The organism is Nocardioides sp. NPDC006303 (assembly GCF_040613175.1).
Lineage (GTDB): Bacteria > Actinomycetota > Actinomycetes > Propionibacteriales > Nocardioidaceae > Nocardioides.
Map to the genome: position 1 here is coordinate 1 of NZ_JBEXRR010000023.1, position 57,671 is coordinate 57,671.

The 57,671-nt window shown below is 69.5% G+C and carries 51 protein-coding genes and 1 tRNA gene (1 of these 52 running past the window's edge); 20 read left to right on the top strand and 32 right to left on the bottom strand.

Going from position 1 to position 57,671, the window contains the following annotated elements; genetic code table 11:
* Nucleotides 1-118: 118 nt before the first annotated feature.
* From ABZY89_RS17780 to ABZY89_RS17795, 4 genes are all read right to left on the bottom strand, one after another.
* Nucleotides 119-1,225, bottom strand: a complete 1,107-nt coding sequence (locus tag ABZY89_RS17780) for a sterol desaturase family protein (RefSeq protein WP_355229288.1) — start codon at nt 1,223-1,225, stop codon at nt 119-121.
* 63 nt (nt 1,226-1,288) lie between these two features.
* Nucleotides 1,289-2,794: an acyl-CoA synthetase gene (locus tag ABZY89_RS17785; RefSeq protein ID WP_355229290.1), complete on the bottom strand. Its 1,506-nt coding sequence runs from the start codon at nt 2,792-2,794 to the stop codon at nt 1,289-1,291.
* Between the two features lie 7 nt (nt 2,795-2,801).
* Entirely contained in the window at nt 2,802-4,352 is a 1,551-nt protein-coding gene (locus ABZY89_RS17790; protein WP_355229292.1) for a long-chain-fatty-acid--CoA ligase, read from the bottom strand.
* Nucleotides 4,353-4,463: 111 nt separating this feature from the next.
* A complete protein-coding gene (locus ABZY89_RS17795; RefSeq protein ID WP_355229294.1) occupies nt 4,464-5,105 on the bottom strand; it encodes a TetR/AcrR family transcriptional regulator in 642 nt (213 codons plus the stop codon).
* 158 nt (nt 5,106-5,263) lie between these two features.
* Here ABZY89_RS17795 and ABZY89_RS17800 point away from each other — a divergent pair, with 158 nt between their 5' ends.
* From ABZY89_RS17800 to ABZY89_RS17820, 5 genes are read left to right on the top strand one after another with little or no spacing between them, the layout of a single operon-like run.
* A complete protein-coding gene (locus ABZY89_RS17800) occupies nt 5,264-6,472 on the top strand; it encodes an oxygenase MpaB family protein (RefSeq protein WP_355229296.1) in 1,209 nt (402 codons plus the stop codon).
* 12 nt (nt 6,473-6,484) lie between these two features.
* On the top strand, nt 6,485-7,720 hold the full coding sequence (locus ABZY89_RS17805) for an oxygenase MpaB family protein (protein WP_355229298.1): 1,236 nt from the start codon (nt 6,485-6,487) through the stop codon (nt 7,718-7,720).
* A gap of 2 nt (nt 7,721-7,722) precedes the next feature.
* Nucleotides 7,723-10,002, top strand: a complete 2,280-nt coding sequence (locus ABZY89_RS17810; RefSeq protein ID WP_355229300.1) for a molybdopterin cofactor-binding domain-containing protein — start codon at nt 7,723-7,725, stop codon at nt 10,000-10,002.
* 25 nt (nt 10,003-10,027) lie between these two features.
* A complete protein-coding gene (locus tag ABZY89_RS17815; RefSeq protein WP_355229302.1) occupies nt 10,028-10,513 on the top strand; it encodes a (2Fe-2S)-binding protein in 486 nt (161 codons plus the stop codon).
* Between the two features lie 53 nt (nt 10,514-10,566).
* Nucleotides 10,567-11,157 carry a TetR/AcrR family transcriptional regulator gene (locus ABZY89_RS17820; RefSeq protein WP_355229303.1) on the top strand — a complete coding sequence of 197 codons (591 nt, stop codon included), beginning with the start codon at nt 10,567-10,569 and terminating at the stop codon, nt 11,155-11,157.
* Here the strand turns inward: ABZY89_RS17820 and ABZY89_RS17825 are convergent, their stop codons facing one another.
* On the bottom strand, nt 11,158-12,321 hold the full coding sequence (locus ABZY89_RS17825; protein WP_355229305.1) for an acyl-CoA dehydrogenase family protein: 1,164 nt from the start codon (nt 12,319-12,321) through the stop codon (nt 11,158-11,160). It lies immediately after the preceding gene.
* Nucleotides 12,322-12,542: 221 nt separating this feature from the next.
* Between ABZY89_RS17825 and ABZY89_RS17830 the strand changes: the two genes are divergently transcribed.
* Nucleotides 12,543-14,840, top strand: a complete 2,298-nt coding sequence (locus ABZY89_RS17830) for an FdhF/YdeP family oxidoreductase (protein ID WP_355229307.1) — start codon at nt 12,543-12,545, stop codon at nt 14,838-14,840.
* A gap of 3 nt (nt 14,841-14,843) precedes the next feature.
* On the opposite strand, the gene fdhD is transcribed toward ABZY89_RS17830, so the two are convergent.
* From fdhD to ABZY89_RS17850, 4 genes are read right to left on the bottom strand one after another with little or no spacing between them, the layout of a single operon-like run.
* Nucleotides 14,844-15,680, bottom strand: coding sequence for a formate dehydrogenase accessory sulfurtransferase FdhD (fdhD, locus tag ABZY89_RS17835; RefSeq protein WP_355229309.1), 837 nt, complete (start codon nt 15,678-15,680; stop codon nt 14,844-14,846).
* On the bottom strand, nt 15,668-16,939 hold the full coding sequence (locus ABZY89_RS17840; protein WP_355229311.1) for an MFS transporter: 1,272 nt from the start codon (nt 16,937-16,939) through the stop codon (nt 15,668-15,670). Before ABZY89_RS17840 ends, fdhD begins: the two co-directional genes overlap by 13 nt.
* A gap of 12 nt (nt 16,940-16,951) precedes the next feature.
* On the bottom strand, nt 16,952-17,920 hold the full coding sequence (locus tag ABZY89_RS17845; RefSeq protein ID WP_331913885.1) for a Dyp-type peroxidase: 969 nt from the start codon (nt 17,918-17,920) through the stop codon (nt 16,952-16,954).
* A 28-nt stretch (nt 17,921-17,948) separates the two neighbouring features.
* Nucleotides 17,949-18,452 (bottom strand): hypothetical protein, encoded by a 504-nt coding sequence (locus ABZY89_RS17850; RefSeq protein ID WP_355229313.1) that lies wholly within the window; start codon nt 18,450-18,452, stop codon nt 17,949-17,951.
* Nucleotides 18,453-18,592: 140 nt separating this feature from the next.
* Here ABZY89_RS17850 and ABZY89_RS17855 point away from each other — a divergent pair, with 140 nt between their 5' ends.
* The gene (locus tag ABZY89_RS17855; protein ID WP_355229315.1) at nt 18,593-19,243 is read left to right on the top strand and encodes a DUF1345 domain-containing protein; all 651 of its coding nucleotides are present in this window, start codon (nt 18,593-18,595) and stop codon (nt 19,241-19,243) included.
* On the opposite strand, the gene ABZY89_RS17860 is transcribed toward ABZY89_RS17855, so the two are convergent.
* Complete coding sequence (locus ABZY89_RS17860) at nt 19,212-20,474, bottom strand: helix-turn-helix domain-containing protein (protein ID WP_355229317.1); 1,263 nt, start codon at nt 20,472-20,474, stop codon at nt 19,212-19,214. The genes ABZY89_RS17855 and ABZY89_RS17860 overlap by 32 nt on opposite strands.
* Nucleotides 20,475-20,600: 126 nt before the next feature.
* Here ABZY89_RS17860 and ABZY89_RS17865 point away from each other — a divergent pair, with 126 nt between their 5' ends.
* Nucleotides 20,601-21,515, top strand: a complete 915-nt coding sequence (locus tag ABZY89_RS17865) for a hypothetical protein (protein ID WP_355229319.1) — start codon at nt 20,601-20,603, stop codon at nt 21,513-21,515.
* Between the two features lie 10 nt (nt 21,516-21,525).
* Here ABZY89_RS17865 and ABZY89_RS17870 read toward each other — a convergent pair whose 3' ends face one another.
* A complete protein-coding gene (locus ABZY89_RS17870; protein WP_355229321.1) occupies nt 21,526-21,927 on the bottom strand; it encodes a TIGR03668 family PPOX class F420-dependent oxidoreductase in 402 nt (133 codons plus the stop codon).
* A 78-nt stretch (nt 21,928-22,005) separates the two neighbouring features.
* On the opposite strand from ABZY89_RS17870, the gene ABZY89_RS17875 reads away from it, so the two are divergent.
* A complete protein-coding gene (locus ABZY89_RS17875) occupies nt 22,006-22,737 on the top strand; it encodes a hypothetical protein (RefSeq protein WP_355229323.1) in 732 nt (243 codons plus the stop codon).
* Here the strand turns inward: ABZY89_RS17875 and metH are convergent.
* A complete protein-coding gene (gene metH, locus ABZY89_RS17880; protein ID WP_355229325.1) occupies nt 22,719-26,423 on the bottom strand; it encodes a methionine synthase in 3,705 nt (1,234 codons plus the stop codon). The genes ABZY89_RS17875 and metH overlap by 19 nt on opposite strands.
* 189 nt (nt 26,424-26,612) lie before the next feature.
* Here metH and ABZY89_RS17885 point away from each other — a divergent pair, with 189 nt between their 5' ends.
* Nucleotides 26,613-27,461 carry a PAC2 family protein gene (locus ABZY89_RS17885; protein ID WP_355229327.1) on the top strand — a complete coding sequence of 283 codons (849 nt, stop codon included), beginning with the start codon at nt 26,613-26,615 and terminating at the stop codon, nt 27,459-27,461.
* Between the two features lie 119 nt (nt 27,462-27,580).
* On the opposite strand, the gene mshC is transcribed toward ABZY89_RS17885, so the two are convergent.
* From mshC to ABZY89_RS17905, 4 genes are read right to left on the bottom strand one after another with little or no spacing between them, the layout of a single operon-like run.
* Entirely contained in the window at nt 27,581-28,813 is a 1,233-nt protein-coding gene (gene mshC / locus ABZY89_RS17890; protein WP_355229328.1) for a cysteine--1-D-myo-inosityl 2-amino-2-deoxy-alpha-D-glucopyranoside ligase, read from the bottom strand.
* 32 nt (nt 28,814-28,845) lie between these two features.
* Nucleotides 28,846-29,649, bottom strand: coding sequence for an SCO1664 family protein (locus tag ABZY89_RS17895; RefSeq protein WP_355229330.1), 804 nt, complete (start codon nt 29,647-29,649; stop codon nt 28,846-28,848).
* Nucleotides 29,636-30,241 carry a DUF3090 domain-containing protein gene (locus tag ABZY89_RS17900; RefSeq protein ID WP_355229332.1) on the bottom strand — a complete coding sequence of 202 codons (606 nt, stop codon included), beginning with the start codon at nt 30,239-30,241 and terminating at the stop codon, nt 29,636-29,638. Before ABZY89_RS17900 ends, ABZY89_RS17895 begins: the two co-directional genes overlap by 14 nt.
* 2 nt (nt 30,242-30,243) lie before the next feature.
* Nucleotides 30,244-30,981, bottom strand: coding sequence for a histidine phosphatase family protein (locus ABZY89_RS17905; protein ID WP_355017165.1), 738 nt, complete (start codon nt 30,979-30,981; stop codon nt 30,244-30,246).
* A gap of 69 nt (nt 30,982-31,050) precedes the next feature.
* Here ABZY89_RS17905 and corA point away from each other — a divergent pair, with 69 nt between their 5' ends.
* Nucleotides 31,051-32,031, top strand: a complete 981-nt coding sequence (corA, locus tag ABZY89_RS17910; protein ID WP_355229334.1) for a magnesium/cobalt transporter CorA — start codon at nt 31,051-31,053, stop codon at nt 32,029-32,031.
* Between the two features lie 316 nt (nt 32,032-32,347).
* Here the strand turns inward: corA and ABZY89_RS17915 are convergent, their stop codons facing one another.
* The 3 genes from ABZY89_RS17915 to ABZY89_RS17925 are packed head-to-tail and all read right to left on the bottom strand — an operon-like array spanning nt 32,348 to nt 35,653.
* Nucleotides 32,348-33,553 carry a hypothetical protein gene (locus ABZY89_RS17915; RefSeq protein ID WP_355229336.1) on the bottom strand — a complete coding sequence of 402 codons (1,206 nt, stop codon included), beginning with the start codon at nt 33,551-33,553 and terminating at the stop codon, nt 32,348-32,350.
* Nucleotides 33,553-34,809 carry a threonine ammonia-lyase IlvA gene (ilvA, locus tag ABZY89_RS17920; RefSeq protein ID WP_355229338.1) on the bottom strand — a complete coding sequence of 419 codons (1,257 nt, stop codon included), beginning with the start codon at nt 34,807-34,809 and terminating at the stop codon, nt 33,553-33,555. The genes ABZY89_RS17915 and ilvA overlap by 1 nt, the downstream gene beginning before the upstream one ends.
* A 19-nt stretch (nt 34,810-34,828) precedes the next feature.
* A complete protein-coding gene (locus ABZY89_RS17925) occupies nt 34,829-35,653 on the bottom strand; it encodes an undecaprenyl-diphosphate phosphatase (RefSeq protein WP_355229340.1) in 825 nt (274 codons plus the stop codon).
* A 121-nt stretch (nt 35,654-35,774) separates the two neighbouring features.
* Here ABZY89_RS17925 and ABZY89_RS17930 point away from each other — a divergent pair, with 121 nt between their 5' ends.
* The 4 genes from ABZY89_RS17930 (at nt 35,775) to ABZY89_RS17945 (ending at nt 38,584) form a co-directional block, all read left to right on the top strand.
* Nucleotides 35,775-36,725, top strand: a complete 951-nt coding sequence (locus ABZY89_RS17930) for an aldo/keto reductase (protein WP_355229341.1) — start codon at nt 35,775-35,777, stop codon at nt 36,723-36,725.
* Nucleotides 36,726-36,811: 86 nt separating this feature from the next.
* Nucleotides 36,812-37,030, top strand: a complete 219-nt coding sequence (locus tag ABZY89_RS17935) for a DUF5703 family protein (RefSeq protein ID WP_307785624.1) — start codon at nt 36,812-36,814, stop codon at nt 37,028-37,030.
* A 46-nt stretch (nt 37,031-37,076) separates the two neighbouring features.
* Nucleotides 37,077-37,634, top strand: coding sequence for a histidine phosphatase family protein (locus ABZY89_RS17940; RefSeq protein ID WP_355229343.1), 558 nt, complete (start codon nt 37,077-37,079; stop codon nt 37,632-37,634).
* Nucleotides 37,635-37,741: 107 nt separating this feature from the next.
* Nucleotides 37,742-38,584 carry an aminoglycoside phosphotransferase family protein gene (locus ABZY89_RS17945; protein WP_355229344.1) on the top strand — a complete coding sequence of 281 codons (843 nt, stop codon included), beginning with the start codon at nt 37,742-37,744 and terminating at the stop codon, nt 38,582-38,584.
* A gap of 114 nt (nt 38,585-38,698) precedes the next feature.
* On the opposite strand, the gene ABZY89_RS17950 is transcribed toward ABZY89_RS17945, so the two are convergent.
* The gene (locus ABZY89_RS17950) at nt 38,699-40,012 is read right to left on the bottom strand and encodes a M20/M25/M40 family metallo-hydrolase (RefSeq protein WP_355229346.1); all 1,314 of its coding nucleotides are present in this window, start codon (nt 40,010-40,012) and stop codon (nt 38,699-38,701) included.
* A gap of 103 nt (nt 40,013-40,115) precedes the next feature.
* On the opposite strand from ABZY89_RS17950, the gene ABZY89_RS17955 reads away from it, so the two are divergent.
* Entirely contained in the window at nt 40,116-40,883 is a 768-nt protein-coding gene (locus ABZY89_RS17955; RefSeq protein WP_355229348.1) for a glycerophosphodiester phosphodiesterase, read from the top strand.
* Between the two features lie 26 nt (nt 40,884-40,909).
* Here ABZY89_RS17955 and ABZY89_RS17960 read toward each other — a convergent pair whose 3' ends face one another.
* A complete protein-coding gene (locus ABZY89_RS17960; RefSeq protein ID WP_355229350.1) occupies nt 40,910-41,194 on the bottom strand; it encodes a hypothetical protein in 285 nt (94 codons plus the stop codon).
* Nucleotides 41,195-41,369: 175 nt separating this feature from the next.
* On the opposite strand from ABZY89_RS17960, the gene ABZY89_RS17965 reads away from it, so the two are divergent.
* A tRNA-Leu gene (locus ABZY89_RS17965) sits at nt 41,370-41,455 on the top strand.
* 156 nt (nt 41,456-41,611) lie between these two features.
* On the opposite strand, the gene ABZY89_RS17970 is transcribed toward ABZY89_RS17965, so the two are convergent.
* The 9 genes from ABZY89_RS17970 to ABZY89_RS18010 form a co-directional block, all read right to left on the bottom strand.
* The gene (locus tag ABZY89_RS17970) at nt 41,612-42,910 is read right to left on the bottom strand and encodes a multidrug effflux MFS transporter (protein WP_355229352.1); all 1,299 of its coding nucleotides are present in this window, start codon (nt 42,908-42,910) and stop codon (nt 41,612-41,614) included.
* A gap of 193 nt (nt 42,911-43,103) precedes the next feature.
* Nucleotides 43,104-43,481, bottom strand: coding sequence for a cyclophilin-like fold protein (locus ABZY89_RS17975; protein ID WP_355229354.1), 378 nt, complete (start codon nt 43,479-43,481; stop codon nt 43,104-43,106).
* Nucleotides 43,482-43,491: 10 nt separating this feature from the next.
* Nucleotides 43,492-43,614, bottom strand: a complete 123-nt coding sequence (locus ABZY89_RS17980) for a hypothetical protein (protein ID WP_355229356.1) — start codon at nt 43,612-43,614, stop codon at nt 43,492-43,494.
* A 127-nt stretch (nt 43,615-43,741) separates the two neighbouring features.
* On the bottom strand, nt 43,742-44,407 hold the full coding sequence (locus ABZY89_RS17985) for an SDR family NAD(P)-dependent oxidoreductase (RefSeq protein WP_355229358.1): 666 nt from the start codon (nt 44,405-44,407) through the stop codon (nt 43,742-43,744).
* A 35-nt stretch (nt 44,408-44,442) separates the two neighbouring features.
* Complete coding sequence (locus ABZY89_RS17990; protein WP_355229360.1) at nt 44,443-46,650, bottom strand: xanthine dehydrogenase family protein molybdopterin-binding subunit; 2,208 nt, start codon at nt 46,648-46,650, stop codon at nt 44,443-44,445.
* Nucleotides 46,647-47,627, bottom strand: a complete 981-nt coding sequence (locus ABZY89_RS17995; RefSeq protein ID WP_355229362.1) for a xanthine dehydrogenase family protein subunit M — start codon at nt 47,625-47,627, stop codon at nt 46,647-46,649. Before ABZY89_RS17995 ends, ABZY89_RS17990 begins: the two co-directional genes overlap by 4 nt.
* Before the next feature lie 4 nt (nt 47,628-47,631).
* Nucleotides 47,632-48,249: a (2Fe-2S)-binding protein gene (locus ABZY89_RS18000; protein ID WP_355229363.1), complete on the bottom strand. Its 618-nt coding sequence runs from the start codon at nt 48,247-48,249 to the stop codon at nt 47,632-47,634.
* Nucleotides 48,250-48,326: 77 nt separating this feature from the next.
* On the bottom strand, nt 48,327-48,734 hold the full coding sequence (locus ABZY89_RS18005; RefSeq protein ID WP_355229365.1) for a cupin domain-containing protein: 408 nt from the start codon (nt 48,732-48,734) through the stop codon (nt 48,327-48,329).
* A gap of 25 nt (nt 48,735-48,759) precedes the next feature.
* Nucleotides 48,760-49,788 carry a zinc-dependent alcohol dehydrogenase family protein gene (locus ABZY89_RS18010; RefSeq protein ID WP_355229367.1) on the bottom strand — a complete coding sequence of 343 codons (1,029 nt, stop codon included), beginning with the start codon at nt 49,786-49,788 and terminating at the stop codon, nt 48,760-48,762.
* Nucleotides 49,789-49,928: 140 nt separating this feature from the next.
* Here ABZY89_RS18010 and ABZY89_RS18015 point away from each other — a divergent pair, with 140 nt between their 5' ends.
* Nucleotides 49,929-50,813, top strand: coding sequence for a helix-turn-helix transcriptional regulator (locus tag ABZY89_RS18015; RefSeq protein WP_355229369.1), 885 nt, complete (start codon nt 49,929-49,931; stop codon nt 50,811-50,813).
* Between the two features lie 863 nt (nt 50,814-51,676).
* On the opposite strand, the gene ABZY89_RS18020 is transcribed toward ABZY89_RS18015, so the two are convergent.
* Both ABZY89_RS18020 and ABZY89_RS18025 read right to left on the bottom strand, forming a co-directional pair.
* Nucleotides 51,677-53,176, bottom strand: coding sequence for a serine hydrolase (locus ABZY89_RS18020; protein WP_355229370.1), 1,500 nt, complete (start codon nt 53,174-53,176; stop codon nt 51,677-51,679).
* A gap of 142 nt (nt 53,177-53,318) precedes the next feature.
* On the bottom strand, nt 53,319-54,329 hold the full coding sequence (locus tag ABZY89_RS18025; RefSeq protein ID WP_355229372.1) for an AraC family transcriptional regulator: 1,011 nt from the start codon (nt 54,327-54,329) through the stop codon (nt 53,319-53,321).
* Between the two features lie 230 nt (nt 54,330-54,559).
* On the opposite strand from ABZY89_RS18025, the gene ABZY89_RS18030 reads away from it, so the two are divergent.
* Nucleotides 54,560-56,251, top strand: coding sequence for an ABC transporter ATP-binding protein (locus ABZY89_RS18030; RefSeq protein WP_355229374.1), 1,692 nt, complete (start codon nt 54,560-54,562; stop codon nt 56,249-56,251).
* A gap of 17 nt (nt 56,252-56,268) precedes the next feature.
* Nucleotides 56,269-57,671, top strand: partial view of an ABC transporter ATP-binding protein gene (locus ABZY89_RS18035; protein ID WP_355229376.1) — the 5' portion only. The gene runs 319 nt beyond the window's last position; only the first 1,403 of its 1,722 coding nucleotides appear in the window; its start codon is at nt 56,269-56,271; the stop codon falls past the right edge of the window.

Sequence of the window (57,671 nt, forward strand, 5' to 3'; positions counted from 1 at the left end):
CACCGACGACCATCATCGCGTACGGCATCCGCGCGACCAGCGCGAGTGGGAAGTACGTCCCTCCGACGGCGCGCACCAGACTCTGCTCGCCCTGCGCTCCGTCCCGCGGGCGGTCGCGTCAGCGGACGTACTCGTCGAAGGTCCGCTGACCGAGGAACGGAGCCACGTGCTGGGCGACGATCCCCACGGGGACGGTCTCGCGCTTGAGGACGCCGTACTCCTCGGGCCAGCTGCCGTCGCGCGGCAGCTTGAAGGAGCCCATCAGCATGTCGATCACCGGCAGGTGGATGGCGTAGTTGCGGTCCCAGTAGTCGAGGTGACGGGCGTGGTGCCAGTGGTGGTAGCGCGGCAGCACGATGAGGTACTCCAGCCAGCCGAACCGGATGCCGAGGTTGGCGTGCGCCACGACCGCCTGGATGCCGACCAGCACGGCGTACGCGTTGACGACCGAGGTCGAGAAGCCAAGGAACAGCAGCGGCAGCAGCACGATGCTGCGGGTCAGCACAGTCTCGACGAAGTGGACCCGGGAGCCGGCCAGCCAGTCGAGCTCGGGGCTGGAGTGGTGCACCGCGTGGAAGCGCCACAGCACCATGATCCGGTGGTAGCAGCGGTGCAGCACCGCCTGGGCGAGGTCGGCGAGGAAGACGGCGAGCAGGAAGGCCACAAGGAACGGCAGGTCGTCGATCCAGGCCTGTACGCCCGGCACCTTCACCGACGAGACCACCAGCGACGTCGAGGTGGTGACCAGGATCAGGATGAGCTGGACCAGGACGTGGCTCATGAAGAAGTAGCAGGCGTCGGTGCGCCAGCCGGGTCGGAAGACCGGCACCGGGCGGCGCGCGAAGGCGTGCTCGAGCGGGATGAAGACCAGCGCGGAGAAGAACAGGGCGAGCACGAACCAGTCGAGGCCGAGCGAGAACGGTGTGTCGTCGACCGGGCCGTCGAACGGGACCTCGGTGCCGCCGAGCAGCACCGCGGCGGTCGCCGTCCCGACGCCGATGAAGGCCATCCGCTTGTGCTGGTCGCGCAGCACCGCGATCGTGCCGGCGAAGAACGCGGCCGCCAGGCCGACGAGCAGCAGCGTACGCGCGAAGTCCTCGGTGTAGACGGCGCGGAACTCACGGGTGGTCAGCAGCTCCGGGAAGTGGAAGCAGAGCACGGTGGCCAGGCTCAGGACGCCCAGGAAGCACGAGGTGGCGGGAGCGAGCAGATGGTGACGAAGCATGGCTCAAATTCTGGCCGCCGGCGCACCGTCGCCGCCTGAGTCCACGTACTCAACTCCCAGGAGTCATTCGAGCAGGCGACGCTTGACCATCTTCCCGGTGGGCGTCCGCGGGAGCGAGTCACGGAAGTGGATCTCGCGCGGGACCTTGTAATGGGCGATCCGGTCACGCGCGTACGCGGTGAGCTCCTCTTCGAGGGCGGGACCCGTTTCGACATCCTGGGCGGGTTGAACGAAGGCGGCGACCCGCTCCCCCATCTCCTCGTCGGGGACACCGATGACGGCGATGTCGGCGACGGCCGGATGGAGGCTGAAGAGATCCTCGATCTCCTGCGGATAGATGTTCACGCCGCCGCTGATGATCGTGAACGCCACCCGGTCGGTCAGGTAGAGGAACCCGTCCTCGTCGAGATAGCCGACGTCGCCCACCGTCGTCCACGACGGATGCTCCGGGTGCTTGGCGGCGTCGGTCTTGGTGGGGTCACCGAGATAGGCGAAGCTCCGGTCGTCGCGCTCGAAGTAGATCGCCCCGACCTCGCCAGGACCGAGCTCACGCCCGTCCTCGCCGACGATGTGCGGAACGCCGATGATCGGGCGGCCGACGGAGCCGGGGTGCTCGAGCCAGGTCGCCGAGTCGATCGCGGTCGCGCCCATGCCTTCGGTGGAGGCGTAGTACTCCTCGACGATCGGGCCGAACCACTCGATCATCCGGCGCTTGACCTCGACAGGGCACGGCGCCGCCGCGTGGACGACGCATCGCAGCGAGGAGACGTCGTAGGAGCGGCGTACGTCCTCGGGCAGCTTGAGCATCCGCACGAACATCGTCGGCACCATCTGGGTGTGGGTGACGCCGTGACGCTCGATCGTGGCCAGCGCCTGCTCGGCGTCGAAGCGCTCCATCATCACCAGCGTGCCGCCATAGGCGTGCACCACACCGCCGAACCGCAGCGGCGCCGCGTGGTAGACAGGCGCCGGGGACAGGTAGACCGAGGAGTCGTCGAAGGCGTACGTGGTGCCGAAGACCAGCGGGTAGACGTAGCCCGGTTCCCCGACGGTGATATCCGGCAGCGGCGATCTGATTCCCTTCGGGCGCCCGGTGGTGCCCGAGGAGTAGAGCAGGTCGTCGCCGTGGGACTCCTCGATCGACCCGGCACCGGCAGCCGCCAGCGCCGCCTCGTAGGAGCCATGGCCGGCGACCTCGCCTCCGTAGGCCAGCCGGTGGGCCACCTCGACCTTCAAACTCTCGACCGCGGGGACGTCCGCGGAGACCACCAGGGCCTTCGCGCCGCAGTCAGTGACGATGTAGGCGACCTCGTCGGCGGAGAGGTGGCTGTTGACCGCGGTGACGTAGAGCCCCGAGCGCAGCGCCGCCCAGTAGACCTCGTACGCCTCCGGCCGGTTGTCGGTCAGCAGCGCGACCACGTCGCCGCGCCGCAGCCCGCAGGACTGCAGGTGTCGCGCCAGCTGGAGGCTGCGGTCCTCGAGCTCCTGGTAGGTGAGCACCCGCCCCGACCCCGCCATCACGATGGCGGGCTTGTCAGGAGTGCGTGCGGCCCAGACTCCGGGGAACATGAACGCCTCAGCCCTGGGTCCGCAGCTCGGTCTTGCGCACCTTGCCACCGGCGTTGCGCGGCAGCACCTCGAGCACGACGAGGTCTTTGGGGAGCTTGAACCGGGCCAGCCGGGTGGTGAGGAACTCGTTGAGCCCCTCGAGATCGAGGCTCTCGCCCGGCTTGGGCACGACGTACGCCACCGGCACCTCGCCCCAGCGCTCGTCGCTGCGGCCGACCACGGCCGCCTCCAGCACCGCCGGATGGGCGTGGATGGCGTTCTCGACCTCGGCGCTGTAAATATTCTCGCCGCCGCTGATGATCATGTCCTTGGCCCGGTCCACGACCCAGACGAAGCCCTCCTCGTCCTGGCGGACCAGGTCGCCGGAGTGGAACCAGCCACCGACGTACGCCTTCTCGGTGGCCTCGCGGTTGTTCCAGTAGCCCCGGGTGACCGAGGGGCCGCGGTAGACGATCTCGCCGACCTCTCCGACGGGCACATCGTTCATCTTGCCGTCGACGATCCGGTACTGGATCGTCGGGATCGGGCGGCCGACAGAGCCGAGCTTGCGCAGCGACTCCTCCCCACGCAGCACGCAGGTGATCGGCGAGGTCTCCGTCTGCCCGAAGACGGCCACGTTGAGCGCGTCGGGGAAGGTGTCGGCCATCGCCTCGAGCAGCGTCTCGGAGGCCGGGGCAGCGCCCCAGGAGATGATCCGCAGCTTCAGGTCGCGCTCCTTGATGCCCGGCAGCGCGCAGATGGCCTGCCACTGCTGGGGCACGTTGAAGACGACGGTGGCGCCCTCGCGCTCCCAGGCGTCGACGACCTCGCCCGCGTCGAAGGCGCCGAGGGGGTGGATCACGCTCGGGATGCCGAGCACGAAGTTGGCGGCCAGCGAGCCCAGCCCGGCGATGTGGAAGAAGGGCGCGGTCATGAACGCGATGTCGGACTCGTCGCCGACGTCGTTGGCGCGGATGCAGGTCAGCGCCTGCATCTGCATGTTGTGATGCGTCAGCATCGCGCCCTTGGGCTTCCCGGTGGTGCCGGAGGTGTACATGATCAGCGCCACCGAGTCCTCGGGGATGTCACCGAGCTCGATCGGGTCGCTGGCCTCCACCAGGCTCTCGTACGTCTCCATCCCCTCGGCCTCGCCGATGACGACCTGGGTCTTCAGCGCAGGCGCGAGCGCAGCGACGGCCGCGGCGAGCGGGGCAAGGAGCTGCTCGGTCACGATGACGGTCGACCCGCTGTCCTCGACCAGACCCACGATCTCGGGCGGAGCCAGTCGGGCGTTGACCGGCACCGCGATCGCGCCCAGGCTGTTGATCCCGAAGACCGCCTCGACGAACTCGGGCCGGTTGAGGGTCAGCAGGATCACCCGGTCGCCCTGCTGGACGCCGCGCCCCCGCAGCGCGCCGGCGAAACTCAGCGATCGCTCGTGCAGCTGCTGCCAGGTGGTGTCCACGCCGAGAAAGCGCAAGGCCGTCGCATCCGGCCGCATCACCGCGTGACCGGCGGTCTGGCTCATCCAGTGACTGCGGAACGTCCAGGCCGGGGCCTGCGCAACTCGGTCGGTCATCGGTCTCCCTCTCCCTGTCGGAACCATGCTGTGTGGTTTCCGTCACAGCATTTTTTAATACAGATTCATATTCGAGCGCAAGGGTCGTCTCGGACAGAGGCCCCGACCGGGTCAGGCGGAGGCCGGACCCGGTCGCGTCGAGCCCTGGTCGCCAGTGAGCGCGGGGACGGTGACCCGGACCAGACTGACCAGCGTGTCGCCGAGCATCCGCTCCAGCTGCCCTCGAGGAGCGTCCGCACTGAGCAGCCAGCGCCGGGTCACAGTCGTCGCGAAAGCCGAATAGCCGTGCAACGCCGTCCTCACGGCCGGGTGCTCACGGACCGCATGCAGCCCGGCAAGCTCGCAGATCTGGTCGACCATACGCTCGATGTAGTCCTCCAGGATCTTCGAGATCTCCTCATCGCGGGACTCACCGACGAAGCCGGAGACGGCAAGCCATGCGTCCTTGCGAGCGACGACCATGTCGACCCACTCGGCCACACTGCGGCCGATTCGGTCCTCGACAGTTGCCCCCTCGACGTACGCGGGCATCGGGAGTCGCGGCACGTCGACCAAGCGGCCGATGACGGCGAGGTAGAGATCTCGCTTGGTCAGGAAGTAGTGGCTGAGCAAGCCTCGACTGACTCCGCAGGCCCGGGCGAGCTCGGTGGTGGACACGTCGTCGTAGCGACGCTCGGCGAAGACGTGCGCCGCCGCCACGACGATCAGGTCGCGCCGGCGGTCGGCCTGCATGCGCACTCGCGGAGTTGCCATCGCCCCATCCTCTCTCAGCCGGACCAGCCATGCCGCCCCGACACACTTTATCGGCAAACTGCCAATTGCTACTGGCAGTTTGCCGATAGTGGCTCTACGCTATCAGGGCCGAAGTGACACGGATCACTTCGAAGACTCGATGATGAGGAGTGGTGGCAATGGCAGACCTCAGCAGACGGAAGCTCTTGATCACGGGCGGAACGGTAGGCGCCGCCGCGTTGACCGCGCCGCTGTGGACCTGGCCCGCATCGGCGTCGATCGCACGTGTCGGGGCAGGCACCGACCCGGCGACGGTGTGGGACCCCGAGGCCGACCAGGTGGTGGCCGACCTGATTCAGCACGGCGACGTGGATGCCGTCAACGACGCCCTGCGCGGCTGGACACGCAACGATCAGCCGACCCCGACTTCACTGCCCAGCGATCTGTACGCCTTCATCGAGTCGGCACGACAGCTTCCGCCATGGGCGAATCAGGCCAAGCTCGCCGACGCGTTCGAGTTCACCGAGCGCTGGGGGCTCTACCTCGGCGTCCTCTACGGGATGAACAGCGGCATGATGTCGACCGCGATCCCCCGCGAGGCACGAGCGGTCTACTACTCCTACGGCGGCAGCGACATGCGCGACCGGATCAAGAAGACCGCCAAGCTGGGCTACGACATCGGCGTCGACGGCGCCTACGGCCCGGGCGGCGAGATGATCGTGACCTGCGTGAAGACGCGTCTGATCCACGCTGCCGTCCGCCACCTCCTCCCCCAGTCGCCGCACTGGGTGGCGGCCGCCGACGAGGAGATCCCGATCAGCCAGCGCGACATCATGGTGACCTGGCACAGCCTGGCCTCCTCGGTGTGGCAGAAGCTCGACGAGTGGGAGGTCGAGCGGCCTGCCGATCTCAGCGAGGGCTACCTGCACGTGTGGCAGGTGACGGCCCACATGCTGGGCGTCCGCGACGAGTACATCCCCGCGACCTGGGCCGACGCGCTCAGCCAGCGCGAGCAGGTGCTGGTCCCGCTGCTCGCCCACACCGAGGAGGGCGTCGCGCTCGCCGACATCCTGCTCGACTTCGGCGCCGAGATCGACGGCACCCTCTTCACCCGCCCCGCCCTGGAGTCGATGAGCCGGTTCATGCTCGGCGACGAGGTCGCCGAGTGGCTCGAGCTCCCCCGCCACCCCGCCCTCGACACGACCATCAAGGTCGGCTGGCCCGTGTTCGTCGCCTTCCGCGAGTCCGGCCAGCCACTCTCGCTCGCACCCCCGACCTACTGGATGTTCGACGAGTTCCTGCGGAAGGCCGTGCTGCTCTTCCTCGCTCGCGGCGAGCAGATCAGCATCGAGATCCCCACCGGCAACAACCCCAACTACCCCAGCTGACCGAGGAGCATCATGCACGAGCTCAGCCGACGTAAGTTCCTGATCGCCTCCAGCATCGCCGCCGGGACGGTCGCCTCCCTGGGCGGCCCCATGGCGGCGGCGCGGGCCGCCGTCCCCTGGACCTGGGACCCGGCACTGTCCGTGGCCGGGACCGGCACCGGCATCGACCCTCAATGGCTGTGGGACGAAGAGATCGACCACCTCATGGGCGCCGTCCTCGATCGTGGCGACGTACCCGCCGTCAACGCCGCCATCCTCGGCTGGAACCACAACAGCCAGCCGCTCCCCGACGGGCTGCCCGGTGACGTACGGGACTGGATGGCGCGGGCGCGCCGCCTGCCCGAGTGGGCGGACATGGCCAAGCTGCGTGCCGCCGCGGCCTTCAACACGTCGAACGGCCTGCTCCTCAACCTCTGCAACGGGCCCGGCGGCGGGATGCTCTCGACCGCGATCCCGCGTGAGGCGAGAGCCGTCTACTACTCCAAGGGCGGCGCAGACATGGAGGACCGGGTCGCCAAGACCAGCATGCTCGGCTTCGCTGTCGGTGACCCAAACGCGTACGAGCCCGACGGCAAGGCCCAGGCGCAGGCCGTCAAGACTCGGATGGTGCACGCGGCCGTACGCAACCTGCTTCCCGAGTCGCCGCACTGGGTCGAGACCAGCGGTGGGCAGCAGATCCCGATCTCGATCGGCGACATCATGATCACCTGGCACAGCCTGGCGACCTGGACGATGCGCAAGCTCGTCGAGTGGGATCTGGACATGACCTCCGCACAGAAGGAGGGCTACCTGCACAACTGGCAGGTCAACGCCTACATGCTCGGAGTCCCCGCCGAGTACATCCCCGCCACCTGGGAGGCCGCGAACCAGCAGTCCGACCAGCTGCTCGACCCGATCCTGGGCCCGACCTCGGAGGGCGTGGTCCTGACCGACATCCTGCTCGGGCAGCTCGCCGAGCAGACCAGCCCTGGCTCGTTCTCGCGGCCGGCCGTCGACGCGTTGGCCAGGTTCCTCGTCGGGGACCGGGTGGCCGACTGGGACGGCATCGACAGGCATCCGTTCTGGGAGTCGGCGATCCGGGCCGCCTGGCCGTGGTTCATCAAGATCCGCCAGGGTGCGGTCAGCCTGCCGTTGGCGCCGGCGCTGGCCTGGACCATCGACGAGGTCGCCCGGCGGTACCTGATGTTCTACCTGACCAAGGGACAGGGCACCGCGATCACCATCCCCGACGGCAACCGCAGCTTCTGACCGTGGAACAGCTGCGCAGACGCACCTTCCTCGGCTACGTTCTCGCCGCCCCGACGCTCGTCGCGGCGGCCGATCTCGGACTGGCCGAGCCCGCCGGGGCGACCGGTCCGGTCGCCGATGGCATCCCGTGGCCCGAGCCGACCGAGATCCTCGACCTCAACGACATGATGACGGTCGCGGCGATCCCGACGGCGAGCCTGATCACCGTCGAGGTCGGCACCGATGGCACGGTGAGCTTCGCACTCCCCCGCGCCGAGGTGGGCCAGGGGATCACCACATCCTCGGCGATGCTGATCGCTGAGGAGCTCGGCGTGCCGCTCGACCGGGTCCATGTCACCCTCGCCGACGCCCGGCCCGAGCTGCTCTTCAACCAGCTCACCGGCGCGTCGAACACCACCATCGCCACCTACATCCCGATCCGGGTCGCCGCGGGGATCGCCCGCGCCCGGCTGCTGGCGGCTGCCGCAGCCGAGCTCGGCACCCGGACCGCGGCGCTGACGATCACCGACGGCCTGGTCGTGGGCGGAAGCCGACGGATCCCGATCGGCGACCTGGCGGCTCGCGCCGCGAGCGTACGCACCGAGCCGGTGAACGTGACCCTCAAGCCCGACACCGACTTCACGGTGATCGGCACTCCGCGCAACCGGGTCGACGCCCGGGCCGCCGTGACGGGGCGCAAGAAGTTCACGATGGACCTCGAGGTGCCCGAGGCGCTGCCGACGATGGTCTGTCGCCCTCCGACCATCAACGGCACCGTCCGCTCGGTGGCCAACGCCGAGGACGTTCGCACGATGCCCGGCGTCACCGACGTGGTCACGATCTCCACCGGGGTCGCCGTCCGGGCACGCACCTTCGGCCAGTGCATCGACGCGGTCCGGGCGCTGAAGGTGACCTGGGGAGCGGGCGCCGCCGAGGGCAAGGACGACGACGCGGTGCTCGAGGAGCTGCGACGCGCCGAGGCACCGCTGGGCCCTCCACCGCTGACCCCCACGGTGGAGGCCACCTTCACGTTCCGGTTCCGCTCCAACAGCGCCCTGGACACCAACTGCGCCATCGCCGACGTACGTCGCGACCGAGCCGAGATCTGGTCGTCCCTGAAGTCGCCGATCGTCGCCCAGGAGACCATCGCCGCCCGGCTGGGCCTGCCGATCCCTGCCGTCAGGGTGCACGTCACCGAGGGTGGCGGGTCGTTCGGCCGCCGGCTCTTCTTCGATGCCGCCCTGGAGGCGGCCGAGGTCTCCCAGAAGCTGGGCAAGCCGGTCAAGCTGATGTGGCATCGGGCCGACGACTCTCGTCAGGGCCGCGCCCATCCGATGGCGAGGTCGCGGGTGCGGGCGGCGTACGCCGGCAGCACGGTGCTCGGCTACCAGCAGTCCCACACCAGCGTCTCGACCGACCTCGGCCACGGCCTCGGGGAGATCATCACCTCCCTCGCCGCCCAGCTGCCGGTCGGCGACCGGGCCTTCTCCGAGGTCTTCTTCCAGCTCTCCCAGAACATGCCCTACAACTTCGGGCCCGCGACCCGGGTGCTCAACGAGACCGACACCGGGTTCAACACGGGCTCGATGCGCAACGTCTACTCCCCCGACATGACCTGTGCCCGCGAGCTGATCGTCGACCGACTCGCCGCCAGGACCGGCAGGGATCCGTACCGCTTCCGGCGCGACCACCTGCGCAACGCCCGCGACCGCGCGGTCCTGGACCGGGTCGCCGAGGCCGGCGAGTGGGGACGTACGCTCCCGAACGGGGTCGCCCAAGGCATCGCTTTCCACAGTGAGTACCACTCCACCAGCGCCGTGCTGGTCGAGATCGACTGCCGCCCGGAGACCGTCGGCCGCCAGATCCGCGATGCCGTGACCGGCCCTCGGGTCACCAAGGCGGTCATCGCCGTCGACGTCGGCACCGTGGTCAACCCCCGCGGTCTGGAGGCGCAGATGATGGGTTGCCTGATGGACGGTATCGCCCAGACGCTCACCTCCAGCCTGCACCTGCGCGACGGGCACTTCCTCGAGGCGAGCTGGGACAACTACTTCTACACCCGGCAATGGAACACCCCGCCGGACGTACGCGTCGTCATCGTGCCCGGCTCCGGCGAGCCCGGTGGCGCCGGTGAGCTCGGCGTGGCCGCCTCGATGGCAGCGGTCGCCTGTGCGTACGGCCGGGCGACCGGAACGATGCCCACCGACTTCCCGATCAACCACGACACGCTCGCTTTCGAGCCCAAGCCGACCGTCCCGCCCGTACCGGCCTCGCCGACCGACGGCCTCGACCACATCGATTGAAAGACTGAATCCACAAGGAGGGCACGTGCCCACCCACACCTTCCGGCTCAACGGCGAGCAGATCGATGTCGAGGTCCAGGACGACGTACGCCTGCTCTGGGTGCTCCGCGACCTGCTCGGCGTCACCGGTCCCAAGTACGGATGCGGGATCAACGTATGCAAGGCCTGCACCTCGCACCTCAACGGCCGCGCCTTCAACCCGTGCGCCGTTCCTGTGTCCGACCTGGGGCCCGACGACGAGGTCACCACGATCGAGGGGCTCCCCGCGACCGTCGACGAGGGGCCCGACGGACTGCACCCGATGCAGCAGGTATGGCTCGACCACGACGTGGCCCAGTGCGGCTACTGTCAGCCGGGCCAGATCATGGCCGCCGTCGACCTGGTGCGGCGGGTATCGGCGGAGAGGCGCACCGTCACCGACGCCGACCTCGATACGATCCGCAACATCTGCCGCTGCGGCACCTATCCGCGGATTCGCCGGGCGATCGCCGACGGCGCAGCGCGAATGTGACTCCGCGGATGTGATTGGCGCCACGAAACTGAATCTGTATTAGAATTTCCCGTGTGGCATCGAAGTCGGAGAAGACCCGCAAACGCATCCTGGACGCGGCGGCGACCGTGCTCTCGCAGAGAGGGTACGCCGGTATGCGCCTGGGCGAGGTCGCGGACGTGGCCGGGGTCCAGGCACCGGCGATCTACTACTACTTCGCCTCCCGCGACGAGCTGGTCGAGGAGGTCATGTGGGCCGGCGCGCACGACGTCCGCATCCACGTCGAGGAGGTCGTCGCGGCGCTCCCCGACGGCACCACTCCCCTCGACCGGATCATGACCGCCATCGACGCCCACCTTCGCTACGAGCTGGAGATCTCCGACTACGCGACCGCCTCGATCCGCAACGCCCGGCACGTGCCCGAGGCGCTGCGGGATCGGCCTGCCGCCGAGGAGTCGCTCTACAGCCACTACTGGCGTGACCTCTTCGACGCGGCCAGGAAGGAGGGCGCGATCCGCGAGGACCTCGACGCCACGACCTTCCGGATGCTCCTGCTCGGCTCGCTCAACTGGGTCCTCGAGTGGTGGCGGCCCGAGGTCCGCCCTCTCGAGGAGGTGATCGCCGTCGCCCAGGACATGGTGCGACGGACGGTCACCGGCTCCTGATCACAGCCCGAGGTCGCGGCCGACGATCTCTTTCATGATCTCGGTCGTGCCGCCGTAGATGGTGGTGATCCGGGAGTCGAGGTAGTCCTGCGCGATCCGGTACTCGAGCATGTAGCCGTAGCCGCCATGCAGCTGGACGCAGCGGCCGACGATCTGGACGTACTGCTCGGTGGTCCAGAACTTCGCGGCTGCGGCGTCGACGGCGCTCAGCTCGCCGCGGGAGTGCCGGGCGAGGAGGTCGTCGATGTAGGAGCGGCTGACCCGGACGGCGGTGACCATGTCGGCCAGCTCGAACCGGGTGTTCTGGAAGGACCCGATCGGCTTGCCGAAGGCCTGGCGCTCCTTGACGTACGTCAGGGTGCGCTCGAGCACGCCCTCGGAGGCGGCGACCGCGTTGGCGGCGATCGAGATCCGCTCCTGAGGCAGGTTGCGCATCAGGCCGAGGAAGCCGCTGCCCTCCTCACCGAGCAGGTTGGCCGCCGGGACGCGTACGTCCTCGAAGAAGAGCTCGCTGGTGTCCTGGGCGTGCAGGCCGACCTTCTCCAGGTTGCGGCCGCGCTTGAAGCCGGGGGCGTCGGCCTCGATGACGAGGAGGCTGATGCCCTTGTGTCGGTCATCACCGGTGCGTACTGCGGTGACGACCAGGTCGGCGTTCTGTCCGTTGGATATGAAGACCTTGGAGCCGTTGACGACGTAGTCGTCGCCGTCCCGGACTGCGCTCGTGCGGATGCCGGAGAGGTCCGATCCGGTGCCGGGCTCGGTCATCGCGACGGCCACGATCAGCTCACCGGCTGCGATGCCCGGAAGCCAGCGGCGCTTCTGCTCGTCGTCGGTCAGGTCGGTGAAGTAGGGGATCACGATGTCGTTGGAGAGCCCGACGCCGGCGAGGCCGTCGGAGACCGGGTGACGGGCCAGCTCCTCGCCGAAGATCGCGTTGAACCGGAAATCGCGGGTGCCTCCCCCGCCGAACTCCTCGGGGATGTTGAAGCCGAGGACACCCGCCTTCGCCGCCTCCGTGAACAGCCAGCGGTCGACCTTGCCCTCCCGGCCCCACCGCTCGGCGTTGGGCGCCGCGTGCTTGTCCGCGAACGCCCGGACGGTCTCCCGGAACGCCTCGTGGTCGTCTTCGTACAGGCTGCGATCCGTGGGGATGGCACCGCTCATCAGCTACTCCGATCTGCTCTTTTTTAAATCGTATTAGATTTCAAATCTCTGTCAAGAGCGGACCGCTTGTCCCCGGTCACCGTCGAGGCTGTCGGGGCCGACACGATCGCGCCGCCGGGCTCGTGGACGCTCGCGATGACGTGCCCGGCGGGACTAGCGTCGACAACGAGGCGAGGCACACCACCCTTCGCCCGCGGAAACGACATGCACAGGAGCGCGAGATGGTCGACCAGGACACCTCCGGCGAGGGGCCCGTGCCCACGGGTGAGTGGAAGCAGCGCGACTACCACCACCCGGCGGCCGGATGGGGCGCGGCGACCTCGGTTATGAAGGTGCTCTCCCGCGAGCATGCCGTCGTCTCCGGGACCCGGGCGATGTTCAAGATGAACCACGAGAACGACGGGTTCGACTGCCCGGGCTGCGCCTGGCCCGACGATCTGAAGGGGCTCAAGCTCGACCTGTGCGAGAACGGCATGAAGCACGTCGTGTGGGAGATGACGGGCGAGCGCGTGGACCGCGACTTCTTCGCCACCCACACGGTCTCGGAGCTGGAGACCTGGTCCGACTTCGAGCTCGAAGACCAGGGTCGGCTGACCGAGCCGATGGTCTACGACGAGGCGAGCGACCGCTACGTCCCGATCTCCTGGGCAGACGCGTTCGCGCTGGTCGGCGAGACCCTGCGCGGGCTCGACGGCCCTGACGAGGCCGCGTTCTACACCTCGGGCCGGCTCGGCAACGAGGCCACGTTCCTCTACCAGCTGTGGGCGCGCGAGTTCGGCACCAACAACCTGCCCGACTGCTCCAACATGTGCCACGAGGCGTCGGGGCGAGCCCTCACCGCCGCCCTCGGCACCGGCAAGGGCACCGCGGATCTCGAGGACTGGGAGACCGCCGAGGCGCTCTTCATCCTGGGCGTCAACGCCGCTTCCAACGCTCCCCGGATGCTCACCGCGCTGACCGAGGCGTACGACCGCGGCGCCCAGATCGTGCACATCAACCCGCTGGTCGAGGCCGCCGCCCGTAAGGCGATCATCCCGCACGAGTTCGTCGACATGGCGCTCAACAAGGCCACCCGCACCAGCACCCTCAACCTGCAGGTCCGCCCCGGCGGCGACCTGGCTCTGCTGCGCGGCATGGCGAAGGTGCTCCTCGAGGAGCACCGCACCGATCCGAAGGCGCTCGACACCGAGTTCATCGAGCGCTACACCTCGGGTTTCGAGGCCTACCGGTCCCTGGTCGAGTCGACCTCCTGGGCCGACCTCACCCACCAGGCCGGGCTCAGCGAGGACGACATCCGCAACGCGGCCGCCGTCTACTCCGCCTCCGACCGTACGCTGATCAGCTGGTGCCTCGGCGTGACCCAGCACGAGCACGGCGTCGACACCGTGCGCGAGATCGTCAACGTCCTCCTCCTGCGCGGCAACCTCGGCCGCGAGGGCGCCGGCCCCTCCCCCGTACGCGGCCACAGCAACGTCCAGGGCAACCGCACCTGCGGCATCGACCACAAGCCGTCCGCCGCGTTCCTCGACCGGCTGGGTGAGGTCTGCGACATCACCCCGCCGCAGGAGCGCGGCCTCGACACCGTCGGCGTCATGCGGGCCATGAACGAGGGCGACGTCAAGGTCTTCGTCGGCATGGGCGGCAACTTCGTCATGGCCGCGCCGGACACCGTCTACACCTCCAGCGGCCTGCGCAACTGCGAGCTGACCGTCCAGGTGAGCACCAAGCTCAACCGCAGCCACCTCGTCCACGGCCGCACAGCGCTCATCCTCCCCTGCCTTGGCCGCACCGAGAAGGACCACCAGGCCGCTGGCCTCCAGGAGACCTCCGTCGAGGACTCGATGAGCATGGTCCACCTCTCCCGTGGGATGAAGCGACCGGCCTCACCTCATCTGCGCTCCGAGCCCGCGATCATCGCCGGCATGGCGCGGGCGACCCTGCCTGCGAGCACCAGCCCGTGGGAGTCGTGGGTCGAGGACTACGACCGGATCCGGGACGTGATGGCCAAGGCCCTGATCGGGTTCGAGGACTTCAACCGCCGGGTCCGCCTTCCCCTCGGCTTCCGGCTCAAGCAGCCCGCCCGCGAGCTGGTCTTCCACACGCCGTCCGGCCGTGCGGAGTTCGCCGCGACGCCGCTGCCGGATGTGATCCCGGCTGACGATGACGTACTCGTGCTCCAGACGATGCGCTCCCACGACCAGTGGAACACCACGATCTACTCCGACGACGACCGCTACCGGGGCATCAAGAACCTGCGCACGTTGATCCTCATGCACGAGGACGACATGCGCTCGCGCGGGATCACGGAGGGCTCCCTGGTCGACATCGTCGCCACCGCCAAGGACGGCAGCGTCCGGTCGCTTCGCGGCTACCGCGCCCTGCGCTACGACCTTCCTCGCGGCAGCGCCGCGGGCTACATGCCGGAGATGAACGTGCTGATCGGGGCCAGCGACTACAGCGTCCAGAGCGACCAGCCGCTGATGAAGAACCTCAAGGTCAGGGTCACCCCCAGCAGCTGACCCTCAGCCGACGGGGACGGCCTCGATGCGGTCGGTTCCTGCGTAGATGTTCATCGATGTTCCCCGCAGGAAGCCGACCAGGGTCAGGCCGTTGTCGTCGGCCAGGTCGACGGCGAGCGAGGAGGGGGCCGAGACGGCGGCGAGCAGCGGGATGCCGGCCATCACGGCCTTCTGGACGAGCTCGAAGGAGGCCCGGCCGCTCACCATCAGCATGCTGTTGCGCAGCGGTACCAGACCCTCGCGCAGCGCGTGCCCGATGACCTTGTCGACCGCGTTGTGGCGGCCGACGTCCTCGCGTACGCAGAGCAGGTTGCCGTCGGCGTCGAAGAGCCCAGCCGCGTGCAGGCCGCCGGTGCTGTCGAAGACGCGCTGCGCCTCCCGCAGCCGTTCCGGGAGGGTGGTCAGGAGCTCAGGGGTGACCCGCAGGGTGTCCTCGGCGACCGACCAGGCCGAGGACGTACGCACGGCCTCGAGCGAGGCCTTACCGCACAGTCCGCACGAGGAGGTCGTGTAGAAGCTGCGCTCCAGGGAGGCGTCGGGTGGCGGCACGTGAGCGGCCAGGCCGACGTCGACCACGTTGTAGGTGTTGCCGCCGTCGGCGGTGGCACCGGCGCAGTAGCGGACGCTCGCGACGTCGTCGGCGGAGTGCACGACACCCTCGCTGACCAGGAAGCCGATGGCCAGGTCGAAGTCGCCGCCGGGCGTGCGCATCGTGACGGTCAGCGGTCGCCCGTTGACCCTGATCTCCATCGGCTCCTCCGCGGCCAGCGTGTCGGGCCGCCGCGAGATCACGCCGTCGCGTACCCGCAGCACGGGCCGTCCAACTGTCACTCTTCCCATGTCAGCTCCTGTGGTGTGGGGTCGGGTCGTGAGGGGTCCGGGTGGGCGTGCCTGGCGGCGTGCACCGCTGCGCCGATGAGCAGCATGAGGCCGATCAGGGCCAGACCCGCCAAGAGTTCAGGATAGGACGCGGACCTCGCCATGACCGCCAGCAGCAGCGGCGCCAGGAAGCCGCTGTGAGCGACGCCCTGGAACAGTGCCGACACCGTCGGCAGCGCGCCGGGTGGGGCCAGGCGCCCGATCTCGGCCAGCCCCGACTCCAGGGTCAGGCCGTAGCCGGCGCCGAGGAAGACGGCCGCGCCGAGGACCAGGAGCGGTGAGACCTCCTCGATGGCGAGGGCGCCGAGCAGGAGCCCGATGACCACGGTGCCCATCGCGACGAGGGTCGCCCGGGCGCTCCCGGGGCGGTCGATCTTCGCGGCCAGCGGCTGCACCGCCAGCCCGACCAGCAGCGTCACGGCGGCAACGAGACCGCTGAACAGCGGCGCGTGGTCGCGGACGCGGTCGAGGACGAAAGGCGGCAGGACGACGTAGGAGACCGTGACCGCAGCGAAGATCGCCGGGCTGGCCGGCAGCACGATCCCGACGAACCGCGGGTGGGTGATGGCCGACCAGCGGTCGCCGACCGGCGAGGCGGGCGGTCGGCCGGGTATCGAGCACATCTCCGGGATCCGAGCGGTCAGCGCTAATACCAGCAGCGCGAAGCCGCCGTGCACCAGGCACGGCACCACGGACGACGCCGGGAGCCAGGCGGCGAGGGTGCCCGCGAGCAGCGGGCCGAGGGCGAAGCCGGCTCCTGTGGCGTACACCGCGAAGCGGGCGCCTCGGTCGGGGCCGGGCGAGAGCGCGCGCAGCCACGCGGCACCGGCCGAGACGATCAGCCCCGCCGCGACCCCGGTCGCCAGCCGGCTCGCGACGACGACCTCGCCGGACACCTCGGCCAGTGCCAGCAGGAGGCTTCCGGCAGCGGTGATGGCCAGGGCGATGCGTACGACCCGGCGGTGGCCGAACCTGTCGGCCGTCCGGCAGCCGAGGAGCAGGGCCGGGACCAGACCTGCCAGGTAGACGGTGAACACCTCGACGACCGACATCGTCGACCAGCCCGCCTCGAGCCGGTAGACCACCGACAGCGGCGTGAACTGGTTGGCGCCCCAGCCCGCCGCCACCAGGGCGGCCGCGACCAGGGCCCGGTCGGTGCGCGCTCCCGGCGAGGCCATGGTCGCCTCAGGCACTCCCCCGATCGCACTCACCGCGGCCACGTCATCATCCGCTCAGGCCCGGGGGCGGGCGAGGAACGGCTCTGGATCTTCGAGGAAGGCTGCGGGCGGGACGAAGAAGAGGCATCCCGTGACGGCCGTGGAGAAGTCGAGGATCCGGTCGTGCCGGCCGGGCGTACGTCCCAGGAACATGTTGCGCAGCATCTCCTCGGTCACGCCCGGGTCGGCGGCGTAGCCGATGAAGTACGTCCCGAACTCCCCCGTGCCCACCGCGCCGAACGGCATGTTGTCGCGCACGATCACGCGCTCGGTGCCGTCAGCGTCGGTGATGGTGTTGAGTGCGACGTGGGAATCGTCGGGCTTGACCGAGTCGGCCAGCTCGATGTCGCTGAGCTTCTTGCGGCCGACGACCAGCTCCTGTTCCTCGACCGAGAGCTTGTCCCAGGCGTCCAGGTCGTGGAGGTACTTCTGGACGATGACGTAGCTGGCCCCTGCGTACGTCTCCTCGGCGCCGGCCTCGCCGTAGCCGACCAGCGCGGCCGGACCGGACTCGACTGCCGCCGTGGGGCTCTCGGTGCCGTCGACGAAGCCCAGAAGGTCGCGCTCGTCCCAGTAGCGGAAGCCGTGGACCTCGTCGACGCAGTCGACGAGCCCGTCGAAGAGCACCATCAGCTGGCGGCCCAGCTCGAAGCACAGGTCAGGGCGTCCGGCGCGGACGTGGAACAGCAGATCGCCGGGCGTGGAGACCGCGACGTGTTTCTCCCCCGCGAGCGGGCGGAACGGGTGCAGCCCGTCGGGGCGTGGGACGGCGTACAGCCGGTCCCAGGCGTCCGCCCCGATGCCGACCACACAGCTGAGCGCAGCCTCCGGGATGCGGAAGCCGATCGCGCGGGTGACCCCGGCGACGTCCGCGAGCGCGTCGCGCGCCTCCTGCTCCTTGCCATCCCTGACCGTCACGGTGAGGAAGATGGCCGCCTTCGCTGGTGGTGCCAGTACGTCCTGCGCCCGGTCCTGCGGCGTCACCTGAGTCTCCTGCCTACTCGCATCTCGGTCATGACTGAGGAACGCAGCCGCGGCGGCTGTCCCGCTCCAGAGCCCGCGCCCACACGCCGGCGTCGCAGCAGAAGCCGCGACCGCTGCGCTTGAGGCAGAGGAGTCCGACGCACCGGCCGTCCTCGACCACCGCGAGCCGGCGGACGCCGACACTGGTCATCGATGTCCAGGTCGACCACAGGTCGGCCCCCGAACCGACCGTTCGGCCCGACAGGGTCCCGAGCGCCGTCGCCGGCTCGTCGTCGCGAACCTCGATGAGGTCCTGCCGCTCGATGACGGTCAGGAGCCTGTCGCCGTCGGACAGCAGCGCGGCATGGACGTGGTCGTCGAGGAAGAGCTCACTTACGTCACCACTGGTCGCCGTGGCCGGGAGCAGCTTCGGTCGGCGGACCATGGCCTCCGCCACGGTCGCCTCGCCAGGCGCGTACGCGAGCCGTCCGCCACCGAACTCGACCCCACCCTCGTTGCGGGTGGTCGACTCCTCGATCCTGCTGAGGGGCACCTGTCCTCTTCTCGTTCGCGCTGCCGGTTCTGATGAACACCACCGTACGCCGCGCTGGCCGTCCTCGGAGCCCATGACCAGAGTCGCTGTCGGCTCACACACCGACCGCTGTGGCGGGCGACGACGGGTAGCCTGCTGACGTGAGTCGGACGAGTTCGCACACGCCCCTCCCCTCGGCCGCCGGGGTCCGGCTGGCCGGCTCGCTGCTGGCCGGAGCGCTGACTGCCGCGGCCGGCGTACTCCTCGTCGACGCGCAGATCGGCACCCTTCTCGGGGTGGCGGTCGTCCATGCGGCGTTCGTCGCGTCCGGCTGGATCGCGCTGTGGCCGCTCGATGCCGACACGACCCGCGCCAACACCCGCCGCGAGGACTTCCGGCCCGCGACCGAGGAGCTCGTCGTGGTCGCCATCTCGCTGTGCGGGCTGCTCGGGATCGTGATGCTCCTCGTCGTCGGCCACTCCTCCCAGGGGCGCCTCGCCGCGGCGGTCGCGCTCGTGGGCGTCTTCCTGGCCTGGGCGAGCCTGCACCTGATGTACGCCGCGCGGTACGCGCACCTCTACTACGCCGACGACGCAGGCGGGATCGACTTCAACTCCGACGACAGGCCCGCCTACCGGGACTTCTTCTACTTCAGCTACAACCTCGGGATGACCTACCAGGTCTCCGACACCTCGGTGACCAGCTCCGAGATCCGCTCCGTCGTGCTGAGGCACACCCTGCTCTCGTACGTCTTCGGCGCGGTGGTGCTGGCGAGCACGATCAACCTGGTGGCCGGGATCGCAGCGGGCTGACGCCCGGCCGCTTCCGCGCGTGGGTCGCCCACAGCTCCGTCGCCGACGCCACCCGCAGGGCATAGGCGGCGGTCGCCAGCTCGGCGACGTCCATCGGCTCGGCCAGGGACCGGCCGGTCAGCTCCTGGATCCGGCGCAGCCGGTTGCGCACGGTGTTGGGGTGGCAGTAGAGCAGGGTGGCGGCGCGCTCGGCGGAGCCGGACTGCTCCAGGTACATGTCGAGGGTCTCGAGCAGCAGCTCGCGGTCCTCGGACGGCTGTCGCAGCACCTCCCCCAAGACGTTCTCGGCGAGCCGGCGACCCTCGGCGGGCTCGTAGACGACAAGCGCGGCCAGCGGGCTGTGGTCGAAGGCTCGCAGCCCGGCGCTGCCGGGCTCCAGCCCGGCCAGCGCCGCTCGCGCCAGGCGCAGCGCCCGCGGAGTCTCCGGCAGCGAGGCATAGGGCGGGCTCACCCCGGTCCGAGCGTCGGCGAAGCCGCGCAGCGTCTCCAGGACCTCCTCCTCGCGCTCCTCGGGAAACGAGACGATGCCGAGCTGCTGCGCCGGGGTCAGCCGCCATCCGGAGACGAAGCCCTTCTCGGCGAGGCGCTGCTCGACGTTGACCAGGCTCTCCTTGGCGAGCCCGTTCGTCTCGGCCGCGACCACGATCAGCAGCGCGTCGGCTGGGAAACCGAGCAGCGCCGCCGCCTCCCAAGGACCTGACTCGGGTCCGGGACGACCGGTGAGCACCGCCTCCACGACCGCGGAGCGTCGTCGCTGCTCGGCGAGCATGAGCTCGGCTGTGGTCGCCCGGTAGGCCTCGGTCAGGACCACGGCGTGCTCGTCGGTGAAACGCCAGATGACACCGGCGGTGTCGATCAGGGCATCGGTCAGCGCCGGCTGACGGGTGACCTGCACGTGCTCGACCAAGGCGTCCCAGAGCGCGGCGAAGCAGATCCGGTAGGCCCTCAGCACCTCCGGCAGCGGCACTCCCTGCTTCGCGCGGCGACGGCCGGTGCGGTCGGATGCCTCCAGATCCAGCTGGGCGCGCGGGTCGCCGATCGCTGCGACCACCGAGCGGAGGTTGTGGGCGAAGGACCGCCGCAGCTCGTCGAGGGAGACCAGCCCACTCTCCCGGTCGCGGTAGTAGGTCGCGATCCGCTCGGCGACCTGCGTGCACGCCTCGTCAGCGAGCCGGGAGATGTTCTGCTCCGCCCAGGCCGCGAGCCGAGATCGCCCGTCCTGTCCTGTCACATGCCCTCCTTCGCCGGTCCCGGGACCATCCTGTCATCAGTCGTGCCGCCAGTTGACCCGTCGACTCGGCACGGGATCGCCCAGCCACGTACGATCTGCCTACCTACGACGGGAGCCGGAGGTTCCGTGAACGAGATCCAGCTCAGCGACCTGAGTCTTGGACGCCATATCGCCCAGGGCTCTCAGGGGCGCATCATCGAGCTGGCCGACCACCCCGGGACGGTCGCGAAGCTGTACCGAACGCGCGAGCTCGGACTCGTGGACGGCCGTGCCCTGGCGGAGCTGGTGCGTATCCGCGGGCTGGTCGAGAGCGAGGGTCTGCAGGTGGACCACTTCGCCGCCTGGCCGCACACGGTCGTGCTCGACGGGCTGCGCACCGCCGGCTTCCTGATGCAGCGGGTCCACGAGCCGTTCCTGGCCGGGTTCGGTCCCGCCACCGCGCTCGCGGAGCTGGGCCTGCTCGTGGACACGGGAGACGTACGCAGCCCCGGGATCTACGAGCGAGTGCTGCTGATGCGGGCGCTGGCCGCCGTGATGGACGCGCTGCACCGGCAGGGGCTCGTCCTCGGCGACCTCTCTCCGCGCAACATCGCCTGGTCGGTGTCGCCGGTCCCCCGGGTGATGCTGCTCGACTGCGACGGGATCCGGCCGGCCGGCGAGGACGGCGTGCTGCCGCCCGCCGACACCCGCGGCTGGGAGGACCCCACCAACCTCGGCATGCCGCCGACCGCTGACAGCGACCGCTTCAAGCTGGCCCTCACGATCGCCCGCGTGCTCACCGGCGACCGCAACGCCGCCCCTGCGCTCCGGCCCGACCTGACCTTCGCCGGCCAGGCCGGCATCCTGGTCGGGCCGCTGACCCGGCTGATGGACCAGGCCGCCGGCCCTCCCGGACTACGTCCCACCGCGTCCCAGTGGGCCACCGTCCTGGACGCACGCAGCCCCTGGGCCGGAGCCGCCCCGCCGGTGCCTCCGGCGATGCCCTCCCGCGGTCCGTCTCCCAGCGGAGAGATCCTGCGCCCCTTCCGACGCCCCCGCTGATCCCGAAGCGTCAGGTCGCCGACCAGCCGGACCATCGGGTGACCTCGATGACGATCACCGGCCCGGTCGGCGGCTGTGCGCGGTAGTCGGCGTACTTCGCGACCAGCGGGTCGAGGTCGTAGGACGCGTGCACCCGGGCGACGCCGTCGGCGCGCGCCCACCACAGCTGCGACCAGTCGTCGTCGTAGGCGTCGACCAGGAGCGACACCGCCGGGTTCGCCGCGATGTCCTCGAGCCGCCGCAGCCGGGTGGTCGACTTGGGCTTGTGATCGACCGCGGTGAGGATCACGTCGTCCACCAGGGCGAACACGATCGGCACGATCCGGGGCGCCGCATCGGCCGAGACCGTCGCCAGCCGCGCGACCGGGGCGCCCCCGAACCGCTCCCTCGCCCACTGCTCATCGTGTCGCACCGTCCGAGCCTAACCGCGTCGGCGAGGGCGGCCCGGAGGCGGATACGGTGTCCCGCATGGCTCCCGACCTCCTCCCTCGTGCTGCCTGCTGAGACCGAGCGGCTGCTCACCGTCGACCTGGTCGAGTGGCTGGCGGACCTGGTCGATCCGGCGCTGCTCCGGCAGGAGTCGCCGAAGGCGCGGCTCCAGGGGCTGCGCAGCGCGGTCGTACACCGGATCGGTGTCAACGAGGCCTCCGCGCTGCTGCACTTCCGCGACGGGCTCGAGCACAACCCGCTGCCGCTGCGCGACCAGGACGGCCTGCGGCTGGTGCTCGTCACCAGCCGCGGTGAGGACCTGGCCGTCGATGACGTCGAGTTCGCCGACTGGAGTCGCGACGACGACTGCCAGCGTTGCCGGACGGCGCTGGAGAGCTGGGCTCCGCCTGCCTTCGACAACGGTGCACGGATCACGGCCGTCGGCGGTCTTCACATCGCCTACGACCACGCCGACCGCGCCGGCATGGAGCCCGAGGAGCTCCTGGCCCGGCTTCGGCCGGCGGTCGCCGAGGCCAATGCCGCCCTCGGCACCTGGGACGCCTCGACGGTCGGCGCCTATTGGTACCCCGGCAGCGAGACCTGGGCTCATGTCATCCCGCTGACCCTGGATCGGCAGCGCGACCCGGTGGCGGGTGTGCTCACCCGCCACCCGGACGGCTACCACCTCGTCACGATCCTGACGCGGCGTACGGCGTTCTGGAACGTGGTCAGCGTCGGCCAGGTCCCGCCTGCGTGGCTGGACAACCCCGAGGATCAGTCCTCCGGGTCGTAGCCCAGGTTCGGCGACAGCCAGCGCTCGGCCTCGGTCATCGTCCAGCCCTTGCGACGGGCGTAGTCGGCGACCTGGTCCTGACCGATACGACCGACGACGAAGTACTGCGAGTCGGGGTGGCCGTAGTAGAGGCCAGAGACCGACGCGCCCGGCCACATCGCCATCGACTCGGTGAGCTCGATGCCGGTGTTCGCCTCGACGTCGAGGAGCGACCAGATGGTCTGCTTCTCGGTGTGGTCGGGGCAGGCCGGGTAGCCCGGAGCGGGGCGGATGCCGGAGTACTTCTCGGCGATCAGGTCCTCGTTGGGGAGCTTGCCCTCGTCGGCGGCGTAGCCCCAGAACTCGGTGCGTACGCGCTCGTGGAGCCGCTCCGCAAACGCCTCGGCGAGGCGGTCGGCGAGGGCCTCGAGCAGGATCGCGGAGTAGTCGTCGAGGTCGTCCTTGAACGCCTTGACCCGGTCGGGCAGGCCGATGCCGGCCGTCACCGCGAAGGCGCCGACGTGGTCAGCCCCCTCGCCGACCGGAGCGACGAAGTCGGCCATCGACTTGTTGGAGATGCCGTCGCGGTGCTGGCCCTGCTGACGCAGCTGGAACAGCGTCGCGCGCTCCTCGGTGCGCGAGTCGTCGGCATAGACGACCACGTCCTCGCCGGTCGAGTTGGCCGGGAAGAGGCCGTAGACGCCGCGCGCCTCGAGCCACTTCTCCTCGATGATCTTGTCGAGCATCTCCTGCGCGTCGTCGTAGAGCTTGCGCGCGGCCTCACCGGTGGCCGGGTTGTTGAGGATGTCGGGGAAGCGCCCCTTCATCTCCCAGGCGTTGAAGAACGGCTGCCAGTCGATGTAGTCGCGCAGCTCGGCGATCGGGTACTCGAGCAACGTGTGCACGCCGGGCTGCGCCGGCTCCGCCGGCAGCAACGCGTAGTCGATCTCGGGCTTGTTGGCCTTCGCCTGGACGTACGTCAGGGAGACCCGCTCGCGTCGCTCGGCGTGGCGCTCGCGGAGCGAGTCGTAGTCGGTCTTGACCTCGGCCATCAGCTTCTCGCGCCGGCCGGCGTCGAGGAGGGCGGCGGCGGTGGGCACCGAGCGGGAGGCGTCCTTGACCCAGACGACGGGGCCGTCGTAGGCCTTGTCGATCTTGACCGCGGTGTGTGCCCGCGAGGTGGTGGCGCCGCCGATGAGCAGCGGCAGGTCGAGCCCGACGCGCTGCATCTCGGTGGCGAAGCCGACCATCTCGTCCAGCGACGGCGTGATCAGGCCCGAGAGGCCGATGATGTCGGCGTCGTGCTCCTTGGCGGCGTCGAGGATCTTCTGCGCAGGCACCATCACACCGAGGTCGATCACCTCGTAGTTGTTGCACTGCAGCACCACGCCGACGATGTTCTTGCCGATGTCGTGGACGTCGCCCTTGACGGTGGCCATCACGATGGTGCCGTTCTTGGTCTCGGCGTCGCCCGGCTTCTTCTCGGCCTCGATGAACGGGATCAGGTAGGCGACCGCCTTCTTCATCACCCGGGCGCTCTTGACCACCTGCGGCAGGAACATCTTGCCGGCACCGAAAAGGTCGCCGACGACGTTCATGCCGTCCATCAGCGGCCCCTCGATGACCTCGATCGGACGGCCACCACGAGCCGAGATCTCGGCGCGGAGCTCCTCGGTGTCGGCCTCGACGTAGGCATCCAGGCCCTTGACCAGCGCGTGGGTGATCCGCTCCCCGACCGGCAGCTCGCGCCAGGCCTCGGCCTTGGCCTCCGCCTCGGGTGAGTCCTTGTTGTACTTCGAGGCGATCTCGAGCAGCCGCTCGGCGGCGTCGGCGCGCCGGTTGAGGACGACGTCCTCGATCCGGTCCCGCAGCTCGGGGTCGACCTCGGAGTAGGGCACGAGCGCACCGGCGTTGACGATGCCCATGTCCAGGCCCGCCTCGATCGCGTGGTAGAGGAAGACCGCGTGGATCGCCTCGCGCACGGGGTTGTTGCCGCGGAAGGAGAAGCTCACGTTTGAGATGCCGCCGGAAACCTTCGCCCCGGGGAGGTTCTGCTTGATCCAGCGAACCGCCTCGATGAAGTCCACGCCGTACGTCGCGTGCTCCTCGATCCCGGTCGCGACCGCGAACACGTTGGGGTCGAAGATGATGTCGTCGGGCTCGAAGCCGACCTCGTCGACGAGGATCCGGTAGGCCCGCTCGCACACCGCGATCCGGCGCTCGTAGGAGTCGGCCTGGCCGTCCTCGTCGAAGGCCATCACGACCGCGGCGGCGCCGTAGCGCTTGCACAGCTGGGCGTGCTCGACGAAGGACTCCACGCCCTCCTTGAGCGAGATCGAGTTGACGATCGGCTTGCCCTGGACGAGCTTGAGGCCGGCCTCGATGACCTCCCACTTGGAGGAGTCGATCATGATCGGGACCCGGGAGATGTCGGGCTCGGAGGCGACCAGGGTCAGGAACCGGGTCATCGCCGCGACCCCGTCGATCATGCCCTCGTCCATGTTGACGTCGATGACCTGCGCGCCGTTCTCGACCTGCTGCGCGGCCACCGAGAGCGCGGTGTCGAAGTCGCCGGCCTTGATCAGGTTGCGGAACTTCGCCGACCCGGTGATGTTGGTCCGCTCCCCCACGTTGACGAAGAGGCTCTCCTCGGTCACGGTGAACGGCTCCAGGCCGGAGAGCCGCAGCGCGGGCTCGACCTCGGGGACGTCGCGGGGCGCGACCCCCTCGACCTGCTTGGCGATCTCCGCGATGTGGGCCGGGGTCGTGCCGCAGCAGCCGCCGACCAGGTTCACGAACCCGGCCGTGGCGAACTCGTGGACGTGGCCCGCGGTGTCACTCGGGCCTTCGTCGTACTCGCCGAAGGCGTTCGGGAGCCCCGCGTTGGGGTAGCAGGAGACGAACGCGTCCGAGATCCGGGAGAGCTCGGCGATGTAGGGACGCATCTCCTGGGCGCCGAGCGCACAATTGAGGCCGACCAGGAGCGGGTCGGCGTGGCGTACGGAATCCCAGAACGCCTCGGTGACCTGCCCCGACAGGGTGCGGCCGCTGGCGTCGGTGATCGTCCCGGAGATCACGACCGGCCAGCGGCGGCCGTACTCCTCGAACACCTGCTGGACAGCGAAGATCGCCGCCTTGGCGTTGAGCGTGTCGAAGATCGTCTCGATGAAGATCAGGTCCGAGCCGCCCTCGAGGAGCGCGCGGGTCGCGTCGGCGTAGGCGTCGCGGAGCTGCTCGTAGGTGACGTTGCGGGCGCCGGGGTCGTTCACGTCCGGGCTGATGGAGGCCGTACGCGTCGTCGGGCCGAGCGCGCCGGCGACGTAGCGCGGCTTCTCGGGGGTCGAGTAGATGTCCGCGGCCGCACGAGCCAGGCGGGCCGCCTCGAAGTTGATCTCGTAGGCGACGTCGGCCAGGTCGTAGTCGCTCAGCGAGACCGCGTTGGCGTTGAAGGTGTTGGTCTCGATGATGTCGGCGCCGGCCTCGAGGTATTCGCGGTGGATGCCCTCGATGATCTGCGGCTGGGTCAGGTTGAGCAGGTCGTTGTTGCCGATGAGGTCGCTGGGCCAGTCCTTGAACCGCTCACCGCGATAGCCGGCCTCGTCGGGACGGTCACGTTGGATCGCAGTGCCCATCGCACCGTCGAGCACCATGATCCGCTCCTTCAGGGTGGCGGTCAGGGTCTCGGTGACATCAGGGCGCAGACTCACTCTTGTTTCCTCTCCCGGGCGGGCACGGTGGTGTGCACGGCTTTGCCTGAAACACGCTACGACGTAGGTGCGCGGGCCATGCCATTTCATTCCGAATCCTGACACTGGCAGTCCACCAGGTGGGAATTGAGAAGGTGTACGCAGGGTGAACGACGCCGACTCCCTGGTCCCGGTGACTAGGGTGGAGGTGTGATCGAGATCGAAGAGACCCGCGACCTGGTCGATCCTGTGGTGATCGCCGCGTTCGAGGGCTGGAACGACGCGGCCGATGCCGCCTCCGGCACGGTTGACCATCTGATGGACGTCTGGCACGCACGGGTGGTGGCCGAGATCGATCCCGAGGACTTCTACGACTACCAGGTCAACCGTCCGGTCACCAGCACCGACGAGAACGGCTTCCGTTCCATCACCTGGCCCACCACCCAGGTCGCCGTCTGCTCCCCACCCGACCTGGACCGCGACATCATCCTGGTACGCGGCATCGAGCCCAACATGCGCTGGAAGCAGTTCGTCAGCGAGATCCTGGAATGCGTCGACGAGCTCGGCGGCCAGCTCGTGGTGACCCTCGGCGCGCTCCTCGCCGACGCCCCGCACACCCGGCCGATCCCGGTCTCCGGCACCGCCACCGAGCCCGACCTCGTCGACCGCCTCAAGCTCGACTCGCCGTCCTACGAGGGGCCGACCGGCATCGTCGGCGTGCTCCAGGAGGCCTGCATCCAGTCCGACATCCCCGCGGTCTCCTACTGGGCCGCGGTCCCCCACTACGTCGCCGCCCCGCCCTGCCCCAAGGCCACCCTCGCGATCATCAACAAGCTCGAGGACCTCCTGCAGTGCTCCATCCCCCTCGGCGACCTCCCCGAGGACGCCCGAGCCTGGGAGCGCGGCGTCAACGACCTCGCCGAGGAGGACGAGGACGTCTCCGACTACGTACGCTCCCTCGAGGAGGCCCGCGACACCGCCGACCTCCCCGAGGCCAGTGGCGATGCCATCGCCCGGGAGTTCGAGCGCTACCTCAAGCGGCGTACGGACGACTCGTAGGACCGGTTGCAGGGATACCCGGTTAACCGGGTATCCCTGCACTTCTCAGGCAATGCAACACCCGAGAAGCGCAGGAAACACCTGAGCGGTGTGACGCATGTGGCCCCTGGGGCCGACGCTCAGAGCTTGATGCCGAGCGCGGCGTCGACGACCCTGGAGATCGTCTCGCCGGCGAGAGCGTCGGAGGTCTCGGCGAGACCGCCCTCGCCGAGGGTGGCGGCGACCCAGGCGTCGACGGCCTCGACCGCGCGCGGGGCGTCGAGGTCGTCAGCCAGAGCACCGAGGATCGTCTCGACGACCGGTGCAGCAGGAGCGCCGCGGCCGAGAGCGACGGCCTTGCGCCACTCGGCGATCTTGTCGACGGCGTCGAAGAGCTTGGCGTCGGTCCACTCCCAGTCGTCGCGGTAGTGGTGGCCCAGCAGCACCAGCCGGATCGCCATCGGGTCGATCTCGGAGTTGCGCAGGGCGGAGACGAAGACCAGGTTGCCGCGCGACTTGGACATCTTGTGGCCGTCGTAGGCCACCATCCCGCCGTGGGTGTAGATCTCGGCGAAGTCCTTGCCGGCCGACCGCGCGTGCGATCCGGACATCTCGTGGTGCGGGAAGACCAGGTCGGAGCCGCCGGCCTGGACCGTGAACTCGGCGCCGAGGTGCTCCAGGGCGATCGCAGTGCACTCGATGTGCCAGCCGGGGCGGCCGGGACCGTAGGGCGAGGGCCAGGCAGGCTCGCCGGGACGCTCGGCGCGCCACAGCAGCGGGTCGAGCGGGTCCTTCTTGCCGGCCCGCTCGGGGTCGCCGCCGCGCTCACCGAAGAGCTCCAGCATCTCCGAACGGCCCAGCCGCGACTCCTCGCCGAACGCGTCGTCGACGGCCACCGAGGCGTAGACGTCCTCGTCGACCTTGTAGATCGCGCCGGCCTCCTCGAGCTCGCCGATCAGCGAGACCACCAGCGGGATCGACTCGACCGCGCCGATGTAGTGCTGCGGCGGCACGACCCGCAGTGCCTCCATGTCCTGCCGGAAGAGCTCGGTCTCGCGCTCGGCGAGCGCCTCCCACTCGATCCCGACCTTGTCGGCCCGCTCGAGCAGCGGGTCGTCGACGTCGGTGACGTTCTGGGTGTACCCGACCTCGTAGCCGGCGTTGAGCCAGGCCCGGTGGAGCAGGTCGAACGCGACGTAGGTGTTGGCGTGGCCCATGTGGGTCGCGTCGTAGGGCGTGATGCCACAGACGTACAGCGAACGCCGCCCCTGACCCTCAGTCGGGACGACCGCGTCCCGCTGATGGTCATAGAGCTGCACCTCGGGCCCGTTGACGGACAGTTCTGGGACTTCGGGTGCAGACCATGCGCGCATGGGTGCAGCCTACTTGGCGGGGACCACGTGTCTCAGAAGGGCGGCCACGGGATGACATGGCGGTCGTACTCCGGCCGCGGGAAGACCCCCTCGGCGAGCAGGGTCTCGCAGCGCCGGCCGAGCGCGTCGACCTCCCGACCCGTCAGGTACGCAGCCAGCTCACGCCCCAACGCACCCGCCAGTCCAGAGTGGACCGCCCGGATTCCGAAGAGTTCCTCGTCGGAGAAGCCCTGCCCCCGCCATCCCCACAGGATGGTGCGCAGCTTCGGCTCCTCGTGGAAGGTCAGCCCGTGGTCGCAGCCGTAACGGCGCCCACCGGCGATCGGCAGGACGTGACCGCCCTTGCGGTCGGCGTTGTTGGTGATCGCGTCGAAGACCGCCATCCGTCGCAGCCCGGGCGTGTCCTCGTGGGCCAGGGTGACCACCCGGTCCTGGTCGTCGAAGCCGTCGAAGACCCGGAGGTAGCCGTCCGGCACCGCCCCCTCCGGCACGATCGTGACCGGCTCGAGGCTCTCGTCGGCGTAGACCCAGCGCTGGATCATCCCCGGGCCGTGCGGCCCGTCGCCGAGCCAGGTCTCGGGGACCACCGACCATCCCAGCGTCTCCGAGACGAGGTACGCGGCGACCTCACGGTGCGCCAGCTGCCCGTCGGGGAAGTCCCACAGGGGCCGCTCCCCCGCGATCGGCTTGTAGACCACCTCGGACTCGCCGAGCGTGGCCAGGAACGTCGCGTTGGAGGCCGTGGTCAGCCGCCCGACGAGCTCCAGCGTCTCCTCGTTCTCGGGGGCACTGGGCGTGATCTCCGGGGCCGGATCCACAGGATCAGACCGGGTCACGCCGCTTGAACCCGTTCGCCCGGACGCACAGGTGTCCCTCGGGGTCGATCGGGTTGCCGCAGAACGGGCAGTTGGGGCGTCCGGCGCCCAGCACCGCCTCGGCCCGCTTGACGAAGGCACGGGCGTTGCGCGGGGCGATCCGCACCAGGAGCACCTCGTCGGGCTCCGGCTCCTCCAGCTCGATCGCCGCCACGGCGTCCTCGTCGACCAGCTGGCCCGACTCGTCGACCTCGGCGATGATCTCGGTCTCGCTGATCGGGAAGACCTCGAGGACGACCTTGTCCTCGTCGGGGTCCCAGGCCAGCGTCATCGTGCCGGCCCGGAACTCCTCTTCGATCGGCTGCTCCAGCGGGCCGTTGTCGTCGAGGTCGTAGGGAGCGATCGCCGGCACCACGGCGGGCGCCGACTTCATCACCTCGTCGAGGAGCTCGTCGAGCCGTTCGGCGAGCACCGTGACCTGCTGCTTCTCCAGGGCCACGGAGACGACTCGCGCTCCCTCACGCGCCTGGAGGAAGAACGTACGCGCCCCGGGCTCGCCGACGGTGCCGACGACGAATCGCTCGGGCGGGTCGAAGGCGTGCATCACAGGCATGGTCAAACCTTATCCAGACCAGGCTCAGGACCCGAGCCGCCGCCCACGACGGCGTCGTCGTTGCGCCGCCGCGACGACTTGCGTCCCTTCTTCGCGGCCGGCTTCGGGGCCAGCCAGGACAGGTCGCCGGCGTGCGTGTTCGTGGCCAGGACCGAGGGACGCCCCTCGCCGTAGCGGACGACCGAGATCGACGCCGGGTCGACGTGCAGCCGCTGGAAGAGGTCCAGGTGCATCCCGAGCGCATCGGCCAGGATCGACTTGATCAGGTCGCCGTGGCTCACGCACAGCCAGACAGCCGCGTCGCCGTGCGCGGCCGTGACGGCGGCGTCGTGGCGGCGTACGGCCTCGACCCCTCGGGCCTGCATGGCGGCCATCGACTCGCCGCCGGGGAAGGTGACCGCGGAGGGCTGGGTCTGCACCGTCTTCCACAGCTTGCGACGCGCCAGCGTGGTGATCTTCTCCCCCTGCCACTCGCCGTAGTCGCACTCGGAGACGCCGTCCTCGACGACGACGGTGGGCTGCTCGGCGCGACCCTCGAGGATCACCGACAGGGTCTGCTGGCAGCGCTCCATCGGACTGGTCACGGCGAGCGCCAGCGGGACCGGCGCGATCCGCTCGGCAGCTCTGCTCGCCTGCTCCACGCCACGCTCGTCCAGCCTCACCCCGGGAAGCCGGCCGGCCAGGGTGCCGGATGCGTTCGCCGTCGTACGGCCGTGTCTCACCAGGATCATCGTCGCCACGACTGGCGACCCTATCCACACCGGTGAAGCCGGCCCACAATGCCGGGCAGCATGCCCTAACCTGACAACGTGATCGTCGACAGCGCTCTCTACCGCGGCGGTGCGCGCGACAGGATCGACTGCGCACCCCACGACTACGCCACGCTGCGCAGCGGCGTGAAGGACGAGGGCGACTTCGTCTGGCTCGGGCTCTACCAGCCCAGCCAGTACGAGCTCGGGGAGGTCGCCGAGGCCTTCGGGCTGCATCCGCTCGCCGTCGAGGACGCGCTGACCGCCCACCAGCGGCCCAAGCTGGAGCGCTACGAGGGCGGGATGTTCCTGGTCGTCAAGACGCTCTGGTACGTCGACTCCGAGGACGCCGTCGAGACCGGCGAGGTCGCCTTCTTCATCGGCCCCGACTACGTGATCACGGTCCGCCACGGTCGCGGCTCGCGGCTCGCGCCGGCCCGTGAGCTGCTGGAGACCAGCGACGAGCAGCTCCTCAACGAGGGTCCCTACTCCGCCGTCCACGCGGTGGTCGACTACATCGTGGACGGCTACGTGGACGTCGCCACCGAGCTCACCAAGGACGTCGACGAGGTCGAGACCTCGGTCTTCTCCGACGAGCGCACCCACGACTCGGCCCGGATCTACCGGCTCCGCCGGGAGATCGCGGAGGTACGCCGCGCGGTGATGCCTCTGCGCGAGCCGGTGCGCCGCTTCGCCAACGGAGAGGGCGGGATCGACCCCGACCTTCGCCCCTACTTCCGCGACGTCCTCGACCATCTCGCCTCCATCGTGGAGTCGATCGAGAACCTCGAGACGTTGCTGTCCTCCGCCTTCGAAGCCCACCTGGCCCAGCTCTCGCTGCAGCAGAACGACGACATGCGCAAGATCTCGGCGGGCGCCGCGATGATCGTGGTGCCGACCCTCATCGCCGGGATCTACGGGATGAACTTCACCCACATGCCCGAGCTCGACTGGAGGTTCGGCTACCCGTTCGCGCTGCTGCTGATGGGTGGCGTGATCACCGGGATGTGGATCTTCTTCCGGAAGTCGGGCTGGTTCTGACCGCCGCTACCCTCTGCGCCACCGACTGCGCGGCCGATGCTCTGCGGCCTCGCGTGCGCACTCTCGGAGCTCGTGGGCCACGGCTCGATAGACGGTGGCCCACTGCTCCCCGGTGAGTCCGCCGACCTGAAGGTCACTACTTCTCGCGCTCGTGAAGACCTTTGCGTCTTCGACGTACTTCTCGGCTTTCGCTTCGAGCCACGCAACGTGGTACTGGGTCGTACTCATTGCTGCCATTGTTTCATGTTTGAGGAAGTTAGCGCGCGAGATCTCACCGCCTGCGATGGAGGAGACCCGCTGGCGAGACCGGCTGGTTCTAGTCGAGCTGCTTGACCGGGCGGGCGTCGAGATGCTCCCGGTCGCACCACAGGGAGAGGTCGTCGGCGAACTCCGACTCGGCCTCGCCGCCCTGCGAGTCGAGCTGCTCGCCCTGGTACCACTCGGTGAGCATCGCGGCGTCGTCGTAGCCGGCCGGCATCCGCGGGCCCTGGTAGCGGACCGCGACGACCTCCTTCTCGCGCACCGAGATCATCCAGGCCCAACCCACGTCGTCACCCTTGGCCGGCTGCCAAGCGAAGACCAGCGGGCCCTGTTCGCCCTTCGTGGTGACGCAGTGCTTGCGCAGCGTCGGCGCCGAGCAGGGCTCGCGGGTCATCCAGGCGGGCGGGGACGGCGCGGCGAGGACGTCGATGTCGGCGTCCGGCATGCCCGTGAAGTCAGGTGAGGACCGCTGCAGCAACCGGCCGCCGATGGCATCGGGACCGAACTGCTTGCGAAGCGGCGACCGGATGACGCCCTTGTAGTAGCCGTAGCCACCGCGGCCGCCGACATAGGCCTGGGCGATGCCGTGGTCGGTGTTGCGAACCAGGTCGTACGCCGCGGGGTCGGGCTCGCCGCCCTCCCAGTCGTCGAGCTCCTCACCGAGGGCGAGGGTCGACGAGGTCGCCTGGTAGCGGAGCCGCGGGTCCTCGACGACGGCGCCCAGCTTCTCGACGCTGATCGGCATGTCGAGCCTGCGGGGGTCGCCGGTGATCGTGGGACCGGCGTAGCCGATCGAGGCGGTCTCGCCGCCGTCGCGCAGCAGCACGACACCGACGACGCCGGGGTCCTCCTCAGGCTCCTCCTCGGTCCAGCGCAGCTGCATCTTGGCGTTCTTCACCTCGGTCGGCAGGTCGACGCAGTGCTGCCCGAGCTCGCTCCGGCACGCCCGAAGCTCCTCGGGCGGCTGAGCCGAGACGACGACATTCACCAGGTCGCCGTCGTACTCCCCGTCGGTGCCGTAGCGAAGGTCGACCGAGACCTGCTCGGTAGGCGTGGACTCGTCGGTGTAGGAGGCAGCACGGCTGGAGGTGTCGGTCGGAAGGTGCTCGAGCGCGACCGCTGCGACGGCGCGGTGGGTGATCCGGCCCGGATCGCCGGCGGCGCCGGCGTCGACAGTCTCGCCGGAGCACCCCGAGACTCCGACCAGCAAGCCGACGACGCCGACCACGGCGAGAGGCCTCACGGCCTTGGCAGCGCGCATCAGTGGAGGAAGGTGAACAGCGGCGAGTCGGGCTCGATCCGCTCGATGAGCAGGTCGCTGGCGCCCATCCGCTCGAGCAGCCCGTCGAGGCCGTCGGCGGAGTCGAGGTCGATGCCGATCAGCGCGGGACCGAGCTCACGGTTGGACTTCTTGACGTACTCGAAGACCACGATGTCCTCGCCGTCGGCGAGCACGTCGTCGAGGAAGCCGCGCAGCGCCCCGGGGGCCTGCGGGAAGGAGACCAGGAAGTAGTGGCGCAGGCCCTGGTGGATCAGCGCCCGCTCCAGCACGTCGGAGTAGCGGGAGACGTCGTTGTTGCCGCCGGAGAGGACGGCGCCGACGCGCGCGGCGCCGCGCAGGTCGATCTGGCTCAGGGCCGCGACCGCGAGCGCACCGGCGGGCTCGGCGATGATCCCCTCGGTCTGGTAGAGCTCGAGCATCTCCACGCAGATGGCGCCGACCGGCACGGAGACGAGCTCGTCGACGTACTCCTTGACGATCGGGTACGTCACCTTCCCCGCGGTCGCGACCGCGGCTCCGTCCACGAACGTGTCGAGCGTGTCCAGCCGGACCGGCTCACCGGCCTCGATCGCGGCCGCCATCGAGGCGGCGCCCGCGGGCTCGACCCCGATGATCCGGGTCTGCGGCCAGACCTCGCGCACCCAGGTCGCCACGCCCGAGGCGAGCCCACCGCCACCGACCGGCAGCAGCAGCACGTCCAGCGGCTCACCGATCTGGGAGGTCAGCTCGTAGCCGACCGTGCCTTGCCCTGCGATCGTGCGCGGGTCGTCGAAGGCGGAGACATAGGTGGCCCCGAGCCCGCGCCCGAGCTCATAGGCATAGGCCGAGGCCTCGTCGTAGGTCGAGCCGTGCAGGGTCAGCGTGACGTGAGAGCCACCGAGGGCGGTGATCCGGTCCCGCTTCTGCTTGGGCGTGTTGGTCGGCACCACGATGTGGCCGGGCACCCCGAGGCGAGCACAGGAGATCGCGACACCCTGAGCATGGTTGCCGGCCGACGCACACACGACGCCGCGTTCGAGCTCCTCGGGCGTCAGCGAGCTCATCAGGTTGTAGGCGCCCCGGACCTTGTAGGAGCGCCCCAGCTGCAGGTCCTCCCGTTTGAGCAGGACCTCGGCGGCGTACCTCTCCGAGAGTCTGACCGAGCGTTCGACCGCCGTGCGCGTGGCGATCGTGCGCGCGGCGGCTTCCTCGATCGCTGCGGGTGTTACGGCGGGCTTCACACCGGACTCAGGCACGTGCCTGAGTTTGTCACGATCACCACTCGGTGAGCACACCCGCGCCGAGGAGTCCCAGAACCACGAGACCGAGGACGACCCGGTAGATCACGAACGGGGTGTAGGTGTTGTGCGAGAGGTACTTCAGCAGCCACGCGATCACGGCGTACCCGAGGACGAACGAGACGATCGTGGCGACGATCGTCGGGCCCCAGCCGTAGAGGTTGGCACCGTGGGCGATCTCGCCCATCTCGAACAGCCCGGCCCCGAACACCGCCGGCAGCGCCAGCAGGAAGGCGTAGCGGGTCACGGTGGCGCGCTCGTAGCCGAGCGCGCGGCCCATGGAGATCGTCGCCCCGGAGCGCGAGACGCCGGGGATCAGCGCGCAGGCCTGGGCGCAGCCCATCAGGATCGCGTCGCGCCAGGACAGGTCGTCGAACTGCTTGCGGTTCGCGCCGATCCGGTCGGCGATCCCGAGGACGATGCCCATGACCACGAGCATGGTGCCGACGACGTACAGGCTGCGCAGGTCGTGCTCGATGATGTCCTTCATCACGAATCCGATCACCACGATCGGGATCGAGCCGACGATGATGAACCAGCCCATCCGGGCGTCGGTGTGGCTGCGCAGCTCGGCGTTGAAGAGGCTCCGGAACCAGGTCACGATGATGTCGCGGATGTTGCGCCACATGTAGACCACCACGGCCAGCTCGGTGCCGATCTGGATCACGGCGGTGAAGGCCGCGCCGGGGTCTCCCCAGCCGAGCAGCTCGGGGAAGATGCGCAGGTGCGCGCTGGATGAGATGGGCAGGAACTCGGTGAGTGCCTGAAGAATGCCCAGTGCGATCGCCTGCAGATAATCCACGGGCGGAAACTCTAAGGGGCATGTACGCCGCACCCGACCGCTGCCTCCCCGTCGGTGTGTCCGCCGTCACTGCCAGCGTGTCCGGCCGGGGCCCTGCGGAGGGCACGGATAGATTGTTCTCATGCAGAGCCGACTCCTCGGAGCCACTGGGCTGCGAGTCTCGTCTCTCGCCCTGGGCACCATGACCTGGGGCAGCGTGACCGACGAGCACGAGGCCCGTGAGCAGCTGGCCGGCTTCACCGAGGCCGGCGGCACGCTGGTCGACACCGCCGCAGGCTATGGCGACGGTGCCTCGGAGGCGCTGCTCGGTTCGCTCCTCGAGGAGCGTGTCGTGGCTCGTGACGACGTCGTGCTGGCGACCAAGGGTGGCATCACCTGGCGCGGCGGCACCCGGGGCGTGGACACCTCTCGCGGTGGCCTGCTGACCGGCCTCGACGCCTCGCTGAAGCGGCTCGGCGTCGACCATGTCGACCTGTGGCAGGTGCACGTCTGGTCCCCCGAGGTGCCGCTCGAGGAGACGCTCACCGCGCTCGACATGGCGCTGAGCAGCGGCCGGGCCGCCTACGTCGGCGTCTCCAACTACAGCGGCTGGCAGACCGCCCAGGCCGCGACCTGGCAGCGGGCCGTCCCGGGGCGGGCGACGCTGGCCTCGACGCAGGTGGAGTACTCGCTGCTGGCCCGCGACATCGAGTACGAGGTGCTGCCGGCCACCGAGGCGCTGGGGATGGGCCTGCTGGCCTGGTCCCCGCTGGCGGGCGGCGTGCTCACCGGGAAGTACCGCACCGGCATCCCGTCGCACTCCCGTGGCGCCGACCCGAACTTCTCCGCCCGGGTGGACGCCTTCGACGACGAGCGCTCCCGCGGGATCGTCACGGCCGTCGCCAAGGCCGCCGAAGGCCTGGAGTGGACGCCGCTGCAGGTCTCGCTGGCCTGGGTACGCGACCGACCCGGCGTCACCGCGCCGATCCTCGGGGCACGCACCGCGGCTCAGCTCAAGGAGGCGCTGCAGGTCGCCGACCTCACCCTCCCGCCCGAGATCGCGCTCGCTCTCGACGACGTCTCCGCCGTCTGATTCTCGGGACTGAAAACACCACCCCGAGGGAACATCTCTTCAGGCACACTGGTTCTCCTGAGTAGTCCATCAGAAGGAGTGCTGCCTTGGCTCGAGCCGAACGCCGTCCGCCCCGCCCGGGAGTGATGTGGGAGTACGACAAGGTGACCTTCTCGCGTGAGTTCTCCCGCAACATCGTCACCAAGCTCCTCGTCGAGCGCGCCGAGCACGGCGGCTGGGAGCTCGACCGAGTCCGGATCACCGCAGACGGCACCCGCCGGGTGACGCTTCGGCGCAAGATCATCCGGCAGCGGCTGACGGTCTGAGCGCGTCTCCGCGCTCCTCGCGCGTCCGGATAATAGGGTCCTGCGAGTGATCCATCTCGTACGCCACGGCGAAGCCGCCGGCGGGGACACTGTCGACCCCGGCCTCTCCGACCTCGGCCGACGCCAGGTCCAGGCGCTCGCCAACCGACTCGCGTTCCGTCCTGTCCGGCAGGTCCTGCACGGCCCGAGCCGGCGTACGTCCGAGACGGCCAGCATCCTCACCGAGAACCTCGGCGCGGGGCCGGTGCCCTCCGACCTTCTCGTCGACCGCACCCCGGTGCCGTCGCCGGAGCGTCGTGGCGACTACCCGACCCACCGCTGGGAGTGGTTCGAGGACGTACCGGAGGCCGAGCGCGACCTCGACGGCACCGAGCTGACCGCCGCCTGGCACAAGCTCTGGTTCGAGCACCACGACGAGGAGATCGTGCTCGTCACCCACGCGTTCGTGGTCGCCTGGTTCGTACGCGAGGTCCTCAACGCCCCGCCGGCGACCTGGATGCGGATCGGCCCGATCGGCAACGCGACCCTGACCAGCATCGGACCCAATCTCGCCGGTGAGCCCGTCGTCGAGACGTTCAACGCCGAGGTCATCCTCCCGATCTGATCTATCTGGGCCGATCTGGATAACCGGCGCCCACAAGGTGCCAACAACATGGCCATCACCCCGCGACACGGCCTCGCAAGCCTTCGCCACGCTGGCAGGATCCGCCCGTGATCTCGGCACTCGACCCCCTGACCCCCGCCCAGCGCGACCTCCTCGACCAGTGGCTCCCCGGAGCCGAGGTGGTCGCCGACCGCAGCGCATTGCACCGCGCCGGCACCACCGCCCTCGTGCTCTCAACCGGTGAGGACCGGTTCCTGGTGAAGACCACGACAGAAGGCGTACGCCACATCGACCGCGAGCTCGCGGCCCACCGCAGCTGGCTGGCCCCTTGGACCGACGCCGGCCGCGCGCCGAGCCTCGTCGAGGCCGACCTCGACGCCCGCATCATCGTGATGACCCACCTCGACGGCGAGCCGGCGAGCACCTCGGCCGCCATCCACGACCCCGAGATCTACCGCCAGGCGGGCGAGCTGCTGGCGACGTTCCACGGCCAGACCAGCGTCGAGGACGAGGACTACGAGCCGGAGCTCGACGAGCGCGCCCTCACCTCGTTGGAGGGCGCCGGTCTCGGGGCCGACCTGACCGAGCGACTTCACACCGAGATCACCTCGTGGCCGACACCGACGACGGTGCTCGTCCCCACCCACGGCGACTGGCAGCCGACCAGCTGGGTCCTCGACGCGGGCACCCTGCGCGTGATCGACTCCGGCCGCTTCGGCTTCCGCCCCGCCCTCTACGACCTCTCCCGGCTCTCCGCGCAGGACTTCCCCCACAACGACACCTTCGAGAAGGCCTTCCTCGAGGGCTACGGCTCCGACCCCCGCGAGCCCGACGCCTGGCACCGCCTCCAGGTCCGCGACGCCATCTCCGTCGCGGCCTGGGCCCACCGCACCGGCCACGCCGAGGTAGCCGCCCTGAGCGAAGACACCCTCACCGCCCTCGTCCCCTGAACCGACGCTGAGTCGGCTCGTTCTGACCGAATTCCCCGCCGAGTCGGCTCGTTAAGACGAGCCGACTCGGCGATGTTTTTCGTCAGTTCGGGCCGACTCGGCGCGATCGGCTCCTCAGACCTGATCGAGGAAGCGGTCCATGACCCGCGCGCCGAACTGGAGCGCGTCGACGGGCACCCGCTCGTCCACACCGTGGAAGAGCGCGGTGAAGTCGAGCTCCTCGGGCAGCCGCAGCGGCGCAAAGCCGTACGTCCTCATCCCGAGCCGCTTGAAGTGCTTGGCGTCCGTGCCGGCGGACATGAGATAGGGGGCGACCAGGGCGTCGGGGTCCTCGGCGATCAGCGAGCGCTCCATCGCGGCGACGAGGGCGCCGTCGTAGGGGGTCTCCCAGGGCATCTGGTTCTGGTCGAACTCGATGTCGATCCCCTCGCCGCACAGCTTGCGCAGCGTCTCGAAGAAGTCGTCCTCGAAGCCGGGCAGGAAGCGGCCATCGACGTGGGCGGTGGCCTCGGTGGGGATGACGTTGACCTTGTAGCCGGCGCTGGTCATGGTCGGGTTGGTGACGTTGCGCAGGGTGGCGCCGATCATCCGGGCGGCAGGACCGAACTCCTCGACGAGCCGCTCGGCGTTCTCCGGGGTGGGCTCCTCCCCCGCGATCTCGCCGACCGCGGCGAGCAGCGTCTGCATCGTCGGGGTCAGCTGCACCGGCCACTCGTGGGCGCCGATGCGGGCGATCGCGCCGGAGAGCCTGGTGATCGGGTTGTCGCGGTTGATCATCGAGCCGTGCCCGGCGGTGCCGCGGGCGGTCAGCTTCATCCAGGCCATGCCCTTCTCGGCGGCCTCGATGAGATAGAGACGGCGTCCCTTCACCGTGGTCGAGAAGCCACCGACCTCACCGACCGCCTCGGTGCAGTGGGCGAGCAGGTCGGGGTGGTCCTCGACGAGCACATGGGCTCCCTTCATCCCGCCGGCCTCCTCGTCGGCGGTGAAGGCGAGAGTGATCGGGCGCTCCGGGATCCGCCCGGTGCGCTGGCGCTCACGGACGACCGCGAGCAGCATCGCGTCGAAGTCCTTCATGTCGACGGCGCCTCGACCCCAGACGTACCCATCCTGGATCTCGCCGGAGAACGGGTCGATCTGCCAGTCCTCTGCGGCAGCGGGGACGACGTCGAGGTGACCATGCAGAAGCAGCCCGTCCTGCCGACCGGTGGTCGAGCCTGTCGAGACCCCGCCCCACTGCGCGACGACCGAGGCCCGCCCGTGCTCCGACTCGTAGATCTCGGAGGAGATGCCGACCTCGTCGAGCTGCGCCGCGACGTACTCGGCCGCCTTCCGCTCCCCCGGGCCCGGGTCGTTTCCGTAGTTGCTGGTGTCGATGCGGATCAGGTCACGGCAGAGGTCGACGACCTCGGTCTCGGCGCTGGTCATACCGCCACCGTATCGACCGCATGCGACAAACCGCCCCCTGACGTCCACCTATGCGCAACCTGAGGATTTCAGTGCGGTTGGATGCGTGGGTTTCCATGGGCGCATGCAGAAGCGTGCCCTCCTCTCCGCTCACCGCGCCGCGGCGCGTCAGTCGGGGCACCGTGACAACTCCTGGGAGTCGCTTCTGGAGGCCGTGCGGATGGAGGTCGACTACGTCGAGTTCGACGTGCACCGCACCCGCGACGGCGAGTTCGTCCTCCACCACGACGGCCACATCCGCGACCGCATCGGCCGCAGGGTGAAGATCGAGGACCGGACGTACGCAGCGCTCTCGCGGCTCGCGCCGTTCCGCCTGGTGCGCTACCGGGAGGCGCTCGAGCTGCTCGCCTCCCACGGCAAGCACGCCCACATCGACCTCAAGTTCGCCTCGCCGTCGAACCACCTCGGGCTCCCGCACGAGGTCGACGCCGCCGAGATCGCCCTCGAGGTGATGAACGAGAGCTTCATCGTGACCACGATGGTCGACGAGTCCGTACGCGTCCTGCGCGACTGGGCCGACCTGCGCGCCCCCGAGACCCTCGTCGGCCTCTCCCTCGGTGGCGTCGACTTCCGCCACCACCCGCTCAAGCTCGTCCACCTCAAGCTCTCGGAGTTCTTCCCCGAGGGCCGCATCCGCCGCTGCCGCTCCAACCTGGTCGTCGTCGAGCACCGCCTCGCCGACGCCTGGCTGCTGCGCTGGGCCCACCGCCGCAACATCAAGGTCCTCGTCTGGACCGTCGACAACCCCGGCCGCCTGCGCCGTTTCGTGCACGACAAGCGCGTCTGGATGGTCACCAGCAACCACCCCGCCCGCGCCCTTGTCCCCGCCTGATCCTGACAGGTAGGTCGAACGCAGGCTCAGCGCCGTCGGCGCGACTCCTCGTCGAGCCGACGAGCCGCCTCCACCTCAGCCGTGCTCGGACTCGGTCCACCCGCATCTCCCAGCGAGTCCAGACTCCCCGCCCGGGCTCGTTCCTCCTCGGCCTTCGTACGCCCGACCGCACCGACGCCGTCATAGGGCACCCCGTCACCGTCGAGATCCGTCGCCGCGTCACCACGTCCTTGGCGCACTGCGAGTATGACACCGGCACCGAGCGCCACGACGATGGCGAGGAACCCGATCATCACGATCAGAGAAAGCATCGAACCACCTCCACGAGATCGAGGGCTTGTCTCCCTCGTTGCGTCCAGCGTGCCCTACGCCTCCGCATGGGTCTACCGGATTCACCCCCACGCCCCACGGTCATCATTGGCCCATCCCGCCACACGCCCCCGATTCGGCACCCCGGCCCCCTCCTGATAATGTTCTTCCTGTTGCGCGCGGGTGGCGGAATAGGCAGACGCGCTAGCTTGAGGTGCTAGTCCACGTATTAGTGGGTGGGGGTTCAAGTCCCCCCTCGCGCACAGAGAGAAACCCCAGGGAGACCTGGGGTTTCTCGCATTTCACGAGGCTGCTCATGGCCGAATAGTGCGGCCCGTAGGGCGATCGGCGCGCAGACCCGCTGTCGTCGTACAGCGAGGACTGCGAAGTCGACCGCCGAAACTAGGACTCCTAGGTCATCAGCAGGCAGGGAGACCGGCCGGCTCACGCTCCACCGCCGGGGCCAGGGCACCGGTCGGATCGACGTGAACCGCATTGTTCTCACTGGCTGTGGTGGTGCGCCGGACCAGCGCTACGTGGGCGACCGCGGCGAGCGCGACCGACGCGACGGTCACGATGCCCAGCGGCAGGACAGCCTCCGCGCCCCCGAGTCCGACCAGTGGCGCGGAGATGCCGCCGAAACCGAATCGGGCCATGCCGAGCACGGAGGATGCGGTTCCGGCGAGCTCGGAATAGTCGGCGAGTGCCAGCGAGGTGGTCGGCGGCGCCGCGACGGCGGTGCCCGAAGCCAGGACGAACAGAGAGACGAGGACGACAGGAAGGGCAAGGTCGAACAGGCCGGTGGCGAGCAGGCCGAGGGAGCCGCCGGCAGACATGACGATGCCGACGACGAGCGTGCCGCGCTCGGACCAGCGCTCGGCGGCGCGGCCGCCGAGCCAGCCGAAGACCATGAACCCCAACGAGTTGGCACCGAACGCGATCGAGTAGCCCTGCGGAGAGAGACCGTAGGTGCCCTGAAGGATGTACGTCGCACCGCTGAGGTAGGCGAACAGGGCAGCGTAGGTGAGACCACAGATCAGCACGGATCCGACGAACAGCCGGTCCGAGAGCAGCGTACGGAAGTCACGACCGGTCTGACGCAGCCCACCGCCGGTGCGCTGCTCGACAGGAAGGGTCTCGCCGAACAACGCGAAAGCGGCGACGAGGAGAACGACGCCGATCGCGGCGAGGAAGAGAAAGAGCCCACGCCAGTCGGTGAAGTTGGCCAGCTGACCACCGACGACGGGTCCGACGATCGCCGCGAAACCGCCGATGACGGTGAGTCGTCCGTAGAAGCGAATCAGCGCGCCACCCTCGTACACATCGCGTCCCGCGGCTTGGGCGATGACGATGCCCACTGCTCCGGCAAGGCCCTGGACCAGGCGCGCCAGGACGAGCGTCTCGATGGTGGGGCTGAACGCGCACAGGGCCGAGGCGACCACGTACGCGGTGATCCCGGCCAACAGCGGAAGTCGACGTCCGAACCGGTCGGAGAGCGGCCCCGCGATCAGCTGTCCGACGGCGAGGCCGACGAGGCAGGCGGTCAGGGTGAACTGGGCGGCGGACGTGGCAGCACCGAGGTCGTCGGTGAGCGCCGGCAGGATCGGGAGGTAGAGGTCCATCGAGATCGGCCCGAACACGGTGAGCAGCATGAGCAGCGTGGCGAGCACAAGACCGACCCTGCGGGTGGCGGGACGGTCGGAGGGTGTGGATTGCACAGGAGCCTTCCTGGGATTGACGTCGTCTTTCTCGTACGCCACTACGACACCACCGTTCCGGTGCCCGCGAGAGTCCCGCCTGATGGGTGTACTCGCAGGGTGTCCCTCACGCGCGGCATCGCCAGGGAGCACCCGGGCGGGGGGCAGCGGTCGTCGCCAGGATTCATCGTGTCGTGGTCGAGGTCATCAGTCCTCAGTCGGCGATCGTGACGGTGACGTCGCCTTCCTCGAGCGCCTCGAGCTGCTCGCGAGACGCGTCGAAGACGCCCAGGTGGACGATGTCGGCAGAGAGTGCACCACGCTCGCCCTCGTAGAAGAAGGCGATGTCGCCCCACGGGACGTAGATGGCCAGGTCGCCGGCGCCGGCACTCGACGGCGGAGAACCAGCTGTCCGAATATCCCGCGGCGGATAGGCGATCTTCTCCGCACCATTGAAGTCCTCGAACGTGAGCGTGAGCGGCAGCATGGTCAGCAGGTCACGTACGGCGGGGTTGTCCTGGTCGATGCGCACGTCGATCGCGCCCCCGGAGGCGGCGAAACGGATGACCGTACCGATCACGTCGTCGTTCATTGAAGTCCCCTCAGTTGGGCTCGGCTCGTTCGTGGGCGTGGTCTGAGTCGGCGTAGGCGTAGGCGTAGGCGACGCGACGGGCGGCGATGGAGCGCTGCCGGTCTCGAGACCATCCCCGGAGGGTGCACCGCATGCGGCGAGGACCAGCGCAAGTGCGACAGCTGCTCCGAGGCCGACGACGAGCCTGAATGGTGTCATCGAACCATCGAGGATTCGGCTGGAGACGCGCTCGGTGAGCAGCGCGGCGACGGGCGGGATTCTCATTCCGCCCATTCGCCGACGAAGGACCGGAACGCGCCACGGTCGCGGTGGAGGGACCAGATGCGATCGGCGAGAGCGTCAGGCTCGTGGTCGGGCTCGCCGCCGCCGATGCCGCGGGGGATGATCAGTTGCGCGACATGGATTCTCTCGGGCGCGAGGGCGTCGTGCAGCATCTGGCCGTAGGCACTCTCCCCGGCGAAGGCGACCGAGGTACCGGCCACACCGCCGCTCGGGCGGACAGCACTGCCGCCGTTGATGAACAGGATCGTGCCACGGCCCAGCTCCCGCAGCCCCGGCAGGACATGCTGCACCGCAGTGACCGGTCCGTACACCGACTGCTCGACGGGCCCGACAAGATCCCCCGCCGTCGTCTCGAGCACCGGCTTCATGAACTCGCGCGCAGGGACCGGGCTGTACTGCAGGACCTCGATCGGGCCGAGGTCCGCCGCCGCGGCGGCGAGGGCTCTGCGTAACGCCTGCGGATCGCGGACGTTCGCCGCGTATCCCCGCGCGGTCACGCCGTCGTAGGTCAGCTCGGCGGCAAGCTGGTCGACATTGGATTGTGCGCGGGAGATCAGCGCGATGGAGAACCCCTCGCGACCGAAGCGGCGCGCAGCAGCCTGCCCGAGCCCGGCGCCAGCGCCGATGATGGCGACTGTGGTCATGATGTTCCTTTCGTCAGGAGATCCCGGTCCGTGGCTCACAGGAGGCTGTCGATGGTGATCGGCAGGTCCCGCACCCGGCGCCCGGTGGCGTGGAAGACCGCGTTGGCGATGGCCGGGGCGACGCCGCAGATGACGACCTCGCCTAGTCCCTTGACGCCGATCGGGTCGGGGTAGTCGTCGCGGCCGCCGAGATAGATCGCCTTCAGGTCCGGTACGTCCGCGTTGACGGGCACCAGATAGTCGGCGAAGTTCGCGTTGACGATGCGCCCGTCGCGGTGGTCGGTGACGGTGTGCTCGAGCAGTGCCTTGCCGATGCCCCCGACCATGCCGCCGAGCGCCTGGCTCTCGGCCAGCCGCGGGTTGATGATGCGTGCGGCGTCGTAGACGCCGAGCATACGGCGCACCCGCACCAGGCCGAGCTGTGCGTCGACGCCGACCTCGGCGAAGACGGCACCGTAGGCCCAGGCCGACTTCGTCGCCTCCTCGCGCGGGGAGAAGAGGCCGGTGGCCTGGATCCGGGTCCGGCCGTTACGCGCCATGAGCGCACGGTAGGTCTCGCCACGGCTGGCATCGTTGCGCAGCTGCAGCCGACCCCGGCGTACGACGATGTCGGCCGGGTCAGCGCCGCGCAGCGGTGAGACGGGGTCGTTGACCGCGAGGTCGATCGCCTCGCGGCGTACCTTGTCGGCGCCGTTCTGGACCGCTGAGCCGACACTGGCCATGGTCATCGAACCACCATGCGGCGGGGTCGCGGGCATGACGGAGTCACCCAGCCGGAAGTCGACGTCGTCGAGCCTCACGCCGAGGGCGTCGGCCGCGACCTGGGTCATCGAGGTGTACGTCCCCGGACCCATGTCACTGGTCGCCGACTCGACGAGCGCCGTGCCGTCGATCCGGAGCCGGACGCGCGCCCGGGCCGGCGCGACCGAGGTGTGGTAGAGGGCACTGGCCATACCGATGCCGACCTGCCAGTCGCCGTCACGGGTCGAGCCCGGCTCTGGATTGCGCCGCGACCAGCCGAACTCACGCGCACCGACGTCGTAGCACTCCAGCAGCCGGCGGGTCGAGAACGGCAGACCGGACGACTCGTCCTCGGTCGGCTCGTTGCGGCGGCGCAGCTCGATCGGGTCGATGCCGACCTCGTAGGCGAGCTCGTCCATCGCAGTCTCGATCACGTGGTCACCGGTCGCTGCCCCGGGGCCACGCATCCAGATCGGAGTGTTCACGTCCAGCGGAACGGTGCGGTAGTCCTGGCGTACGTTGGGCGTGCTGTATTTCATCTGCCCGGCCGAGAGCACCGCCTCGGAGAAGGTCTCATAGCTCGACGTCTCCGCGCGCACGACGTGGTCGGTCGCCAGCAGACGGCCATCACGGTCCGCGCCCACCGTCAGCTGGTAGCGGTAGGCGGGCCGGAAGCCGGTGTTGAAGTACATCTGTCGCCGGGCCAGCACCAGCTTGACCGGGCGGTCCAGCTCGCGTGCCGCGACCGCGGCGATGACCGTGTTCGGCCAGGTGCGCAGCCCGCTGCCGAAGGCGCCGCCGATGTAGGGCGACAGCACGCGGACGTCGTCCTGAGCCAGGCCGAAGACCGCTGCCAGCTCGACCTGGGTGCCGTCGCCGACCCACTGGGTCTTGTCCCACACGGTGAGCTTGTCGCCGTCCCAGCGGGCGATGGTGGCGTGCGGCTCCATCGGGTTGTGGTGGTTGCGCGAGAGGTTGTAGGTGAGGTCGAGCCGGACCGGAGCGTCGGCCAGCGCGGCCTCCACATCACCACGCGAGTAGTTGGTCGGCTCGTCGGGGGTGCCGTCCTCCAGCTCGGTGGTCGGCGACTCCTCGTCGTAGGTCACCTCCACGAGACGGGCACCGTGCTGTGCCGCCTCGAGGGTCTCGGCGACCACGACGGCGATCGGGTGGCCGAAGAAGAGCACCCGGTCGTTCTGGAAGACACGGATCCGCTCACCGGGAAGGTTGTTGGAGCCCGCGTTCTCCTGGTAGGGCAGCTTCGGCGCGTTCTCGTGGCTGACCACTCCCAGAACGCCCTCATGCGCTTCGGCAGCTGAGGTGTCGATCCCGGTGACGCGGCCGCGACCGATGGTGGCGTCCACGATCGCGGCGTACGCCATGTTCTCGATGCCGTGCTCGTGGCCGTGGTCGGCTGCGTATGGTGCCTTGCCGGTGACCTTCAGGCGCCCGTCGATGCGGACCTTCGGCTCGCCGACGACTACCTCGGGCTGGCTGCTCATCGGCGTCCTCCTACCACTCGCAGCTGACGTTCGACCGTGCGCTGGAGCAGGTCGACCTTGAACTCGTTGTCAGAGAGCGGCTCGGCGCCCTCGGCGGCATGTGCCGCCGCCGTACGCCACAGCTCATCGCTCGGACGGCGTCCGACGAGCGCCTTCTCGACGCCGCGGAGCCGCCAGGGCACCGTCCCCACTCCCCCGGCGGCGACCTTCGCAGACTCGATCACCCCGCCGCGTACGCTCAGGGCGACCGCCGCCGAGGTCAGCGCGAACTCATAGCTCTGCCGGTCGCGGACCTTCAGATAGCCCGAGCGCAGCGGCTTCGGCTGGGCCGGGATCTCGATGCCGGTGATCAGCTCGTCCTCGCCCAAGTCGTGCTCACGCTCGGGGTGCCGCCCGGGTCGGAGCAGGAAGTCCTCCAGCGTCACGACCCGACGTCCGCGGGAGCCCTGCAGGTGCACGATGGCATCAAGCGCGACCAGGGCGACGGCGAGGTCCGACGGGTGCGTCGCCACGCACGAGGACGACCCGCCCAGGATGGCGTGGGTGCGGTTGTAGCCCTCGAGGGCGGCACAGCCCGAACCCGGATCGCGCTTGTTACAGGCCGCGGAGACGTCGCGGAAGTAGGTGCAGCGGGTGCGCTGCATGATGTTGCCACCGATGGTGGCCATGTTGCGCAGCTGCGCCGACGCGCTCAGCTCCAGGGCCTCGGAGACGACCGGGATCTCGTTGCGGACACGGCGGTCCGCCGCGGCCTCCGACATGGTCACCAGCGCGCCGATCAACAGACCGCCGCTCGGCGTCGGCCTGATCCGCCGCAGAGGCAGGTCGGAGATGTCGACCAGTGCCCCTGGCCGCTCGACCTCCTCGCGCATCAGGTCGACCAAGGTGGTGCCGCCGGCGATGAACCGGCCACCGTTCTGGGCGGCCGCGATGGCCGCACGCGGACTCTCGGCCCGCAGATACTCGAACGGATACATCGGTTCACGCCCCCTTGGCTGCGGCCTGCTGCACCGCGTCGACGATCTTCACGTAGCATCCGCAGCGGCAGATGTTGCCGCTCATCCACTCCCGGATCTCGCTCTCGGAGCCGGTGTGGCCCTCCCGGATGCACCCGACGCCCGACATGATCTGGCCCGGTGTGCAGAAGCCGCACTGCAGGGCGTCGTTGTCGATGAACGCCTGCTGCAATGGGTGTAGCTCGTCACCGTCGGCCAGCCCCTCGATCGTGGTGACCTCGGCACCGTCCATGCGCACCGCGAGCGTCAGGCAGGCGTTGACCCGTCGCCCGCCGACCAGGACGGTGCACGCGCCGCACGCGCCGGCGTCGCAGCCCTTCTTCGTACCGGGCTGGTTCAGGTGTTCACGCAGCAGATCCAGCAAGGAGGTGCGGTTGTCGACGTCGACGACGTGCCGCCGGCCGTTGACCCGCAGCGTCACGGTGCTGGTCGGTCCGTCGGCCGCCGCCGGGCCCGCCGCGACGGACACCCCCGCGGAGACCGCGACCGCACCCGCGGTCGTGGCGCCTGAGGCAGCGATGAACGTACGCCGCGACAGACCTCCTCGACCTGCTTGCTCTTCGGTGGTGGGATCTGTCGACATGCATGCTCCTTCACGAGTTTCGGGCAAGGGTGATCACTGTGGCGGCGGGCCTCGAAAGCCGGCCGAAACGGACGGGATCAGACGGGTGGTGCGGCGGCGTACTCCGCATCGGTCACAGGCGTCATCCAGCGCACGACCGGGTGGTCGTCGTCGCCCTCGTTGATGGCGACGTGCACCATCAGCCGGTTGGGGGCCGCACCGTGCCAGTGCTCCTCGTCGGCCTCGAAGAGCACGCGATCGCCCGGACGGATGACCTCGATGGGACCGCCGCGGCGCTGGCACAGACCCACGCCCTCGGTGACGAAGACGGTCTGGCTCAGCGGGTGTCGGTGCCAGTGGGTCCGGGCGCCGGGCATGAAGTGCACCAGGCTCGCGGTGAGCCGTGACGGTGCCGGCGCGGCGGCGACCTGGTCGACGTAGACGTCGCCGGTGAACCAGTCCGCCGGACCCTTGAAGGTGTCGATCGAGCTTCGGGTGATCTGCATCTGCTTCGTTCTCTCTCGGGCTTTCTCAGGCGCCGGTGGTGAGCAGGACCTTGGTGGCCTGGCGCTTGTCCATGGCGGCGTACGCCTCAGCGGCCGACTCGAGCGGGAGCGTCAGGTCGAAGACCCCGCCCGGGTTGATCTGGTCGCTCATGATCAGCTCGACCAGGTCGGGCAGGAAACGGCGTACGGGCGCCGGGCCGCCGTGCAGGTGGATGCCGGAGAAGAACAGCTCCAGACCGTCGAGCGAGACGTCGTGGGAGACCCCGACGTAGCCGACGTGACCACCGGGGCGGGTGGCGCGGATCGCCTGGTTCATCGACTCCTGGGTGCCGACGGCTTCGATCACCGAGTGCGCCCCGAGCCCACCGGTGAGCGCCTTGATCTTCTCCACTCCGGCGTCCCCGCGCTCCTCGACGATGTCGGTCGCGCCGAACTTCCGGGCAAGGGCCTGGCGGTCGGCGTGCCGGCTCATCGCGATGACCCGCTCAGCACCGAGCCGCTTGGCGGCGAGGATCCCGAGGAGGCCGACCGCGCCGTCGCCGACCACGGCGACGGTCTTGCCCGGGCCGGCCTCGGCGGCGACGGCCGCGAACCAGCCGGTGCCGAGGACGTCGGAGGCGGCCAGCAGGCTCTTGAGCTGCTCGTCGGTCGGCTCACCGGGAACGACCACGAGGGTTCCGTCGGCCAGCGGGATGCGGGCCTTCTCTGCCTGGGTGCCGATGCCGCCGTGAACGAACTCGGCGTGCACGCAACGCGACTGGTAGCCGGCCTGGCAGATCTCGCAGGTGTTGTCGGAGATCACGAACGACCCGACGACGAAGTCGCCCGGCTTCAACGTGGTGACCTCGGCGCCGACCTCCTCGACCACCCCGACGTACTCGTGCCCCATCAGCAGTCCCTCGGCGGGCTCCTGGCCGCGGTAGGGCCACAGGTCCGAGCCGCACACACACGCAGCGGTCACCCGGATGACCGCATCGGTCGGCGCCTCGATCTTCGGGTCTTCACGGTCCTCGACACGTACGTCGCCCGGGCCGTGCATCACTACTCCACGCATGCTGACTCCTTCGTTCAAGTTGTCGTGGGACTCCTCCCACGAGACAAGTCAACGCACCTTCAGACAAACACGGGAGTCACTGTCGAGGGGTGCACCAGAAGGGCACCCCTCGTCGGCAAAGTGCCGCTTATCCTGGGGGAATGGACAACCGAGCAGAGGTACGCGAGTTCCTCATCACCCGCCGGGCCAAGGTGACTCCGCAGGACGCCGGGCTCCCACCCGGGCCCAACCGACGGGTGCCCGGGCTGCGCCGCTCCGAGGTGGCCCTGCTCGCCGGTGTCAGCGTGGAGTACTACGCCCGCCTCGAGCGCGGCGCGATCGGCGGCGCCTCCGCCTCCGTGCTCGACGCCATCTCCAACGCGCTCCGGCTCAGCGACACCGAACGGGCCCACCTGCTCGACCTCGCCCGCGCCGCCGACGGCATCCCCACCTCAGCCCGCGCCCGGCGGAGGCCCTCTAAGCCCGCTCCCCCGCGGCCGTCCCTGCAGTGGGCGCTCGACTCGATCACAGAGGGCGTCGCGTTCGTCCGCGACACCCACCAGAACCTGCTGGCCACCAACCCGCTCGGACGGGCCTTCTACACACCCCTGATCGGCGACGGCGGCCGCACCCCCAACCTCGCCCGGTTCCAGTTCCTCGACCCCGCATCGCGCGACTTCTACCCCGATTGGGACCTCTTCGCCGAGATGTGCGTCACGATCATGCGCGCCGAGGCCGCCCGCGACCCCCACGACCGGATCTTCCAGGACCTCGTCGGCGAGCTGTCCACCCGTAGCGAAACCTTCCGTCGCCTATGGGGTGCCCACGACGTACGCCAGCACGGTGCCGGCACCAAACGCTTCCACCACCCCGAGGTCGGCGAAGTCACCCTCGCCTATGAAGAGCTGGCGGTCACCGCCGAGCCCGGACAGGTCCTGATGGTCTACACCGCCGAGCCAGGCTCGCCCTCGGCCGACCGCCTCAAGCTGCTCGCCTCCTGGGGCGCCGAGCTGCCGGCGTACGCAGCCGGAACCACCCCTGCCTGAGAGTCAGGCCAACCACGTTCGCAGAAGTTCGAGCAGTTTCGAAGGTCACGCAGACGGGCTCGACATGACCTTGGCAGTCAGGCATTAGTTGACAATATCTGGTCGCACCGGAGGAAGGCCCATGCCAGAACGCCTCGCAAGCCAGCTTCGCCGCGGCTACATCGATACCTCCCGGCCGACTGCGCCACCCTCCTCCTAGAGACCGGCTGACAGAGGCTTGCCAGTCGGTGGACGCCGTCGCACACCTCGCGGGAGTTGAGCCATCGGAGATTGTTCAACCCGCCTAGCCGTCAGAAGACTATAGGCCCAGACGACTGGCGACCTTGGGTACTGGCGAAACCGACGCAGACTGCGTCGTCAAGCCGGGCACGCGGCTGACCACCCTTGCCCGACGCAGGGCGGCCAGTGCTTGGTGTCGGTCGGCGCGCTCGGCTTCAGTTCGCGGGCCCTGTCCAAGCGGGAGATCGCTGGTAATCCTGTAGCGATCTCGGTAGGCCCCGACGGTAGCGACTGAGTTCAGCCAGTCGCGTCGTGTCGCCGGAGCGGTCGGCAGGTCTCGAGGCGACGGAGCCAGGCTGGGCGAGCGAGGATGGCGGCACATCACCGGTGAGAACAGGAGGTAACGGTGCGCAACGGGAGCCGGACTCACGCCTGAAGCGCCAGAACCAGGGCCTGACCTGGGGCGTTCAGACCGGTTCAAGTCCCCCTCGCGCACAGAGAGAAACCCCAGGGAGACCTGGGGTTTCTCACATTTCAGGAGTCGCCGGATCGACCGCGCAGCCATCGCACTTCCCACGAACCGGAGCGCGCGAAACCGGTGTGGCGTCCCCCGACACCACACCGGCCCCGTCAGCGGTTGACGATCAGCCGTTGGGCCGCGATTCGTTGCCGAGGATGCCCGGAATCACACGCGGGACCGAGTGGATCGTCGCGGTTGTTCCGTCGTTGGGCTCGTCGACGCAACCGAGCAGCGTACAGCCGACGGGCGCGCTGGGACCGATGCCGAGGTAGCTGCCGGCGGCTGTGTCGATCGGGTAGATGAACGAGTCGGCGTCGAAGTTCAGCGCCGTAGGGTCGTCGTAGCTGCCGCGCGGCTCGGCGATGTCGACGCCGGCCGGCATGGTCTGCACCGAGTTCATGAGATGCCGGAAGAACTTGTAATAGGTCTGGCCCTGCTCGCCGGCGATCGCAGCGTCGGGGTCGAGGCCGAGCAGCTTCTCCACTGTGTCAGGCGGCAGTTCGCCGCTTCGGGTCACGACCATGTCGAGACTCGGGATCACGAAGGTGTGCTGACCGTGATATCCCCAGGTGTAGTACATGTCGCGGGGAGCACTCGCGATGAGCGGACGGGCCGGGTCGAACTCACGACGCGCGAAGATCGAGCCGTTGACCTGCTTCTGGCCAGGCTGGCAGGAGTTGAGCCAGACCATGTAGCCGTAGGCACAGTTGGCGCGGCTTCCGCGCTGGAGCTGGTTCATGTAGCGCTCATCGATGATCCTGACGCCGTCGTACACGCCTTTGTTGAGCATGAGCTCGCCGAGCCGGCCGAACTCCAGCGGCCGCAGGAAGAGCTTGGAGTAACCGAACGAGTTGCCGGAGCGGTCACGCATCCAGAACCACGCCGAGAGCGGGATGCCGAGCTTGTTGAAGAAGTGCTTCTGCGCCCAGTCCTGGTAGTCGAGCTTCGGGTCGATCTGCTGCCAAATGGCGCGTTGGACGACATATGTCAGGAGTGACGGCGTGGTCTGGTCGTACTCGTAGTACGTCCCCGGCTTGTGCACCATCTCGGCGGCCATGGCCTCGCGGGCACGAGAGATGTCGCCGACCAGATTGAGCCCGCGGACCCAGTTCATCCTGAAGCCGGTGGTCATGTGGAGCACCTGGCGGATCGTGACCGCGCGGTGCGCTGCGTCGCCCATGCCGGCAGGGAGGTACTTGCCGATCGGATCGTCGACATCGATGAGGCCCTTGCGTACGGCAACACCGGCGATGAGGGACGCGACCGTCTTGGTCTGGCTCCAGTTGAGCCGCGGAACCCGGTTGAATGCCGCATCGAGCGCACCCTCGCCGACAAGGCAGCCGTGACGGAAGACTTTGACGGTCTCGGCGCCGTTGAGGGTGAAGAGGGCAAGCGCCCGCTGCACGAGCACGGGGTCGAGCCCCACCTCAGCCGGAGTCGCGCGCTGGTATTCAGCGGTCTTGGTCATCGCGCACTGCTTCTCGGTGGCAGCAGAACGAAGCGCGGGCGTCGCCAGAGCCGCGTGTGAGGCGGGCGCACCGGTGAGCAGCGCACCGGAGACGATCGCCGTCGAGGCGATGGTGGCGACGAGTCGTATACCGAACCGACGCGGGAGCATTGACATGGCCACGGCCATTCCTTTCACTGGACACAGCCGTCGAATCCCGATCGACCCGGACGACCCCTTGGAACCGTCCCGAAGTTAACGAGGGAGCGACATCACTCGCTGCCTCGTGCCAGCACACTCCTGCCTCTGAGTGGCAGGCTCAGCGGCCCCGCAGTCGCCCGAGAGTGTCGGAGGGACACTCGCCGTACCGCTTGCGGTACGCCTGCGCGAACACGCCTTGATTGACGTACCCCCAAGAACTGATCACCGACGCGACCGTGACCTCGCGCGACGCCGAGAGCAGGTCCGCGCGCACGCCATTCATCCGGATCTCCCTGAGCTGGGCGATCGGAGACTGATCACGATAAGTGCGGAAGGCGTTCGTGAGCGCCCGGGCACTGACGCCGACCGCGGCGGCGACCTCCGTGAGTGTGGGCGATGTGCGAGCGTGCTCGCGCATGTACTCCTCGGCACGGGCGACGTACCCAGGGCCGGTGCCACTGGTCCGCACGAGGTACGCCGGATCGCTGAACCGGCGACTCCACTGGGTCAGCAGGTTGAGCCCCAACATCTCCTCCATGTGTCGACCGAGGGGGCCGCCGGCGACCTGGTCGGGCATCTCCGCGATGCAGCGCGAGGCGTACTCGAGCAGTGAGAGCCAACTCGATCCCGTCCCCCCGAACTGAAAGCTGAGCTCCCACATCCGAGGGTCGGCGGGCACGCCGTGCCAGCGCTCATACAGCTCGGCGAGCAGGCCGTGGGAGAAGCTCAGGTTCAGCTGGAGGTGGCGGCCCGGAACCTCGAACCGGTACGACGATCGGCTGGTGTCGACGAGAAAGCTCTCCCCCTCGCCTGTGCAGAACTCCCCGTGGTGGCGCGCGACACCGTGCAAGGTCGTCAATGCCATCGCGCGACCGGCCCCTGGTTCGAACCGGTCGATGTCAACGCCTGCGCCGTACCGGAAGCGGCTGAGGGTGAAGCCGCCGATCGCGGCGGTGTAGTGGTCCGATTCGGGCGTCGCCCGATCGGTCGGGCGAGCCCGGAACGGCATGTAGACGTCGTCGTTGAGGGCGGATATCTCGTCCCAGTCACGCGACTCCTGTGTCAGATGGCGCCGGGTCGGTGCGCCGGCCGCGTCGCGGAGAAGTGCGTCACCGAGAGATGGAAGCATCAGGAAGCCTGCCTAAACCTAGGAAAACAGGAGTCGTGCCGCGCCATATTAGGTGACGACCATCACAACGAGCCGTGCCACGCCTACTGCAGCCATCTCCGAGATCGGCCTGACGAAAGGTTGCACCTGATTTCGTGCTGCGGCGCCAGAGGCCCGAGCCGCCGTTCCAGCCCAGACAGACGCAAGTTAGGCTGACCTAACCCAACCGCTTCGGACTTCTGGAGGACCCGGTGTCCACACCCCGTACGCCGGGTGCGCTGATGCGGCGGTCGCTGCGTCGTCAGCGGCGCGCCGTGCTCGCCTCGTCGGCCTTGATCACGCTGTGGCAGGTGTGCGAGGCGATGGTCACGGTGCTGATCGGCGTGATGATCGACCGGGCGGTGACGACCGGCGACCTGCGTGAGCTGGTGCTGTGGGCGGTGGTCCTGTGCGTGCACTTCCTGGTGCTGAGCCTGTCCTACCGGTTCGGCGCCCGCATCGCCAACCGCGCCGTCCACGTCGAGAGCCATCGGTTGCGCACCGAGGTCTCGGGGCACGTGCTCGACCCGCGCGGCGCGCGGACGGACCGACTCTCCGGGGACCTGCTGGCGCTGGCCACCGGCGACGCGGACCTGGTCGGCGAGGTCATCCGCCAGGTGGCTCTGTCCATCGCCGGCGCGATCGGGCTGGTGGTGAGCGGCGTGGTGCTCGCCGTCATCGACCCGTGGCTCGCCCTGATCGTCCTGGTCGGTGTACCCCTCGTCCTCGGCGCCACCCACCTGGTCGCGCCGGGCCTGGCCCACCGCAGTGCGCGACGGCAGGAGGCGCTGGGACGTACGACGGGGATCGCCAGCGACCTGATCCGCGGGATCCGGCCGCTCAAGGGCATCGGCGGGGTGGAGGTAGCGCTCGAGCGCTATCGCCGCGAGAGTCGTACGGCCGCCCACACCAGCGTCGCCGCGGCCGGCTGGGCCGGCCTGCTGACCGGCATCACTTCCGCCGGGAGCGGTGTCTTCCTGGCGGTGATCGCGATCGTCGCCGGTCTGCGGACCCTCTCCGGCGACCTGAGCATCGGTGAGCTCGTGGCGGTCGTCGGGCTGGCACAGTTCGTGGCCGAGCCCATGCGGATGCTCAGCGCCCTGGTCGCCCGGGTCGCGCAGTCTCGCGCCTCGGCGGCAAGGATCGTCGGGTTCCTCTCGACGCCTGCGCTGGTCGTCGAGGGCGAACGACGCGCGCACGGCCACGACCTGGAGCTCGACCATGTCGCCGCCGGCCCGGTCGCCGAGCTGTCGCTCGCGGTGCCGCCGGGGCGGCTGGTGGCGCTCGTCGCCGACGACCCGGCGGTGCCGGCCACGCTCCTGTCCCTGCTCCACGGGGAGTCGCTGCCCGATCGCGGGACCGTCCGGCTCGGCGGTGAGCCTCTCACCGAGCTGGCGCTCTCCGACGTACGCGACCGGCTACTCGTCACCGACCACCACGTCGACCTCTTCGAGGGCACCCTGCGGAGCAACGTCGACCCGCTCGACCGCCTCGACGACGACCAGGTCACGGCCGTTCTGGCGGCCGCATCCGCCACCGAGCTGGTGGCTGTCGCGCCCGACGGCCTGGCCACGCACGTGGCCGTCGACGGGCAGAGCCTCTCCGGTGGCCAACGCCAGCGGCTGGGCCTCGCCCGGGCCCTCGCCGCGGAGGCGCCGGTGCTCGTCCTGCACGACCCCACGACGGCGATCGACGCCGTCACCGAGCAGTACGTCGCCGAAGAGCTGCGCCATCTCCGGCACGGCCCCGACTCCGACCGCACCACCCTGCTGTTCACCAGCAGCCCGCTGCTCCTGGCTGCCGCGGACGAGGTGGTCTGGGTCCGAGCCGGCCGGGTGGAGGCCCGGGGCACCCACGACGAGCTGGCCGCCCTCACCGACTACTGCGCGGCGGTGCTGCGATGACCACCCAGGCCCCGACCATGACACAGCTCCCCGTCTCCACCCCGCGAGAGGCAGCCGGCCTCGCGCGGCGCCTGCTCACCCGCCGTCCGCTCCTGCTGACGGCGTGCCTGGCGGTCTTCGCCCTCGAAGGGCTGGCCGGCCTGGTGGCTCCCTGGATGCTCGGCCGGATGGTCGACCTGGTCGGCGCCGGCTCACCGGAGTCCGACATCATCACCGCCGGCGTCTGGATCCTCGGTGCCGCGCTCGTCGCCGGCGCGGCCGGGGCGGTCTCGATCCATCTGCTCGCCCGGGTGGCCGAGCCGGCGCTGGCGGAGCTCCGTGAGGAGGTTCTCGACCGGGCCCTGCACCTGGACACCCAGCGGCTCGAGGAGAGCGGCAGCGGCGACCTGGTGTCCCGGGTCGGCGACGACGTACGCCTCATCGGCGGCTCCATGGCCGACGTCGTGCCGCTCATGCTCAACTCGGTGATCGCGATCGTCTTCACGACTGCCGGCCTGATGGCGCTCGACTGGCGCCTCGGGCTCGCCGGCCTGTTCGCCGCGCCGTTCTACGTGATGGCGCTGCGCTGGTACCTCCCCCGCTCGGGTCCCTACTACCGCCGCGAGCGCGAGGCCAACGGTGTGCGCGCCGAGGCGTTCCTGACCGGCGTCCACGGCAACCGCACCCTGCGGGCGTACGGCATCGCCGAGCAGCACCAGGAGAAGGTCCGCGCCGCCTCGTGGACCTCGGCGTCGATCTCGGTCGAGGTGTTCGCCATGCTGATGCGCTTCCTGGGCCGTAACAACCGGGCCGAGCTGATGGGCCTGCTGGCCATCCTCGGCACCGGCTTCTTCCTCGTCCGCGCGGATGCCGCCAGCGTCGGCGCCGTCACCGCTGCCGCCCTCTACTTCCACCGGCTCTTCAACCCGATCGGCGCGGTCATCGCTCTCTTCGACGACGTGCAGTCGGTCGGCGCTTCCCTCGTACGCCTCGCCGGGCTCGCCCTCCTCGGGCGCCCGGCCCCGGCAGCCGCCGCCGAGCCGGACGGTTCCGGCATCGTGGTCACCGGCCTGCACCACGAGTACGTCCCGGGCCGGCCGGCTCTCGACCGCGTCGACCTCACCCTTGCCGATGGGGAGCTGGTCGCGGTGGTCGGCGCCTCGGGAGCGGGCAAGTCGACGCTCGGCGCAGCCGTGGCCGGCCAGCTCACCCCGAGCGCCGGCGAGGTGGTGGTGGGCGGGCTCCCGGTCCGTGACGGCCGGAGCCGGGCAGCCCTGGTCACCCAGGAGGTCCACACCTTCACCGGCAGCGTCCGGGACAACCTCACCCTGGCCGCAGCGGACGCGAACGACGCGGTGGTGGAGAAGGCGCTGCGCGAGGTCGAGGCCTGGGCCGAGGTGGCCGCGCTCCCGGACGGGCTCGAGACCCACGTCGGCGACGG

Bases quoted from the DNA above. Each gene is read 5' to 3' on its own strand.
- ABZY89_RS17985 (WP_355229358.1), bottom strand. From the start codon at position 44,407: ATGACCACAGTCGCCATCATCGGCGCTGGCGCCGGGCTCGGGCAGGCT.
- ABZY89_RS17825 (WP_355229305.1), bottom strand. From the start codon at position 12,321: ATGAGCGGTGCCATCCCCACGGATCGCAGCCTGTACGAAGACGACCAC.
- fdhD (WP_355229309.1), bottom strand. From the start codon at position 15,680: ATGGGAAGAGTGACAGTTGGACGGCCCGTGCTGCGGGTACGCGACGGC.
- mshC (WP_355229328.1), bottom strand. From the start codon at position 28,813: ATGCGCGCATGGTCTGCACCCGAAGTCCCAGAACTGTCCGTCAACGGG.
- ABZY89_RS17955 (WP_355229348.1), top strand. From the start codon at position 40,116: ATGCAGAAGCGTGCCCTCCTCTCCGCTCACCGCGCCGCGGCGCGTCAG.
- ABZY89_RS17830 (WP_355229307.1), top strand. From the start codon at position 12,543: ATGGTCGACCAGGACACCTCCGGCGAGGGGCCCGTGCCCACGGGTGAG.
- ABZY89_RS17990 (WP_355229360.1), bottom strand. From the start codon at position 46,650: ATGAGCAGCCAGCCCGAGGTAGTCGTCGGCGAGCCGAAGGTCCGCATC.
- ABZY89_RS18015 (WP_355229369.1), top strand. From the start codon at position 49,929: ATGGACAACCGAGCAGAGGTACGCGAGTTCCTCATCACCCGCCGGGCC.
- ABZY89_RS17995 (WP_355229362.1), bottom strand. From the start codon at position 47,627: ATGTATCCGTTCGAGTATCTGCGGGCCGAGAGTCCGCGTGCGGCCATC.
- ABZY89_RS17930 (WP_355229341.1), top strand. From the start codon at position 35,775: ATGCAGAGCCGACTCCTCGGAGCCACTGGGCTGCGAGTCTCGTCTCTC.
- ABZY89_RS17795 (WP_355229294.1), bottom strand. From the start codon at position 5,105: ATGGCAACTCCGCGAGTGCGCATGCAGGCCGACCGCCGGCGCGACCTG.
- ABZY89_RS17960 (WP_355229350.1), bottom strand. From the start codon at position 41,194: ATGCTTTCTCTGATCGTGATGATCGGGTTCCTCGCCATCGTCGTGGCG.
- ABZY89_RS17780 (WP_355229288.1), bottom strand. From the start codon at position 1,225: ATGCTTCGTCACCATCTGCTCGCTCCCGCCACCTCGTGCTTCCTGGGC.
- ABZY89_RS17915 (WP_355229336.1), bottom strand. From the start codon at position 33,553: ATGCGCGCTGCCAAGGCCGTGAGGCCTCTCGCCGTGGTCGGCGTCGTC.
- ABZY89_RS17805 (WP_355229298.1), top strand. From the start codon at position 6,485: ATGCACGAGCTCAGCCGACGTAAGTTCCTGATCGCCTCCAGCATCGCC.
- ABZY89_RS18020 (WP_355229370.1), bottom strand. From the start codon at position 53,176: ATGTCAATGCTCCCGCGTCGGTTCGGTATACGACTCGTCGCCACCATC.
- ABZY89_RS18025 (WP_355229372.1), bottom strand. From the start codon at position 54,329: ATGCTTCCATCTCTCGGTGACGCACTTCTCCGCGACGCGGCCGGCGCA.
- ABZY89_RS17975 (WP_355229354.1), bottom strand. From the start codon at position 43,481: ATGAACGACGACGTGATCGGTACGGTCATCCGTTTCGCCGCCTCCGGG.
- ABZY89_RS17800 (WP_355229296.1), top strand. From the start codon at position 5,264: ATGGCAGACCTCAGCAGACGGAAGCTCTTGATCACGGGCGGAACGGTA.
- ABZY89_RS18010 (WP_355229367.1), bottom strand. From the start codon at position 49,788: ATGCGTGGAGTAGTGATGCACGGCCCGGGCGACGTACGTGTCGAGGAC.
- ABZY89_RS18005 (WP_355229365.1), bottom strand. From the start codon at position 48,734: ATGCAGATCACCCGAAGCTCGATCGACACCTTCAAGGGTCCGGCGGAC.
- ABZY89_RS17950 (WP_355229346.1), bottom strand. From the start codon at position 40,012: ATGACCAGCGCCGAGACCGAGGTCGTCGACCTCTGCCGTGACCTGATC.
- ABZY89_RS17900 (WP_355229332.1), bottom strand. From the start codon at position 30,241: ATGCCTGTGATGCACGCCTTCGACCCGCCCGAGCGATTCGTCGTCGGC.
- ABZY89_RS17785 (WP_355229290.1), bottom strand. From the start codon at position 2,794: ATGTTCCCCGGAGTCTGGGCCGCACGCACTCCTGACAAGCCCGCCATC.
- ABZY89_RS17980 (WP_355229356.1), bottom strand. From the start codon at position 43,614: ATGCGGTGCACCCTCCGGGGATGGTCTCGAGACCGGCAGCGCTCCATC.
- ABZY89_RS18000 (WP_355229363.1), bottom strand. From the start codon at position 48,249: ATGTCGACAGATCCCACCACCGAAGAGCAAGCAGGTCGAGGAGGTCTG.
- ABZY89_RS17790 (WP_355229292.1), bottom strand. From the start codon at position 4,352: ATGACCGACCGAGTTGCGCAGGCCCCGGCCTGGACGTTCCGCAGTCAC.